39 protein-coding genes (2 of these 39 running past the window's edge) are annotated in these 57671 nt (G+C 41.6%); 5 read left to right on the top strand and 34 right to left on the bottom strand.

Translation table 11 applies throughout. From position 1 onward, the window contains the following. The 6 genes from G608_RS0100690 to G608_RS0100665 all read right to left on the bottom strand — a co-directional run. Nucleotides 1-1270 carry the 5' portion of a hemolysin family protein gene (locus tag G608_RS0100690; RefSeq protein WP_026494379.1) on the bottom strand. The gene continues 140 nt to the left of window position 1, outside the view, so only the first 1270 of its 1410 coding nucleotides appear in the window; the start codon lies at nt 1268-1270; its stop codon lies beyond the left edge, outside the window. Between the two features lie 311 nt (nt 1271-1581). After that, on the bottom strand, nt 1582-2637 hold the full coding sequence (locus G608_RS22055; RefSeq protein WP_051208656.1) for a J domain-containing protein: 1056 nt from the start codon (nt 2635-2637) through the stop codon (nt 1582-1584). Between the two features lie 21 nt (nt 2638-2658). Further along, nucleotides 2659-3864, bottom strand: coding sequence for an alanine racemase (alr, locus tag G608_RS0100680; protein ID WP_035794251.1), 1206 nt, complete (start codon nt 3862-3864; stop codon nt 2659-2661). A gap of 2 nt (nt 3865-3866) precedes the next feature. Beyond that, the gene (locus G608_RS0100675) at nt 3867-5474 is read right to left on the bottom strand and encodes a bifunctional ADP-dependent NAD(P)H-hydrate dehydratase/NAD(P)H-hydrate epimerase (RefSeq protein ID WP_051208654.1); all 1608 of its coding nucleotides are present in this window, start codon (nt 5472-5474) and stop codon (nt 3867-3869) included. Continuing rightward, nucleotides 5452-6144 (bottom strand): hypothetical protein, encoded by a 693-nt coding sequence (locus tag G608_RS19400; RefSeq protein ID WP_196810109.1) that lies wholly within the window; start codon nt 6142-6144, stop codon nt 5452-5454. The genes G608_RS0100675 and G608_RS19400 overlap by 23 nt, the downstream gene beginning before the upstream one ends. Nucleotides 6145-6172: 28 nt before the next feature. Then, nucleotides 6173-6826 carry a redox-sensing transcriptional repressor Rex gene (locus tag G608_RS0100665; protein ID WP_026494376.1) on the bottom strand — a complete coding sequence of 218 codons (654 nt, stop codon included), beginning with the start codon at nt 6824-6826 and terminating at the stop codon, nt 6173-6175. Between the two features lie 234 nt (nt 6827-7060). Between G608_RS0100665 and G608_RS0100660 the strand changes: the two genes are divergently transcribed. Continuing rightward, nucleotides 7061-7396 carry a hypothetical protein gene (locus G608_RS0100660; RefSeq protein WP_026494375.1) on the top strand — a complete coding sequence of 112 codons (336 nt, stop codon included), beginning with the start codon at nt 7061-7063 and terminating at the stop codon, nt 7394-7396. A gap of 123 nt (nt 7397-7519) precedes the next feature. Here the strand turns inward: G608_RS0100660 and G608_RS0100655 are convergent, their stop codons facing one another. The 9 genes from G608_RS0100655 to G608_RS22050 all read right to left on the bottom strand — a co-directional run bounded on the left by G608_RS0100655 (nt 7520) and on the right by G608_RS22050 (nt 22314). Continuing rightward, nucleotides 7520-9511 (bottom strand): ABC-F family ATP-binding cassette domain-containing protein, encoded by a 1992-nt coding sequence (locus tag G608_RS0100655; protein WP_026494374.1) that lies wholly within the window; start codon nt 9509-9511, stop codon nt 7520-7522. A gap of 36 nt (nt 9512-9547) precedes the next feature. Beyond that, nucleotides 9548-11743: a glycoside hydrolase family 3 protein gene (locus tag G608_RS0100650; RefSeq protein ID WP_026494373.1), complete on the bottom strand. Its 2196-nt coding sequence runs from the start codon at nt 11741-11743 to the stop codon at nt 9548-9550. 29 nt (nt 11744-11772) lie between these two features. Then, nucleotides 11773-14805: a toll/interleukin-1 receptor domain-containing protein gene (locus tag G608_RS19395; RefSeq protein ID WP_035794248.1), complete on the bottom strand. Its 3033-nt coding sequence runs from the start codon at nt 14803-14805 to the stop codon at nt 11773-11775. Between the two features lie 8 nt (nt 14806-14813). Further along, nucleotides 14814-16322 (bottom strand): DHH family phosphoesterase, encoded by a 1509-nt coding sequence (locus G608_RS19390; protein ID WP_035794392.1) that lies wholly within the window; start codon nt 16320-16322, stop codon nt 14814-14816. A gap of 133 nt (nt 16323-16455) precedes the next feature. Then, entirely contained in the window at nt 16456-17661 is a 1206-nt protein-coding gene (locus G608_RS0100640) for an NADP-dependent isocitrate dehydrogenase (protein ID WP_026494372.1), read from the bottom strand. Nucleotides 17662-17676: 15 nt separating this feature from the next. Then, nucleotides 17677-18360 carry a GntR family transcriptional regulator gene (locus G608_RS19385; protein WP_035794245.1) on the bottom strand — a complete coding sequence of 228 codons (684 nt, stop codon included), beginning with the start codon at nt 18358-18360 and terminating at the stop codon, nt 17677-17679. A 10-nt stretch (nt 18361-18370) separates the two neighbouring features. Beyond that, a complete protein-coding gene (locus G608_RS0100630) occupies nt 18371-19798 on the bottom strand; it encodes a hypothetical protein (protein WP_026494371.1) in 1428 nt (475 codons plus the stop codon). Nucleotides 19799-20282: 484 nt separating this feature from the next. Then, complete coding sequence (locus tag G608_RS0100625; RefSeq protein WP_026494370.1) at nt 20283-21131, bottom strand: pre-peptidase C-terminal domain-containing protein; 849 nt, start codon at nt 21129-21131, stop codon at nt 20283-20285. 91 nt (nt 21132-21222) lie between these two features. Further along, entirely contained in the window at nt 21223-22314 is a 1092-nt protein-coding gene (locus tag G608_RS22050) for a DUF4352 domain-containing protein (RefSeq protein WP_051208652.1), read from the bottom strand. Between the two features lie 160 nt (nt 22315-22474). On the opposite strand from G608_RS22050, the gene G608_RS0100615 reads away from it, so the two are divergent. Next, complete coding sequence (locus tag G608_RS0100615) at nt 22475-22900, top strand: helix-turn-helix domain-containing protein (RefSeq protein WP_026494369.1); 426 nt, start codon at nt 22475-22477, stop codon at nt 22898-22900. Nucleotides 22901-23496: 596 nt separating this feature from the next. Here the strand turns inward: G608_RS0100615 and G608_RS0100605 are convergent. The 4 genes from G608_RS0100605 to G608_RS0100590 form a co-directional block, all read right to left on the bottom strand. Beyond that, a complete protein-coding gene (locus tag G608_RS0100605) occupies nt 23497-25209 on the bottom strand; it encodes a methyl-accepting chemotaxis protein (RefSeq protein WP_026494367.1) in 1713 nt (570 codons plus the stop codon). Nucleotides 25210-25512: 303 nt separating this feature from the next. Further along, nucleotides 25513-27930: a leucine--tRNA ligase gene (leuS, locus tag G608_RS0100600; protein ID WP_026494366.1), complete on the bottom strand. Its 2418-nt coding sequence runs from the start codon at nt 27928-27930 to the stop codon at nt 25513-25515. 94 nt (nt 27931-28024) lie between these two features. Beyond that, complete coding sequence (locus tag G608_RS0100595) at nt 28025-29968, bottom strand: EAL domain-containing protein (RefSeq protein WP_026494365.1); 1944 nt, start codon at nt 29966-29968, stop codon at nt 28025-28027. Between the two features lie 143 nt (nt 29969-30111). After that, nucleotides 30112-32202, bottom strand: coding sequence for an elongation factor G (locus tag G608_RS0100590; protein WP_026494364.1), 2091 nt, complete (start codon nt 32200-32202; stop codon nt 30112-30114). Between the two features lie 217 nt (nt 32203-32419). Between G608_RS0100590 and G608_RS0100585 the strand changes: the two genes are divergently transcribed. Then, nucleotides 32420-33520 (top strand): prephenate dehydrogenase/arogenate dehydrogenase family protein, encoded by a 1101-nt coding sequence (locus G608_RS0100585; protein ID WP_026494363.1) that lies wholly within the window; start codon nt 32420-32422, stop codon nt 33518-33520. Between the two features lie 37 nt (nt 33521-33557). Beyond that, the gene (gene aroA, locus G608_RS0100580) at nt 33558-34889 is read left to right on the top strand and encodes a 3-phosphoshikimate 1-carboxyvinyltransferase (RefSeq protein WP_051208651.1); all 1332 of its coding nucleotides are present in this window, start codon (nt 33558-33560) and stop codon (nt 34887-34889) included. 127 nt (nt 34890-35016) lie between these two features. Here aroA and G608_RS0100575 read toward each other — a convergent pair whose 3' ends face one another. From G608_RS0100575 to G608_RS0100535, 9 genes are all read right to left on the bottom strand, one after another. Further along, entirely contained in the window at nt 35017-36267 is a 1251-nt protein-coding gene (locus tag G608_RS0100575; RefSeq protein ID WP_026494361.1) for a nucleotide sugar dehydrogenase, read from the bottom strand. Between the two features lie 29 nt (nt 36268-36296). Next, nucleotides 36297-36647, bottom strand: a complete 351-nt coding sequence (locus G608_RS0100570; protein WP_026494360.1) for a PilZ domain-containing protein — start codon at nt 36645-36647, stop codon at nt 36297-36299. 60 nt (nt 36648-36707) lie between these two features. Further along, the gene (gene queA / locus G608_RS0100565; RefSeq protein ID WP_255345308.1) at nt 36708-37787 is read right to left on the bottom strand and encodes a tRNA preQ1(34) S-adenosylmethionine ribosyltransferase-isomerase QueA; all 1080 of its coding nucleotides are present in this window, start codon (nt 37785-37787) and stop codon (nt 36708-36710) included. Nucleotides 37788-37969: 182 nt separating this feature from the next. Continuing rightward, nucleotides 37970-39466 carry an aminopeptidase gene (locus G608_RS0100560; protein ID WP_026494358.1) on the bottom strand — a complete coding sequence of 499 codons (1497 nt, stop codon included), beginning with the start codon at nt 39464-39466 and terminating at the stop codon, nt 37970-37972. 218 nt (nt 39467-39684) lie between these two features. Continuing rightward, entirely contained in the window at nt 39685-42105 is a 2421-nt protein-coding gene (gene pheT, locus G608_RS0100555) for a phenylalanine--tRNA ligase subunit beta (RefSeq protein WP_026494357.1), read from the bottom strand. A 15-nt stretch (nt 42106-42120) separates the two neighbouring features. Then, nucleotides 42121-43140 carry a phenylalanine--tRNA ligase subunit alpha gene (pheS, locus tag G608_RS0100550; RefSeq protein ID WP_026494356.1) on the bottom strand — a complete coding sequence of 340 codons (1020 nt, stop codon included), beginning with the start codon at nt 43138-43140 and terminating at the stop codon, nt 42121-42123. Between the two features lie 313 nt (nt 43141-43453). Further along, nucleotides 43454-45157, bottom strand: a complete 1704-nt coding sequence (locus G608_RS22045; protein ID WP_026494355.1) for a clostripain-related cysteine peptidase — start codon at nt 45155-45157, stop codon at nt 43454-43456. 460 nt (nt 45158-45617) lie between these two features. Beyond that, entirely contained in the window at nt 45618-47105 is a 1488-nt protein-coding gene (locus tag G608_RS22040) for a BspA family leucine-rich repeat surface protein (protein ID WP_051208649.1), read from the bottom strand. Between the two features lie 238 nt (nt 47106-47343). Continuing rightward, nucleotides 47344-49011, bottom strand: a complete 1668-nt coding sequence (locus G608_RS0100535) for a fibronectin type III domain-containing protein (RefSeq protein ID WP_026494354.1) — start codon at nt 49009-49011, stop codon at nt 47344-47346. A 153-nt stretch (nt 49012-49164) separates the two neighbouring features. On the opposite strand from G608_RS0100535, the gene G608_RS0100530 reads away from it, so the two are divergent. Then, nucleotides 49165-49737 (top strand): TetR/AcrR family transcriptional regulator, encoded by a 573-nt coding sequence (locus G608_RS0100530; protein ID WP_026494353.1) that lies wholly within the window; start codon nt 49165-49167, stop codon nt 49735-49737. A gap of 14 nt (nt 49738-49751) precedes the next feature. Here G608_RS0100530 and G608_RS0100525 read toward each other — a convergent pair whose 3' ends face one another. From G608_RS0100525 to G608_RS0100500, 6 genes are all read right to left on the bottom strand, one after another. After that, entirely contained in the window at nt 49752-51326 is a 1575-nt protein-coding gene (locus G608_RS0100525; protein WP_035794242.1) for an AMP-dependent synthetase/ligase, read from the bottom strand. A gap of 98 nt (nt 51327-51424) precedes the next feature. After that, nucleotides 51425-51664 carry an acyl carrier protein gene (locus G608_RS0100520; RefSeq protein ID WP_026494351.1) on the bottom strand — a complete coding sequence of 80 codons (240 nt, stop codon included), beginning with the start codon at nt 51662-51664 and terminating at the stop codon, nt 51425-51427. A 34-nt stretch (nt 51665-51698) separates the two neighbouring features. Next, complete coding sequence (locus tag G608_RS0100515; RefSeq protein WP_026494350.1) at nt 51699-53081, bottom strand: condensation domain-containing protein; 1383 nt, start codon at nt 53079-53081, stop codon at nt 51699-51701. Nucleotides 53082-53283: 202 nt separating this feature from the next. After that, the gene (locus G608_RS0100510) at nt 53284-56469 is read right to left on the bottom strand and encodes an AAA family ATPase (protein ID WP_026494349.1); all 3186 of its coding nucleotides are present in this window, start codon (nt 56467-56469) and stop codon (nt 53284-53286) included. Beyond that, entirely contained in the window at nt 56456-57610 is a 1155-nt protein-coding gene (locus tag G608_RS19365; protein WP_035794235.1) for an exonuclease SbcCD subunit D, read from the bottom strand. Before G608_RS19365 ends, G608_RS0100510 begins: the two co-directional genes overlap by 14 nt. A 5-nt stretch (nt 57611-57615) precedes the next feature. Further along, on the bottom strand, nt 57616-57671 hold the end of the coding sequence (locus tag G608_RS0100500) for a MarR family winged helix-turn-helix transcriptional regulator (protein WP_026494348.1). It continues 415 nt past the right edge of the window; the window shows 56 of its 471 coding nt (coding positions 416-471); its start codon lies beyond the right edge, outside the window — the gene reads right to left on this strand; the stop codon is at nt 57616-57618.

The following is a 57671-nucleotide window of genomic DNA, read 5'->3' as shown; positions in this document are numbered from 1 at the left end:
CTTCATTCTCCTCCGGAATTCTGTCGAGCCTTGATATCAAAAGTCCGTTGACTGTTTCAAATTCCTCATCGTCAAAGGTAAGTCCGAATTTTTCTTCAAGGTCTTCAAGCGGCGTTTTGCCCTCAATTATAAACTCATCCTCATTGGATGTAGCCTCGATATACTCCTCTTCCTCGTCATACTCATCCATGATGTTACCAACGATCTCCTCGATGATATCCTCCATGGACACAAGACCCGCAGTCTGTCCGTACTCGTCGATAACGATAACCATCTGGGTCTTGGACTTCTGCATTTCATGGAAAAGTGTATCTATATTTCTGGTCTCAGGTACGTTCTTGGGTGAACGAAGAAGACCTCTTGTCTTTCTAAGCGGAGTATCATCATCAATATGCTCAGAAAGTCTCTTCATTGCATCCCTGATATGAAGGATACCAATGATGTGATCAATATTATCAAGATAAACAGGGAATCGGCTGTTGTTCATATCAAGCATGAAGTTTACAGCCTCTTTTAATGTGGTATTACCGTCAATACAAACCATAGCCTTACGATTGGTCATGATATCTCTGGCCTGCTTATCAGAATATTCAAAAATATTACTGATCATATCGGCCTCTGAATCCTGCAAAACACCCTGCTCCTGACCCTCAGATACCATTGATTTGATTTCTTCCTCGGTGACATCATTCTCATCTGCTTCCCAGTGAAAACCAAACAGTCTGAGAATCGCCATAGCCGTAAATCTTACAATTCCTGTAAAGGGACTGAGAATCTTTATGATGGCACTTATAGCGCCAACGCACACAAGAGCCCATTTTTCGGGATATCTTGCACCGAGCTTCCTTGGTATCAGCACACCTATGGTAAGCACAACATACATAAGAACAAGTACTGCAACCACATAGGATATAAGCTGCGCAGCTACTGTATTCTGAATATAACCGCCTATGAGTCCAAATGTGAAACTGCTTAACTCTCTGACATACGTAAGTCCAAAAAACATATTAACGAGAAGTGTTACCAACTGGATTGTATTGATATAGCGTCCCGGATGTTCCAGGATTTCAAGGATTTTCTCAGCATTTTTACCATCCTTCCTAATCAAGGTGGCAGAACCGTTCTCATCCTTCTCTTTATCCAGTCTGTTGATGTCTTCAGGCTTTAGATTCTCAATAGAAGCACCAAATCCGTAAAATAGCACATCTATAAGGATCATCACTACAAAAATCAGTAGAAAAGCAGTGGCAGTAGGCCCATCGTCGTCCATTAAATCTAATCTCCTTTTTATTCATGATTGCAAAATGCGTCAAGTTAAAATATAGCATTTCAGCCCTTTACAGTCAAGAAATGGGCATGAAAAAGGCCCTCCATTGGGTGGGGGGGATCTCATACCAGGCCATTCCTTGTAAATATGTATAGTCCACTCTGCTGACGCTCTCGCTTTGTTAAAAACGTAGCGGTACTAAGGTGTCAAAGGACGCCACCTAAGTACCGACGTTTTTATAAACAGCTTCGTGGACTATACATATTTCCCTGAATGGCCTTGAATCAAACCTTCTCACCTATTGGAGGGCTTTTTCATGCCCTGAATTTCTTCTTTATTTGATCGTACTGTACGTTTATTTCCTGCAGCGCGGAAGTATCACCATCCATGTTATCGGGATGATAAAGCTTAACAAGCTGCTTATACTTACGGTCGGCGGATTCTTTAGTGGTACAGCCTGCAAAGAAATTGAAGGTACCGACAGGTTCGGATTTAGGTGTGGCTCTCCGGTTATGAGATTGTTTATGACTGTTGTATGATTTGTCTTCTACGCGGTCGTCGTAGTTGTCTTCGTAATCGTCATAGTCTTCATCATAATCGTCGTACTCAGCATCTTCATCATCTTCATAGTAATCTACGTCGTACTCATCATCGTAGTCTTCGTCATCTTCGTACTCATCATCGTAGTCTTCGTCATCTTCGTACTCTTCTTCGTACTCATCATCATAGAAATCTTCCGGTCTGCGTCTGCGATCTCTGCTATCGTCATACTGCCTCTGTCCGAAAGTGTCATCCTCAAATTCTCTGCTATGACGACGAAGCCAGCTGTTGTAGTTTTTCTGGTCTATCCTATGTCCGGCGCTTGGAAAGAGCAGCTTATATCTGCCGGTAGCCATACCCATTATGCCACGTCCTGTGATAACAGAGCCAAATAAATAGATTGCTACATCCGCAAAAAGCGCAAAAATAAGGAACCTTCCGCAGAATGAAAAGGCACTTGCCGCAATCAATATAAAACCTATAGGTATAATAAGAATAAGTGCCAAAAACAGCAGCACAAAATACATCATCGTTCCGCCGTACTTAGACATCAATCCCAGATAATCCGAAGCGACTTTTACCAAAGCCGTTCTGGCAACTCCGGAACTGATTTGTACAGGAAAAGATGCCCAAAAGGCATCTCCTGCAAACAATGACACTATTAACAAAATAAGGAAAGCTGAATAGACAAGCGCTGTAACAGGAAACGCCACAAAAAACATGCGCAGCAGACGGAATATCTGGCGCATAAAGAATGAGATCATCTCAAATATATTCTTAAAAATCCAAATAAGGATTCTTGTCACAAACTCAAAAAATACCGAAATCATGCTTACATTTTAGCGTAGTTCTCACAACTCCGCTATCCCCAAAATCTTTCCGCCTCTTTCATACAGTCTGGGAACTCTGTGATTAAGATCGCAGGTAAATTCGTAGTTGAATCTTCCGCTGATGTCACCGAGTTCTTCGATAGTTATCTTCTCTGACTCTGTTTCCCCAAATTCCTTCTCACTCTCACCGATAAGAATAACCTCATCTCCCTCTTTTGCGTTTGGAATATGGGATACGTCTACCATAAACTGATCCATGCAGACGCGGCCCAAAATTCTGGCCTTCTGACCATGGATAAGAACGTAACCCTTACCACCGGAAAGACTTCTCGGATAGCCATCGCCATATCCTACAGGAATCGTGGCAATTCGCATACGCTTATCAGAAACAAAGGTTCCGCCATAGCTTACAGGGGTACCCTCCGGAATATCCTTTATATATGAAATATGAGAATACAGTGACAAAGCAGATTTTATCTGAATCTTATTCCTGCTCACTTCATCAGATGGCCACATTCCGTACATAGTTACGCCGCAGCGCACCATATCCATGTGTGCTTCAGGCATTTCAATAATGCTTGCACTGTTCGAGCAGTGCTTTATCGGAATGTGATACTCTGTCTCCTTCTCCACCAGATTTATGAAATTCTGAAATCTTTTAAGACTTTCATGAGCATTTGTCAGGTCTGCCTCATCCGCTCTGGCAAAATGAGTGAAGATACCTTCGATCTCAATCCCCTCCGTTGCCAATGCAGACTTAAAAAAAGCAAGTCCCTGCGCATCAGGTCTTACGCCTATTCTGCTCATGCCGCAATCCACAGCCACATGAACATGGAAAACCTCGCTTCCGCCCTGGCCTCTGCGCTTCTTAACCCGCTCAGCAAGCTGCTTTAACATATCATATCTGAAAACAGCAGGTCTGATATTCTCCTTAAGCATTCTGTCATATGCATAAGGAAAGGTGTAGCCAAGCACAAGAATAGGCTTACTTACACCCGCTTCTCTTAGTTCAAAGGCTTCCTCTGCTGTAGCTGTAGCGAATCCCCAGACATAGGGCTCCTTCATGAGCATCCTGGAAATCGGTACTGCACCAAAGCCATACCCGTCAGTTTTAACAACCGCGAGGATATTTGTTCCCCGCGGCATTGCATTGTACATATTCTCAACATTTGAATGGATAGCATCCAGATTGATCTTAGCGTAAACTCTTGAATATTCTTCCAACATTGTTACTTCAAAACCTCTGTCTTATCAGCAAAAATATCCTGCAGTGCTTCTGAAATATCCCTTGCAGTCATGGCACATTTACCATGCCTTTCCGCTGCGATATCTCCTGCTCTGCCGTGAAGAAAGCACCCGATGACCGAAGCCTCAAATATATCTTCATAGTCCTGACAGCAAAGCGCACCTAAAAGTCCCGCAAGTACATCACCGCTGCCGGCAGTTGCCATTCCGTCATTTCCGCTGATATTTATATATTTTCTTTCTCCGTCAGTTATTACACTTCTGGCGTCCTTACATATGATACTCGCATCAAAATCTTTTGCAAGTGCAGAAGGTAACGTCAAAATATTCTCTCTGCATTTTTTCAGGCTCTCACCTGCAAGTCTGGAAAACTCAGCAAGATGAGGTGTAAGAACCTTATCCCCGTGATACAGCTTAAACTTATCGCGTATTTCCTTATCATTTGCCAGTATACTAATCGCATCAGCATCAAAAATCAGCTTTTTATCGGGGCATTTAAGCACTGTCCGAAGCAAAGCTTTTCCTATCTCACCGGTTCCGATTCCGGGGCCGCATACTACCGCATCCGCCCAATCTATGGCGCCTGACAGCATTTCCTGAATTTTAGATAAAATATCCTGATCGTCCTCATCATAAACATCTGACATAGCTTCAGGTATCAAAGTCTGCACAGCGCTGAGATTTGCTTTTTCAGTAAAAATACGAACCATTCCGGCTCCGCTTTTTAGCGCACTTTCGGCAGCCATAATGCAGGCTCCGCTTACGCGTCTGCTTCCGGCCACAATAAGCACCTTACCAAAGGTTCCTTTATTTCCTGAAGGTGACCTCTTAGGAATCAGTTCACTCACTGAGGCATTTCTGTCTATATATTTATATGCGGGAAAATCAGCCAAAAAGCCATCCTCAGTAATTCCAACTTCAAAAAGCCTTAGCTCGCCCACATATTCATTACCGGGGAAAAGAAGCTGTCCCAGCTTCACAAAGCCAAAGGTAACAGTCATATCGGCCTTTACGCAACAACCACATATCTGACCGTTATCAGAATTAATTCCCGTAGGAATGTCGGCAGCGATAACATAAGGTCTCTTTTCAGACTCTGCACATGCTTCATCTATCAGCATGACAGCCTTTTCAAATTCGCCGCCAAGAGTTCTGCTGCAGCCTGTTCCAAGCATGGCATCTATTATGACATCACACCTTTTTATGATCCATGCCGGATTATCCTCCTTATCAAAATAATAAGCAGGTACTCCGTATTTTTTTGCAATATTTATCTGTCTTTTTAAGGCATCGCTTTTTCTGCCCTTTTTGTGCCCTACGTAAAGAAGTGCCACATCAATCCCGGCCTGAAACAGAAGTCTTGCAGCAGCAACACCGTCGCCGCCATTATTTCCGGTACCTGCAAAAACAACTACGCTTCCGCCCTTTGGGCACTTCTCCTTTGCTGCCTCAAATAAAGAAAGAGCCGCACGTTCCATCAGGACATCCTGCAGAACGCCGAAATGCTCAATCGTTGTCTCATCACACCTTCGCATTTCCGCGGCATTTACAGCATATTTAGATTTCTTTTCAATTGTCTGTGTATTTTTCATCTTCTATGACTATTCCATTCTCAACTCTCATCCCCTCTTTAGGTATAACGGGATGACGTCTCTCGGGATCATATTTAAGATCAAAGAGGTCGATAACTTCCGGTCCGAAAATATCATGCATGTAGGAGTAAACATTGAAATTCTCAATCTCCCTTTCCTGCATGCGTACTATATTTTTCTTAAGCTGCACCCTGACCTTTGATACCCACTCATCTATGGCCTGAATCTCAGCCGTATTGGCATCCATTCTTCCATAAAAAACGTTCATGGTCTCAATCATCAGGTCCACATCTGTTCTGTAAATTTCTCTGGGAAGTCCCAGCATATCATCCTCACACTCTTCTATCTTCTCATTACTTTCCCTGATAAGTCTGGTGTGATCATCTATCTGAGCTTCTATTTTTTTCCTCTGCTTAGGATTCTTGTCAGCATCATCTCTTAACGTGACTATCTCGCTAAGAAGCCTCTTTTTAAGACGCTTAATATCCTTGATCTTTTCCCTGGTCTTCTCCTGCTTGTCCACAAGTTTATTAAGCTCAGCCTCAAGTTTTTTTATTTTATCAGTCTTGGGGCTCAGTATAAAAAGCTTTTGCCACCTCTCATCCTTGGACAATATTGGTATATCCTTGCCGATGAGGGCTTCAGAATAAATATTTGCATCTTTAGCCATAAGAATTCCCCCGTCATAAGGAAAACGGTTACTTTCTGGTCTTTACCTGACTCTTCTCATATCTGTCAATTCCATAGGAAAGCTTCATAAGCGAATCAGACAGATGAACATTCTCAACCTGTACATTCTCAGGAACATCAAGATCTACGTGCGCAAAATTCCAGATTGCTTTTATGCCGCAATTAACAAGCCGTTCTGCCATCTTAACGGCCTGGTCCTTTGGAATTGCCAGCACTGCAATCTCAATCTTATTATCTCTTACAAACTGCTCCATCTCTTCGATAGGACGTATTTCAATATTTCTTATTTTCTTTCCATATAGCTCGGGATTAAGGTCAAATGCTCCTTTGAAAATAAATCCTCTGTTGAAGAAATTATTGTAACCTGAAAGCGCCTGTCCTAAGTGGCCCGCGCCGATAATGATAAGAGTATGTTCTCTTCCGAGACCTAAGATCTTACCGATCTCATCATAAAGATATTCGACATTATACCCATATCCCTGTTGCCCAAAACCTCCGAAATTATTAAAGTCCTGCCTTATTTGTGAGGCTGTTACTTTCATCAGATCACTGAGATCCTGAGAGGAAATTCTCTCTATTCCCTGCTCTTTAAGTTCTCCCAAATATCTGAAGTAGCGCGGCAGTCTGCCGATAACTGCCTGCGAGATTTCTTTCTCCGCCATACTTCCTCCGTTGTCATTATAGGTATTTAGTTCTATATAGATTATACTATCTGTTAAAAATTAGTCAATCTGTAGCCTTCCCTTTCAAAAACTTTCAAAAATACTGAATTTTTCTTTCAAAAACAGGCATATTTCGGTTTTCTTTAAGAGCAAGTTTATAATATTTTAATGAATATATTTTATAATTCTAATGTCTGTAAATGGGTATTCTTGCAGATATTGAGGTAAAAAGATATGGGAATGTCAATTGGCGGAATAAGTGGATATAGTATGTATCAGACACAGCCACTGAATTATGCTCTTTCCAATCAGGCACCGGTCTCCGATGTTTATGATGAGCATAAGGCTGTAGGAAACATATCTACAGTTGCTCCTGTGGTTTATCCTAACGCACAGGAAGTAAAGGTTGGCGAGGTTGCCAGCACAGATGGTCAGGAAGCGACCCAGAGAGTCAGCCAGCAGTTCAACAACATTGCATCCAAATATAATGGTATGACAGTTGGCTATGGCAGAGATATGGGTGGTTATTCCTATAGCCAGGTCGGTAGTTCATTTGATGCATTTGCCTGAATTTCGTACATTATAAAGAAAAAAGGAGCATTCGTAAGACTTATCAAAGTCCTATGAATGCTCTTTTAGTTTTACTTAACTTATTACTGCGCCTGACTTCGAAGCAAAATTCTAATTTTTCCCTTACTCACTAAGCTCAGCCCATTCATCATAAAGTGTACCGAGTCTTTCTTCATTAGCAGTAAGCTCATCTGAGAGCTTTCTTACCTTTGTGAGATCCGTTGCAACTTCAGGATCTGAGAGTTCCTCATTAATCTTCTCATTTCTCTCCTCAAGCTTTGCGATCTCCTCCTCGCACTTCTTAAGGGCCGCTTCTATCTTGCGCTTTTTTGCCTGCTCTTCTTTTTGAGCCTTCCAGTCTGCCGCACCGGTGCTTTCCTTCTGCGCAGTCTGAGATGCTCCCGCAAGCTTACCAAAGGAGCTTCCTTTAGCAGCATCCTCCGAAGCCATCTCGATTCCTCTTCCAAAGGAGGAGGCACTTCCGCTTTCATTCAAGGTTCTTGCAGTCTGTTCCTCACAGTGCTCAAGATAGTAGTCATAGTTACCTATGTAATTTATCATCCTACCGTGAGTCAGATCCAGAATTCTGGTGGCTGTCTTATTGATAAAGTATCTGTCGTGGCTTACATATAAAACGGTACCTTCGTAGCCACTGATGGCATCCTCCAATATCTCCTTACTGGTGATATCAAGGTGGTTTGTAGGCTCATCGAGAATAAGGAAGTTGGCATCCGAAAGCATAAGCTTTGCAAGGGATACTCTGCCCTTTTCACCACCGGAAAGGTCACCGATTCGCTTAAATACATCATCTCCGGTGAACAAAAATGCAGCCAGTGTATTTCTGATCTCTGTGTTATTCATGGAAGGATAAGCATCTGAGAGTTCTTCAAAAAGAGTCTTCTCATTGTGAAGGACCTGATGCTCCTGATCATAGTAACCAACATGAACCTTAACTCCAAGAATAATCTCACCGGCATCAAGGGATTCCATGCCATTGATTATCTTAAGCATGGTTGTCTTTCCCGTTCCGTTATCTCCGATTATGGCAACCTTTTCACCGCGCTTTATGTCAAAGCTGATATTCTCAAAGAGCTTCTCACTGCCAAAGGATTTGGCAATTGAATCAACGTGCATAACATCATTGCCGCTGACACATGAGGGTGTAAGGGTGATTCGCATATCATCCCTGACCTCTGTGGGCTTTTCAAGACGCTCTATCTTATCAAGCATCTTTTCTCTGCTCTCTGCACGCTTTATGCTCTTTTCTCTGTTAAACTGCCTCAGCTTATCGATTACCTCTTCCTGATGCTTTATCTCTGCCTGCTGATTGAGGTAAGCCTTAAGCTTTGCTGCCCTGATTTTCTCACGCTTCTGCGCATAGGCCGTGTAATTGCCCTGATACACTTCTGCACTTGTCTGATCTATCTCAATAATCTTCTGAGCTATGCGGTCAAGGAAATATCTATCGTGAGAAACAATAAGTACAGCGCCTTTGTAATTCATCAGATAACCTTCAAGCCATTTGATTGAATTCATATCAAGGTGGTTTGTAGGCTCATCCAGGATTATGAGGTCAGGACTCTGAAGCAGGAGCTTACCGAGAGCGACTCTTGTCTTCTGTCCTCCTGAAAGAGTTGATATTCTCTTATCAAACTCCTCTTCCGAAAAGCCAAGACCCTTGGCAACTCCGATAACCTCACTCTCCCAGGCATAACCGTTCTTTAGCTGAAACTCATGGTTCATCTGTGCATATCGGTCCATCAGTTTATCCAGCTCTTCGCCGCGCAGGACATCCATCTGTGCCTCGGCACTGCGGATTTCCTTTTCAAGATTTATAACATCTCTTTTCATCTCGCGGAGCTCTTCGTAGATGTTGTGAGCGCTGTCTATGTTCTGGTTCTGTGCAAGATAACCTACTGTTACATCCTTTGAAAGAGTTACTGTACCGGTATCAGGAGTAAGCTCGCCTATCAACATACGAATAAGCGTCGTCTTACCTGCACCGTTAATTCCTACTATTGCTGCTTTTTCATTATCCTCAATATGAAAAGACACTCCTTTCAGAATGTCTTTTCCGTCAAACGACTTTGAGAGATCATGACAGTTTAATATCATGTGTAAATCCTCTATTTCAAAAACATTACAGATTTATCATCTGTTTGATACGTATTTTTCGTATCTATCATCCCTGATGACACCCTTAAAATCAAGTCCAAATCCAAAATCATATGTATTTCCTACAGAATCGGTATAAGGGTTGTAATCAAAGGGCTTGTCCTCACAGTGCTTCTCAACTGTCTCCATATCAGCGGGCAGCTGAACAGGAAGCATTGCTGAAGGCTCCGCACCTCCGCTTACGATGGTAAGAGTAGCCTTAGTCTCTACTCCAAAGTTCACAAGGATAGCATCTGCATACTTCTCGAATTCAGAAACCATGCAGGGATTATTCATTCTGATAGATACAATAACAGGCTTATCACCCATCTGCTCTCTTGCCTTTATTACAAGATCAAGATCACTTTCGTTGGCAGGTGTGTTGGATTTTCCCTTATAGGTTCTGTTATCGGACTCTTCACGGAAATCTCCGCCTGCAATGCTCACTTCTCTTGCTGCATCTGCTGTATAAGGTCTGTACTGAAGTGTTACAGGCCTGTAGCCGGTCTCCTCAGTATAACCGTCACTGATAGGGCTCTCGATAAAGCAAATAGCCATATCAGCTTCTGCAGGATCGTCAGTAACATCATAAAAAGGTGCCACGTCTGCAGGATTTGCTCCCGGGATATCCATTGCCGGCATCATATCTCTCATAAAGCCCTTATGAGCATCGATATGCCTTCCGGGAATGTAAACCTTCTTCCGTCCGCTTACGGGAAGAACACCGTTATTCTTCACCATTACGATACTCTTAAGCTGAGCTTCAAACCCTTCTTTTACAAACTCATCACAGCCAAGTATCTCTTTGCTTTCCTCAGGGTCAAGATAAGGATTCTCAAAAAGTCCGCATCTGAAGCTGTTAAGAAGAAGTCTTACTGCACTCTCCTCGAAGCGCTTTCTCATAGCATCCTCACCGTGACGCTCACAGCCTATCTTATAGGCTTCAAGAATAGGCTTGATATCATTATTTCCACCAAACTGATCAACACCGTTCTCAATGATACAAAGGTGTCTCTCAGCCTCTGTAAGGTCTTCAGTACCAAAGCATCTTGAACCGAAGGAATCAAGCTTCGGATTAGGATCCTGTGTGATACCCCAGTCAGTACATACGACGCCCTTATAGCCATATTTATCTCTTAAAAGGTCGCCGATAATGTATTTGCTGTAGCTGTTACCTACGTTTTTACCTGAAGGATCAACGCCGTAGCTGATTGTATAGTAAGGCATTACTGCAGAAGCCTGTCCTGTCTTATCAAGCTTAAATGCACCCTCAAGGAAGGGCTTTAAATGTTCCTGAAGATTATCTCCCGGATATACCGCAAACTTACCATAAGCATAGTGTGCGTCTCTTCCTGCTTCACAGGGACCACCGCCCGGCCAGTGCTTAACCATAGCTGCTACGCTGCTCTCACCCCAGCCATCTGCTTCAGGATCGTTCTGCAGACCTTCGCAGTAGTTCTTTGCATATTCAGTTACCAGCTTGCTGCTTGGACCATAGGTATCAGCTACTCTCATCCATCTGGGCTCTGTTCCAAGATCGATCTGCGGACCAAGCTCAGTTGTGATACCAAGCGCTCTGTATTCCTTTGCTGCAATACGTGCAAATTTCTTTACAGTTTCAGGTGAAAATGTAGCTGCAAGGCCAAGTCCAAGGGGCCACTTACTGGTATCCTTGGCTTCTGTCTTAAACTCTGCAGATGCACTTCCTGCACCATGTCTTGGATCCGTACTTGTGTTTACCGGAATTCCATGAGGCATCTCCTCGCAAAGTGCCTGCATTTCATTGTTCCATTTAGCTGCTATCTCGCCATTCTTAAGAACCATTGCAAGAACATATCTCACATGATCCTCAGTAAGGAATTTCTTCTGCTGATCAGTGAGCTCCCACTCATCAGCGCCACTTTCTGCAAGAGTTTTACCTCCGCGATAGGTTGCAGGGAACCAGCCGCCTCCGGCAGCGGGAACGATCTGGTGTGCACTGTACATCATAAGACCTGCTATCTCTTCAACGCTCATTCTTGATGCCAGATCCTTTGCTCTCTCCTCGGGAGTAAGTCTCCAGTCCTCGTAAGGAACCAACTCACCTGTGCGCTCAAGGTCCCTGAAAAATAACCCATCTTTTTCAATTACCGGCGCACTTGTAACACCAAGTGTTGGTCCCCCCTCGTTTTTAACAGTTTTAATATTTGCCATAACCCTAAATACCTCCTATATAAATTCCCTTAATTTATATTATACTTTACCTTCTTCTCTTCGCTAAGCTGTGCTCCGGGGAATTGTTTTTTTGCTTCCTCGATAAGCTGCTTATAGTCTTTATAGTATGTTCTGGACACTTCTGTCTGATCACTGCTTACAAGTATGGAATTATTACTCTTTAAATAAAACATACCTTCAGTAGCAGATCCAATACATCCATATCCGTTTGTCTCATAGAGCAGTGTACCGTAACCAACCGCCAGTGCCATGAGATTATCTTCTTCATCACAGATAATCTGTCTAACTGTTGCTGATGTATCGATGGATGAAGCCATGCACTTGTTTTCTATATCCCAGATACGTACCTTGTAATCATCTCCCTGCATTATCACATGTGTACAATCATCCGTAAATCCAACAAACGCACTAAGATATGTCTGCAGAGGTATCATTGCCTCTGTTTCGTATGATTCCGTATTTACCAGCCTTACATAGCCGTCTCTGCAGCAGATTGCTATTAGCTTATCGTCAGGACTAAGTGCTATGAACTCTTTACTATAGCTGTTAGCAACCGTGCTCAAGTTTTCACCCTTGAATTCCCTTGTAGCCTTGGCGTCAATATCTATTTCATAAAGAGTATCTTTGCCCTCGGATACATAGAGCTTATCAAGATCAGAGTTTATAAGGACCTTACCGATTGTCGACTCCGTTGAAGCCTGTACCAGTATTTCTCTTTTCTCAAGATCGATTGCCGCAATATTTCTTGAATCCCAGATAGCAGCCCCCTTGCCATCCTTTGAAAGAGACATGCTGTAGGTATACATATCAAGACCAAGATCCTCTAATGTTATCTCTTCCTCTTTACCTTCAAAAAGGTGGATTATCCATATACTGCGCTTATCCTGAAGAATTACCTTATCATTAAAAAGATGAATTTTATATATGAATTCACCCTTATCAAATGTATAGATTTTCTTACCGTCTTTATCGTAGAAATTCGCATTTGTATATTCACCGTAATCGGTAGTTGCAAAATACGATCCGTCGGGGGAAGTTATACTAGGTGTTTCTTTTCCCTCAAAGGTAACGAACTCTTCCAGATCCGGGGCATCATGCCATGAAAAAATATGCAATTCTTCAGCGGAATAAGAGCTGAGAATGATCTTATCATTAAAAAGTGCAGCATCCTTTACCGCAAAATTGGTTGTTATCTCGAATTCTGAATAAACACGCCCTGTGGAAAAATCTACAAAATCGATATTTCCCTGTCTGTATCCGACTCTTACATAGGGTGAGTCCACTATCATGGCAAGCATCGTAGCTTCTCCCGGAAGGTTAAATGACTTTACCATTTCTCCATTTTCCCCATTGAGAGTAAATGCGTCGGTACCTGAAGTAACTACAACTTCACTCTTTTTTTCACCCTTAACCGAATATGTGTGGGCTCTTATATTTGCATAGTAAGTAAGAAGGTTTTTACCAATTGTATCAAGATTCCTTGACCAGATTTTTTTATAATTCTCATCAAAAAAATCTACTGTGAGCTTGGTAACACCTTCTTGTATCATGTCCTTATTACCAACTAAGGTTGCGATTTGATTATCCTGTGTAACAGTAAAATCAAGGAAAACTCCATCTGTTACCTCTATGCTTTTATAAGAATTATCTTTAAGGTCAATAACCGAAATATAAGCACCCTCAGATTTATGATCGCCTCCGTATGTGTAGAATTTATTGTTATCTACAACATATCTGCCCTCTGATCTGAAGGATGCACCTGTATCATTATTAAAATAGGCTATCTCATTACCATTAGCTGTATCAAGAATACTTATGGACTCAGTACCAACAAGAATCATCTTGCCTTCTGATCCGCAGGCTTCGCACTGAACGATCATGTCTCCGGTAGTTAATTCATAGAGCTTATTTCCATCAAAATCATATTTAACGATATTATGTTCAGTTGTCACGTATAATCCCGTACTATCCGCATCCGCACTGGTTATTTCTTCATAATAATTTGAATCATCGATCACCGGTTGAATCTTAGTAATAAGAGACCAGTCCTTTGCATTCCACAAATAGACTCTGCCACCCTCATCTATTGTAACCAGCATTGAAGAATCATCACTTCTCTTCAAATAATCTACCGGAAGATCGTGCTGAAGGACTCTGTCTATTGTAAAATCGTTTGAATTGCTATAGGCATAAAGCACCTTTGAAAGGGCATACTCAGCGTCTGCAACATAAGGCCTGTCATTATCTTCTGACGGAAGTCCTTCTATTGCCACAAGAGCGGCATCCTCACGGGATCCCTGCTTGAACAGTGTAAGAGCCTCTTCTGCGTAGAATCTTGACTGATTTTCAAGCTTACCATCATATTGAATGGATATCTCTTCAGCGAGTCTGGACTTTTCATTCGCCAGCTGTTTCATCCTGGCAGCGACACTGGCATTATATATACCAAAAGCGGTTCCTGCCAGTGTTATAACTGATGCAGCAAGTGTAACGATACTTACCGCTCTCTTTATCCTGCGATCTCTGTCGCGCTGTCTAAGCTCATCATAAGTACAGCCAATTAGCGGCGCAGCCAAACGAAGCAGCTCCGTCTTGAACTTGGCATTAACCTCTTTTTTTGTGGCACCTCTCACATCGGCTGCAAGGGGCTCAACAGGATTTCCATTCTCATCTACAAGTAGCTGCGGAGGAAAGCTCTCTGCCGGCTCTCCCTCAATCAAAACAGCAAGTACATGATTTCTATCATGCATTTTGATGAATGATTCAATTTCCTTACAAACCCAGTATGATTCCGGTGTTCTTGGAGAACAGATTACTAAAAGATATCCTGATTCCTCCAGTGCCTTAGAAATATTGTCATCTAAATCACTTCCAATAGGTAACTCTTCCTGATCCCTGAATACACGTCCTATTTTCTTTCTGCCAATTTTATGTCTGACTGACTTTGGTATAACATAAGTTTCAAGCCCGGTATGGACTCTCTTTGCCATCTCCATATCACCGGGCGTGTGTCTGTAGCTGATAAATGCAGCGTATCTCATTTTGATTATTACTGCTCCTTGATATATGTTTTCTGAAATACATCATTCGCGATGACGTACATATCAGAGAGGTCATCCGTCCTTATTACAAGGTAATCCCCCTCTGTACCAAGATAGTATTTTTCCGGATCCCACTTAGTAAATACCTTTACTCTGTGGTCCAGCTTTTTGGCATAAATACCACATCCGCCCTTTGACAAACAGCTCTTTGCATAGGGCAGAATCTTGACTCTTTCACCGCTTACATGGTTTATGACTGAAGGAGCATACTCACCAGGATACTCATATTTCGCATCTGAGAGTCTGTAATTCTCTTCAAATTTCTCCTTCTTAATAGGATAAACTTCACCATCGATACCTATGACAATAAAAATGTCATCCTCAATAGTAGTATCGATATCCCCCTCAAATGTACGTATCATAATCTTTGTACCCGGCTCAGCCAGCTCGGTTGCCCGCAGGTATCCAAGTGACAGTTCTTTCTTTGTATAACGATTAAATGTCGAAATATCCTCATTATGATTATTTGCATATATGATCTCAGAATTTTCAAAATAATCCTGCAATCTGTCATCAAGAAAGCTTCGTATTGAGGCATTATCATAACTAATTCCGGCTTTTTCCAACAAATCCTTTTTCAAAAGTCCGCCTGCTTTTATAAGATGGCCACCGCCACCTCCAAATCCCGCAGCAAGAAAAGCTGCAAGCTCACTGGCCTTAATCTCTCTTACGCAGCTTCTTACGGAGATTTTAACGCCAAAGGGCATTACGCTGTAAACAAGACATGCATCTATGCTGTCAACCTCAAGAGTCATATCACTGATGATTCCAAGGATATTGGGATCACAGGGCTTAGACTCAACGATTGCATAGAGCAGCTTTTCATCGTAATATGCATGCTTAAGCGCATCTCCTGCTATTACAAGCTCAGCCTTGGATAAATTGGAATTCTTGAAAAGAACAATGTCCGTCATTCGCGGTTTGGCATAGTCTCTAAGGTCTCTGTCCGAAGGATGTGATATTTCCTCAAATCCTCCCGTATCTGTCATAAGACCGTAGTACAGTGCAGTGGCTATATCAACGTTGGAATTGATATCAATATCTTCCATTTGTAAGAGCTCATAAATAATCGTTGAGCAGGAACCATAATTGCTCCTAAGGGCAGACATTGCCGGCAATGTGGCAGATATCTGATGATGATCAATAGTAGCAATATTTTCCGCATCAAAATGCTTCACGTTACTTTCGCCATACTGGCAGTCAACAGTAACAAGAAGCTGCGGCGGTTTAAGCTCAGTTACATACTCTACGGGAATACCGAGATTATCTTTCATAAGAACAAGATTGCTCTTACTGATAGGTGCTCTTCCACCATAAATGAAACGAGATTTCTTATGATATTTATCCAGATACCACTTGAGGGCAAAGCCGCTGGCGAGGGCATCAGCGTCAGGATTATCGTGACACTGAATAACAATGTCATCGAACTCTAACAGATCTTTCAGACAAAAAGCCATTGTATTTCTCCACTATCTTTATTGCTGGCCGTCAGGCAAAAATAAACACGCACTTTGCCCCTCATCATATGCGTGTTTACTATTTAACCTTATTAAATTATTGCGGCATTGTCAAAGCTTTATTTGCTATTTTTTACATAGTTTCATAAGTATTTCTGATTGCTTTGATAAAGTTTTCGGAATTAAGTTTTTTAGCATTTGGATTTGAGGTTATGAGCACAAGATCTCCTGTCATCTGACCACCTTCAATTGTAGAAAGTGTGGCCTTTTCCATCTTATCAGCCCAGTCGATAAGTCCCTGAATACCGTCAAGCTCTCCTCTTTTTCTCATAGCTCCTGTCCATGCAAAGATAGTTGCTACAGGGTTTGTGGAGGTCTCCTCTCCCTTAAGATACTTATAGTAGTGTCTCTGAACCGTACCGTGTGCAGCCTCATACTCGTAGATTCCATCAGGAGAAACCAGCACTGAAGTCATCATTGCAAGACTTCCGCAGGCAGATGAAACCATATCACTCATAACATCGCCGTCGTAGTTCTTGCAGGCCCAGATAAAGCCACCCTTGGACTTCATAACGCGGGCTACGGCATCATCTATCAATGTATAGAAGTATTCGATTCCTGCTTCATCAAATCTGTTCTTGTAATCTTTAGCAAAGGTCTCATCAAAGATTTCCCTGAATCTTGCATCGTAGGTCTTACTGATGGTGTCCTTTGTTGCAAACCAAAGATCCTGCTTTGTTGAAAGAGCATACTCAAAACACGCCTTTGCAAAGCTCTTTATGGAAGCATCCTTATTGTGCATTCCCTGAATAATTCCGGGGCCGTCAAACTCCTGAATTGTCTGTCTGATCTCTGTTCCGTCAGCACCTGTGAAAACAAGCTCTGCCTTTCCTGCTCCCGGAACTGCGATCTCAACATTTTTATAAACATCACCGTAAGCATGACGGGCAAGAGTAATGGGCTTTTCCCAGGTCTTTACATTGGGCTCTATGCCTTTTACAAGAATGGGAGCACGGAAAACTGTTCCGTCAAGCATAGCACGGATTGTTCCGTTAGGGCTCTTCCACATCTTTTTAAGGTCATACTCCTCAACACGGGCAGCATTGGGGGTTATAGTTGCGCATTTAACAGCTACGCCATATTTTTTTGTGGCATTTGCACTGTCTATTGTAACCTGATCGTCAGTCTCGTCGCGGTATTTAAGACCGAGATCATAGTATTCGCTCTTAAGCTCAATAAAGGGTTCAATAAGATCTTCCTTGATCAGTTTCCAGAGAATTCTGGTCATCTCATCGCCGTCCATCTCTACGATGGGTGTTGTCATCTGTACTTTTGCCATTTCTAATCCTCCCGGTCAATTGTTTTTGTAGTTAAGTAAACCATTCTTTACCATATTATCATAAGCGCTTCTCATGTGCCTATTAGCAAATTCTTCGGCCTTATCCGGATTTTTATCCTTAATTGCCTCCATTATTGCTCTGTGTTCATCATTGCAATCCTTGCCTCGTTTTCCTGAAAGGGTCTTTTGTCTTATCCTCCAGACATACTGATGATAATCCTTCAAAAGATGTTCAAGCATCTTGGAATCACAGGACTCATAAAGGATCGTATGAAAACGATTATCCAGCTCAGCCAGCTGCTCAAGGTGTCCCTTGCTCTCATGAAAATCTGCAAGATAAACTATTTCCTCAAGTTCTTCCATCTGCTCATCCGTGATGTTGTCACAGGCCCATCGTGCGCAAAGTCCCTCAAGCTTGGATCTTATCATGTAAATATCATGGATATCCTCCACACTTATCCCGACTACATATGCGCCTTTATTGGGAATAATCTGCACAAGTCCTTCCAGCTCCAGCTGACGAAGAGCTTCTCTTACGGGAGTTCTGCTTACGCCAAGCTCCTTACCGATAGCAACTTCCTTAAGCTCCTCACCATCAGAATATTTCCCATTCAGAATATCATCTCGTATTCTGTTAAATACACGGCCCCTTAAAGAATATTTATCTGTGACTTCGTGCTTTAAATCCTTCTTCTCCATAAGCCCTCTCTTACAATGTCTTAACGGCTCCATCTGTTATTTCTATTCCGATAAGCTTTGAAACCTCATCGATCTTACTTGTAAGCTCCTCATCATACATAACAGTAACTCGGCCATTCTCATATTCACCGTCAACCCACTCCTTAAGAAGCTGTACGATCTGAGCATCTTTTCCAAGAGCCTGATCCCCCTTAAGATGATAATGAACATTGATCCAGTGAGCTATTCCGGCAAGACCTGATGTGTTTGAAACAGCACTTACAGGCGGTCTACCAAGGAACTTATCAGTATCAAAAATGTTATATATCTCCTCATTTTTAAGAAGTCCGTCAGCGTGAATTCCGGCTCTTGTCACATTGAAATTCTTTCCCACAAACGGTGTCTGTGGCGGAATATGGTATCCAAGCTCCTTCTCATAGTAGCGCGCAAGATCAGTAATAACCTGGGTATTCATTCCATTAAGTGTGCCCTTAAGCTGCGCATACTCAAATATCATTGCTTCTAGAGGCGTATTTCCTGTCCTCTCACCGATACCAAAAAGTGATGCATTTACGCCTGAACAGCCATAGAGCCATGCAGTTGTTGAGTTTGTAACTGCCTTATAAAAATCATTATGACCATGCCATTCAATAAGTTCACTGGGTACGCCGGCGTTGGTGTTTATAGCATAAATAATACCCTGTACACTTCTCGGAATAACGGCACCTGAGAAATTGACGCCATAACCCATGGTATCGCAGGCACGTACCTTTATTGGCAGGCCGTACTCCTCACGAAGCTTCATAAGCTCAACACAGAAAGGTACTACAAATCCGTATATATCTGCTCTCGTGATATCCTCTAAATGGCATCTGCAGGCGATTCCTTCTTCAAGGCAGTCTCTGATAACACTAAGATAATGCTCCAATGCCTGCTTTCTTGTCATCTTCAGCTTTAAGAAAATATGATAATCAGAACAGCTTACAAGGATACCGGTTTCCTTCATACCGATCTCTTTTACCAGCTTGAAGTCTTCCTTGCTGGCACGGATCCAGCTGGTAACCTCCGGGAATTCGTAGCCTCTCTCCATGCACTTATAAACAGCGTCCCTGTCCTTCTTGCTATAAAGGAAAAATTCACTGGCTCTTATCATTCCGTTAGGGCCGCCAAGCTCATGCATCATATCGTAGATTTTTACGATCTGCTCAGTTGAATAAGGAGCACGGGACTGCTGTCCGTCCCTAAAGGTTGTATCTGTAATCCAGATATCCTTAGGCATATTATGAGGAACGATTCTGTCGTTAAAAGGAATCTTCGGAACCTCATCATATGGGAACATATTCCTGAAAACGTTTGGTTTCTTCACATCATCAAGAATATACATATGCTCTTCAATCTGTAACAGATTGTTGTGCTCATTCATAGTTACTGGCCTGTTCTGGAATGTCTGATCCTGCATTTTTCCCTCCTGTAATTGCGTTAACTTCGCACCGTTTTGGCCTGCAAACATGTATATTCCACTCAGCTGACGCTCTCGCTCTGTAAAAAACGTAGCGGTACTAAGGCGTCATAAAACGCCGCCTAAGAACCGACGTTTTTTAAAGCAGCTTCGTGGAACATATATGTTTTCCGGCCCCACCGGCGCTAAATAAAATTCAATCTATTAGATTTTTTCTGTGATTGTAAGATTGGTTATACGACTTAATTTCAATCTTGCGTATCATTGTATACAATAATACCATGTATGTCAACGCTTTAAAACGTTAAAGTATCAAAATGTAATATCCGCCATTCACGAACATATATTTAAAAACTTTTAGCAATAACAACAAAATACCATAAGCACTTTCTTATTAAAAATATAAAAGTGCTTATGGCATATAAACTTAGATTATCCAATTTTTTATTAAGTGAACATTGCGTTTTTACAACTATGCCAAATTTTACTTTTGCTTGACCTTAATCGAGTATTTCACACCAGGATTACTATATCCAAAAGAATTATACAATCTAATATAATAGTAGCCATTTTTATTTGCCTTAATTGTCACTCGCCCTTTTTTCTCCAGCTCATAACCGGCACTACTATATTTGCTTCCATATTTCCTTGCATCCTTCTTTTTAGGATCATATATTTTAATTATTGTAGAAGTAGCTGAAAAATCGCTATAATTTCCTAAACTTATAACATATTTCTTACCCTTTTTTACCTTGAATCTAAAAAAATCCTGATCCATATCATTGTTTTCACCATATACGGCATTATACTTTTTCTTCAGCTTAAGAGTTGTTGCTTTTTCATAACTATCATTATTCTCAGCTTCCCAATAAGGATTTGCCACAGTGTTAATAGATATAGTACTGCTAATACCGCCTGAATATACTACAAAGGAGGGATCAAATCTCAGGATATAAATGCCGCTTTTTAAACCAACAGTATAATTATAACTACTTGTAGGTATATCTCTTTGGCCGGTAGTAAGACAATCCCAAACCGCATTTCCACTTGAATCGTACATATAGAGTTTATATGACGCAACCTCACCATAATCATCAAATGGTTTAGTAGCATTTATAGATACATAACCATTTTGTAGCATTGTAAATGATGCATAGAAATTCAAATCATCATTATATCTGGTCCATATTTTTGTATAAGATCTACCTGTTCCAAAATTCACCGGATTGTACATCGTTCCTTCAGGCGTAGCTGCTGAGACATCATTCCGTATACATAAAAGCATAGTCATAACAACGATAAAAACAATACTTCTCTTTATAATCTGATTCATATTTTCCTCCTAATATTTGATAAATCCTTATTACACTACTAATCATGATTCATAAGCACCGTCGCTAAGTAAGATTATCTTGTAACTAAACCTATTCCTCAACAGTGAACACTACTCTATTGGAGGTCCAGAAATTTGCTACATATTCAACTTCTACAGTTGTAGCATTATCAGGTACCATGTATGTCACTGTTCCCTTTGTTTTTCTTCCAGCAGACAAGGTTGCACTGATTCCATCATCACGCCAATAAGCCTGTTCACAATTTACTCCATCAGCATAACAATCAAAATCATAATATGTTACTCCCTGATCTGAATCACCTACATTTTCGAATTCAAAAGTACATGTAATATAGTGATATCCAGATTTAGGCTCTGAGAATTGACTATATGATGTATCTTTCTCACAGGAAATATATGTAACATTCATTTTTGATGACTCAACAATACTTCCTACACTATAAGCATCAGCAGACGCTGCCGTATTAGTCTTAGGTGTGTAGCCCGAGTCCTTTTCTCCATCATATATAAACTTGATCTTATCTGACGTGAACATATTAGTTGTATATTCAATTTCTATTTCTTTTGCATCAATTGGAACCTCAAATACAAGGATACCCGAAGTTGTTCTACCAGCTGACAAGGTAGCGGAAAGTGACTCATCATTTCCATAATGCATATCACAAGCATAACCATCTGCATAGCATTCAAAACTATAGAAAGAAACTGATGCATCTTTTGAATCTGAAATATTTTCGAACTCAAATTTTGCATAAATGTACTTCTTTCCATCTTGTGGTTGCATATACTCATTATCTTCATGGTAATCACCAGAAGATACATAAACTATACGCATATTCCCATCTTCAAGAATATCTCCTACATGATACTCAGTCTTTGCTTCTTTTGCTTCGGTTTCTTTAGCCTCAGTAGATGCTGTTTCAGTACCAGCAGACTTGGATTCTTCCTTTTTATCCGCAGTCTCTAATTCGCCAACCTTCTTCGTATCAGTATTTTTACTTCCGTTACTACCTGCACCAATTAAAAGAACTAATACTACAAGAACCCAAAACCACCATTTTTTATAGAATGGTTTTTTGTTCTTCCCCCCACAATGAGGACATACTTTTGCACTGGCAGCAATTTCCTGCCCACAATGTTTACAATTAATCATTTTAGCCATAAAAAACCGCTCCCTTCATATATGATTTTTGTCAGATGATTAGTTCTGACGTAAATGGATTTTTGAGAATTATTGCATTTGCCTATATCGATATATCGCATCTTAATCTACCTTTGCCTAATCTCGACTAAACTATTGTTAAACGGAGGCAAATCAACTAATGGATAATGATAACGAAAAAATCGCCAATAAACTAAGAGAGTTACGTTCTATTCATGGATATACGCAAAGTTATATTGCTGCCAATATTGATGTAAAACAACCAACCTATCAGCAGTATGAAGCTGGTAAACGTACCCCAAGCATTATTTCGTTATATAAACTTGCCAACTTCTATGGTCTTACAACTGATGAGCTATTAAAGCTCTGCGTTCCACTCGATAATGAGATATATTTTGATGCTCCTGACTATACATCTCGTACACTCGAAGAAGCCGAACTTTCTTCCTTCAAATCAGATAGTCGTCATTCTGGATTAAACAATCTGGAACTACAACTCCTCTACTACTTTTCTAAATTAGATAAAGAATCAAAAAATGAACTAATTGAGTTTGCACAATATAAGGTATCAAAATTAAAGCATTAGGTTTCTAGTGCTTTTTTATTTCTAAAGCTTTGGCAAATAAGTAGTAAATTTCCATTTTCTGTTATATATCTATAGGCGTTTGTTATATTTTGATTTTATCAATGCAAAATGAAACTATAGTTAACTCGCACCTAAAAAATCATTATTATTTTATAAACTATCTATAAATGTCATACAAACGGCACAATGCAGTTTATCTCAGTTTGAAGAGCTTTGCTCTATGAAATCGCCCATCGGTTCATTTTCGGGTATTTTAGGTGAGTGTCTGTTTTTCTTATGGAGAAAGACGCTTTCACTCATGCGGAGAAAACTGTTTGCAGCAGGCCGCTTCAAAGTGTAAATAATCATGGTCATAGAGCTTGCGTAGCAAGCGGCAAAACAAATAAAGCAGAAAATCCTGAGCTTGCTCAAAGGATTTTCTGCTTTTTGTTGTAGGCGCATTGCGCCGTTATGACCATGATATAAAATATACCCATATGCGGCCTGCAAGTTTTTTCGGAGCATGAAGCAGTGAAAGCGCCTCGACATTAGAAAAACAAGCGAGCCTAACCGACCTGGAAATGAGTCAATGGCCCAATTCAAAGGGCGCTGTCAGGTTACCGCAGTTTAAACTGATTGATCATTCTGGTCAGGTCTTCAGACTGCTCGGTAAGGGTCTGAGAAACGTTGCTGGATTCCTGGGCGGTCTCGGAGTTACTCTGGACTACTGAGGAAATCTGATCGATACCTTCGTTGATTTCTTCCATGCTGGTGGCCTGATTCTGTGCCATCTCTCCGGTTTCCATAATCATGCCGGTAATTTCTTCAACTGATTGCTGCATCTGCTGAAGAGCATCGGTGGTTTCTCCAACTACGTCATTACCGTTCCTGATTTCTTCCATTGTATCCTGAATAAGCTGATGTGTATTCTTTGCAGCCTCAGAACTCTGGCTGGCCAGCGTACTGATCTCTTCAGCAACAACTGCGAAGCCCTTTCCTGACTCTCCTGCTCTGGCAGCCTCAATGGATGCGTTAAGAGCAAGAAGCTGTGTCTGCTTGGCAATCGATTCAATTGAGTTGGTTACCTGCTCAATCTCATTAGATGCCTCTGTGATCCTTACCATAGCATCTGTAACAAGATGCATCTTGCGAGCGCTGGCATCAGCGTCCTCACGAACCTTATCGGCCATCTTTCTGGATTTCTCAGCTGTTTCTGCCATAAGCTTTGTCTGCTCAGTAACGGTATTAACAGATGCTGTAAGCTCTTCAACGGCTGCAGCCTGATCGGTAGCTCCTTCTGCCAGATCAGTTGCTCCCCTGCTCATTCCGCTTGCACCTTCTGATACGCTATGTGATGAATCTTTAACTCTGGAAAGAGTATCCGAAAGTGACTCTGTAATATTATCAAGAGCCTCTTTGATAGGAGCGAAATCTTCCTTATAAAGCTCCGGATGAAGCGTACCCTGAGTAAAATCGCCATCCGCAACCAGCTTTAAGGTTTCTCTGATATCCGCAACTATCTGTTCAGTGAAGGACGTAGACTCATTAAGGTCCTTTGCAAGCCTGCCGAGTTCATCTCCGGATGTATAATCAATGTTGATATTAAGATTACATCTGGACATATCGTCAGCGGCCTTGGAAATCTCTTCAACAGGCTCAAGAATTGACTTCGAAAGTTTTCTCTTAACATCAACGATATAAATCATAACCATGATTACGATGATTATTGAAAGCGTCGAAAGCACTATACCTATAATGAGAGCGTTCCGGTATGCTGCCGCTGCAGATTCCTTTGACCCTGAGGAAACACTCTTAAAATCCTGCACCGCAGCATCAATAGAAGGATATAGCGTATCATTGAAATAGTAGAATATTTCTTCCGAGCTTGATCCGTCGGTGAACATATTACCAAGCGTCTTACCATTCTGCTGTACTACCTTAAGATCATTTGACACCGCTGTTAATGCTGAGGTATCATCCAGTACTGTCGCCAAATTTTCAAGATTGGCATCAAACTCCGCAAACTTCTCCATGGCTTTTCCAAGCTGCTCTTGCCGAATTGAATCATCGGGAGATGAAAGTGCCCACAGAAAAGCTTTAGATAAAGCCTGTACATCTATTCTTATCTCAGCTTGATAGGTATTCATTGTGTAATACTTACGATAAATCGTTCTTATGGAAATAAGAGCTGCAATAATGGTTATTGCCAAAATTGCCGCAGTTGTGCAGAACATAATGATTATCTGTTTGAATGTCGAGTCGAATTTCTCTTTAACACTCAGGTCATGAATTTTCTTTTCATCAACACGTATAAGATTCAATACACTCATCGTCTTCCCTCCTCATCAAAAAGGATAAATTATCAAAATTTGGCATAAATGTATGCATTCATACATAATTTAATTCTACACAAATTAAATGAAATAAACATACACTTATATACGATTTTCCAAAAATTTAAGAATTGGTAAATACATATTTAAAACTAAAAAAAATCAAGATTATATTTTTATAACAGTGCTTCGAATAACATATTTTTATTTTTAATAAAACCGAAGTAATACCTTTTGATAATAAAAAGAACAGGCTGAAAAAACAGCCTGTTCCTATTGCTAATTCATTTTATTTTACTATTATTTCATAACGATATTTACAATCTTACCGGGAACATAAATCTCTTTGATGATATTTCCATCAAACTTACCTGAGATAGCTTCCCTTGCCTTTGCAAGTACATCATCCTTAGGATCATCCTTGCCAATTGAGATTGTAGCACGTACCTTACCGTTAACCTGTACTGCGATCTCTACTGTATTCTCAACAGTAAGTGCCTCGTCATATTCAGGCCATGTCTGCTGGTAAAGTCTTCCTTCACCGCCAATTCTCTGCCAGATTTCCTCAGTAATATGAGGCGCTACAGGATTGAGCATTGTGATAAGTGTCTTGTACTCTGCTTTAGTAACAGCATTCTTCTTATAGAAGTCATTTATAAGTGACATCATAGCTGCAATAGCTGTGTTGTACTTAAGGTTCTCAAAATCGCTTGATACCTTCTTGATGGTTCTGTGCATCTCGCCCTTAAGGTCGTCTGAATACTCATCTCCATCTACAAGAATATCCTGAAGCTTCCATACTCTCTCAAGGAATCTGCGGCAGCCCTTTACACCGTCCTCAGACCATGAAGCAGCAAGATCAAATGCACCGATGAACATCTCGTAGGTACGAAGTGTATCTGCACCGTAATCCTCTACGATATCGTCAGGATTAACAACGTTACCGCGGGACTTACTCATCTTCTCGCCGTTCTCACCAAGGATCATTCCATGGCTTGTTCTCTTCTGGTAAGGCTCCGGAGTTGTTACAACACCCTGATCATAAAGGAACTTGTGCCAGAATCTGGAATACAGAAGGTGAAGTGTTGTATGCTCCATTCCTCCGTTGTACCAGTCTACAGGCATCCAGTATTTAAGTGCTTCTTTACTTGCAAGTGCATTGTCATTGGTAGGATCTGTATATCTGAGGAAGTACCATGATGAACCTGCCCACTGAGGCATTGTATCTGTCTCTCTCTTAGCAGGGCCTCCACAGCAGGGACATGTTGTATTAACCCAGTCTGTCATAGCTGCGAGAGGTGACTCACCGTTATCTGTAGGCTCATAGCTCTCTACCTCAGGAAGAAGAAGCGGAAGCTCTGATTCATCAATTGCTACATATCCGCACTTAGGACAATCAACAATCGGAATAGGCTCTCCCCAATATCTCTGACGTGAGAATACCCAGTCACGAAGCTTGTAATTAACCTGTGCATGGCCGATCTTCTTCTCTTCAAGGAAGGAAATCATCTTTTCCTTAGCATCGCTTACTGAAAGGCCATTGATGAAATCTGAGTTGATAAGAACGCCTGTTGCAACATCTGTAAATGCTGCTGCGTTAACATCTACCTCTTCGCCATCCTTGGCAACAACCTGAATGATAGGAAGGTTAAATTTCTTTGCGAACTCCCAGTCTCTGTCATCATGAGCAGGAACCGCCATGATAGCACCTGTACCATAGCTCATAAGTACATAATCTGAAACCCAGATTGGAATTTCTTTGCCGTTTACAGGATTGATAGCCATAAGTCCGTCAATCTGGACACCGGTCTTATCCTTTGCAAGCTCTGATCTCTCGAAGTCAGACTTCTTAGCAGCTGCTTCTCTGTATGCAATGATATCATTCCAGTTAGAAATTCTGTCCTGATACTTATCAAGATAAGGATGCTCAGGAGAAACAACCATATATGTAGCACCAAAAAGTGTATCGCATCTTGTGGTATAAACTGTCAGATGATCCTCTGTATCCTTGATTGCAAAATCAACCTCAGCACCTGTACTGCGGCCGATCCAGTTTTTCTGGGATACCTTTACTCTCTCAATATAATCAACACCATCAAGTCCGTCGATGAGCTTATCCGCATATTCTGTGATCTTCAGCATCCACTCGCTCTTAACCTTACGAACTACCTCTGAACCACAGCGCTCACAAACACCATTAACAACCTCTTCGTTAGCAAGGCCGACCTTACAGGAAGTACACCAGTTGATAGGCATCTCCTTCTTATAAGCAAGACCTTCCTTGAAAAGCTTTAAAAAGATCCACTGTGTCCACTTATAATAATGGGGATCAGTTGTATTGATCTCTCTTTTCCAATCAAAAGAATATCCAAGGGAATGAAGCTGATCCTTGAACTTCTTAACATTGTTTGCTGTTACAATCTTGGGGTGAATGTGATTTTTGATGGCATAGTTCTCAGTGGGAAGACCAAAAGCGTCCCATCCCATAGGATAAAGAACATTGTAGCCCTGCATTCTGCGCTTACGTGCAACGATATCAAGCGCTGTATACGGACGAGGATGTCCTACATGAAGTCCCTGTCCTGAAGGATAGGGAAACTCAACTAAAGCATAGTATTTGGGCTTTGAATAATCATCTGTGGCTGCGAACGCATCCTCATCATCCCAAATCTTCTGCCATTTTTGCTCGACTTCTTTGTGATTGTATAACTCTGACATTTATAGCACCTCATTTTATATGGATTTTCGCGAAAATAAACTTTTCAAATTTTACCATATAAAGGTGCCTTATTCAAGGTTCTTACATTCCTGCCTACTTCTTTTTGAAATATTTTACCAGGTTTTCTATCGGCATGGGTTTTGCATAATGATATCCCTGAATATAGTCAAAACCACGGTTTATACTGTAATTTTTCTGCTTCTCATCTTCTACACCTTCAACCAGCGTAATGAAGCCATTTTTCTTAAAGGTATCGATCATATAGGAGATAATATCCTCAACCCGTGAATCCTCGATGGACTTATAGAGCAGGGATTTATCGAACTTAATTGTCTGAACAGGAACGTCAAGAACACGCTCAAGATTTGAGTAGCCGGTTCCAAAATCGTCCATGTAAAGCTGGATACCCTCCATGTTAAGCATATTCATATTGTACTTAACAGCATCATAGCTATCCGCCATCATAGACTCGGTAAGCTCAAGCCTTATCTTCTTCTGATCAACATTATAGGTATGGATAATATCCATAATTTCTTTATAGAATTCCTTATCCACAAAATCCGCAGTTGAACAGTTTATTGTCAGCGCATCAAAATCATATTCCAGGGAAAGGTCCTCTACAGCCTTACAAACCTTGTGCATCATAATAACAGTCAGAGAATGGATACATCCTGTGGTTTCTGCAATCTTAATGAATTCATCCGGAGGTATCATTCTGCCGTCGATGCAAAGACGCATAAGTGCCTCAGCCGATCTGAAGCTCTCCTTCCGGACGCTGTAAATAGGCTGTGCATAGCAAAGGATTCTATCATCATCCGGATCCATCTTTGCTCTGATATCTGCCAAAGTCTGTTCTATATTATAGATATCATCATAAGCGCGGAAGTCGCTACCGTTAGCAAAAATATACACATTTTGTCCATCTACCATATATTTTTGCTTGATATATTTCATGAAAAACTGAGTCCATTTATTTCCCTGTGCCACAAAACGTCTGCTATCACCGCCAACACCCAGAAAATAATGTATATGATCGATATCAGTCTTATAGAAATCCTCCAAAATATCACGCATCTGATCGGCATAATTCTCGGCATCAGAGCGCTCCTTAACTTCCATAATGGCAATGAAGGTTCCGTAATTAACCCTGTAAAGGTGGATTTTTCTTGAAATACGCTCGATTTTCCTGCAAACATCTGCAAGCTCCAGGGTCAGCGTCTCATAATTGGGATTTCTGGAATTTCCAAGAAGCTGCGGAAATTCGATATATGCCAGATAGAATACTCTTCCCATCTTGTTGTTTGTGATGAATCTGCTCTCCATTGCCCCAACATTCTGACAACCCGTATCCTCATCATATGGATTTGAATGGAAAAGCAGATAAATAGCAATGAATGGTAAAGTATAGGTAGCCGCACTGAAAATGGAATTTCTGTCCAATACCTGAGCAAAAAGTACAACAAATTCGAGCGGAATCACTATATAAATTCCCCTCATAACTATTCTTGATATGGTCGATCTTCTTTGAAAACACATAGCAAAGCATATAGTAGCGCAAACAATTCCGGCTATACAGTAATATCTGGTAAAATGCGTCAGATCTATGCCGTCAGTCCTTACATAATAGAAATTTTTCATGGCAACCTGATAGATCGCTCCTGAAAAATAAATCACTGCCACTAAGATATAGATCATCACAATGACAGAACGCCTTTGAATTCTTCGTTCACTCATCAGATTTATGTAATTGAAGGTATCAACCAGAATAAGAGCATATAGAACAAGAAATACTATCAGCAGTATTGTGAAAGAGCTCCTGCTGTAATACTCCGTATTACTTGCGATCTCCACTATAAAAATCATCAAAACAGTGGCAACGATCGAAGTGACATTGCCCCATAGAAGGAAGCTAAAAGCTTTTGATTGTCTTGGTTTTGTTAAAACCATAAAAACAAGGATGAGTAAAGAAAGAAAAAGACTTGCATACTCGCCTACTATCTCATATCTCAGAGCACTATGAATTCCAAACATTGGCATAATTCATTCCTCATAGATTATCACATTACAGTAATACTTCATTTTAAATATCGTAGCATAATAGTATCAACACACATTAAAGAAAGGCTAAAAAAAGTATAAAAAAAGAGGCATCGCAAAATAGCGATGCCCCGTAATTACCATTAATCCTCGATGCCGTTTTCCTTAACCTTCTCTGCTCTTGCAGTAACTTCCTTCTCCTGAATGTCTGAAGGTGCCTGCTCATAGCGTGCAAAGGTATATTCATAATCACCGGCGCCACCTGTCATTGAACGAAGTGTTGTGCAGTAGCCGTAAAGCTCCATCATAGGAATGTCTGCTTCAATAACCTGCTTGCCGTTACCTGTAGGATTCATTCCGAGAACGCGGCCTCTTCTCTTATTGAGATCACCCATAACGTCACCGGTATATGCATCCGGAACAGTAACCTTAAGGCTTGCGATAGGCTCAAGAAGAACAGGACCTGCTTCCATGAAGCCCTTCTTGAATGCATTACTTGCTGCAACCTTGAAGGCCATTTCAGAGGAATCAACCGGATGGTAGGATCCGTCATAAAGAACAGCCTTAACGCCAACAACAGGATATGCTGCAAGAGGTCCTCTCTGAGAAGCCTCATTTATACCCTTTTCAACAGCCGGGAAGTAGTTCTTCGGAACTGCTCCACCTACAACCTCCTGCTCGAAGGTGTAAGCCTGTGTATCATCACCTGAAGGTGAGAAACGCATCTTAACATGTCCATACTGACCATGTCCGCCGGTCTGCTTCTTATACTTGTACTCAACATCTGAGTTCTTGCGGATAGTCTCTCTGAAAGCTACCTTGGGCTTATCAAGCTCTACTTCAACCTTGTACTCGTTAAGGAGCTTACTAACTGCAATATCCAGATGCATGTCACCCATACCATAGATAAGTGACTGACGGTTCTCAGCATCATTAACAACCTTAAGAGTTGCATCCTCAGCTGAAAGCTTTGCAAGAGACTGAGCAATCTTATCGATATCAGCCTTATTCTTTGCCTTATATCTCATGTAGGTGTAAGGCTCAGAGATGTCCATCTTAGCGTACTGAACAGGATTAGCCTTGGTTGAAAGGGTATCACCTGTACTGATATCAAGCTTCTGAAGGGCACCGAAGTCACCGGCGTGAAGCTCAGGTACTTCTATAGTCTTATTACCCTGCATTACATATATCTTACCAATCTTAACTTCTGTATCCTTGTTGGAATCGTACATAACATCATCAGTCTTGATAACGCCTGAACGAACCTTGATCATGGAATACTTTCCAATGAAAGGATCCATCATGGTCTTGAATACGAAAGCTGTCTTAGGCTTTGAGAAATCGAAGTTTGCTTCGAAAATCTCATTGGTCTTCATGTTGATGCCGGCCATCTTGCGGTTCTCGGGAGCGGGCATATACTTGATGATATCATCAAGAAGTGTATAAACACCCTGAGCAAGAATGCTTGAACCCATCTCGATGGGAACGATAGAACCGTCACAAACATTGTTGCGAAGTGCGGAACGGATCTCCTGCTCTGAGAAGGTCTCACCGCTGAAATATCTGTCCATGAACTCTTCACTGGTCTCAGCAACTGCTTCCATGAGAGTGTCACGATACTGACTAAGATATTCTTTATTATATTCAGGGATCTCGCACTCAACTGCGTCCTTGCCTTCCCAACGGAAGCCCTTCTCCTGAATAACATTTACATAACCTACAAACTTCTCATTCTCACGAATAGGAAGGTTGAATGGTGCAATCTTTTTACCATATTTATCTGTAAGATCCTGAACTACCTGTCTGTATGAAGCATCATCAATATCCATATCGGATACAAAGAACATACGCGGTATTCCGTACTTCTCACAAAGATCCCATGCTCTCTCAGTTCCAACCTCGACGCCGGCCTTACCTGAAACTACGATAATTGCTGCATCAGCAACACTCATTGCTTCCTGAACCTCACCAACAAAATCGAAAAATCCCGGTGCATCAAGAAGGTTGATCTTGTGATCATCCCACTCAAGCGCAATATTTGTTGTGCTGATTGAGAATTGACGCTTCTGCTCTTCTTTGTCGAAATCACTAACGGTATTTCCATCAGCTACCTTACCCATGCGGGAAGTGATACCTGCAAGATATGCCATTGCCTCAGCTAGAGAAGTTTTTCCTGCTCCCCCGTGACCTAAGAGTACGACATTACGAATTTTGTCACTAGTGTAAACTTTCATCTCTGTTCCTCCAGTAATTTATTTCTTTGGGTAAAATGCTTGAGAATATTCAGATTTCCCCCAACCCTATAGAGATATTTTACTAAAATTGTGCATACAATACAAGTAATTCAAAACAATTTGCACAATTATTGCTTTTCACACTTTAACGTGTTATAGTGATATAGATTTCGTCACACGTTTGGCGGGGTCAAAGAGAAAACTCGAGGTAAATTCAATGAATGCAAATGATATAACCTGTGGATTTATCGGTCTGGGACTGATCGGTGGCTCCATGGCAAGAGCTCTTAAGGAGAAGGCTCCCGGCATGCGTATTATTTCCTACACGCCCCACCGTGAAACCTCTGAAAGAGCTAAGGCTGACGGTATCGTAGACGTTATCGCGCCGGCTATAGATGAACATTTTACAGAATGTGACTACATTTTTTTATGCGCTCCTATTGAACGTAACAATGATAATCTTTCAATATTAAAACCATTCCTTGACAAAAAAACTACCTTATCTGATATCGGTTCGGTAAAAACCAGTATTCACGAACATGTTAAGGAGCTTGGTCTCGAGGATCAGTTCATAGGCGGACATCCGATGGCAGGTACAGAGCGTATCGGTTACATCAATTCAAAGGCTTCCATACTTGAAAACGCCTACTACATCCTTACTAAAACAGAAAAAACTTCAGATGAACGTCTTGAGAATTACAGACAGCTTGTAGAACTGATGGGTGCTACTCCTCTCATCATTCCTTACGAGCAGCATGATTTTGCTACTGCGGCTATAAGCCATGTCCCCCACGTAATAAGCGGCTGTCTTGTTAATCTGGTAGAACGAAGCGACTATTCTGATGGGCTTATGAAGACAATTGCTGCAGGCGGCTTCAAGGATATCACGCGAATCTCCTCCTCTTCGCCTGTTATGCTTCAGCAGATTTGTCTTACCAATCGCAAAAACATCGTGACTCTGCTGGATAAGTATATCGATTATATTAAGGAAATGAAGGATGTCATAGATGACGCCGACGGCGACAGTCTTATGGATTTCTTTTCGTCGGCAAGAGAATACAGGGATTCCTTCAACGATCTCAACAGAGGTCCTATCAGGAAAACATATATCACAAGAGTCGACATCGCCGATGAGCCCGGAAACATTGCTTCCGTTGCAACACTTCTTTCTGTTAACGGCATTAACATCAAGAATATCGGAATCGTACATAACAGAGAGGATGAACACGGAACACTCAGCATAGAGTTTCACGATGGAAAAGCTATGGAAAAAGCTGTACAATTATTAGACAATCACGGATATCCGTCCGCCAAGTAACTGCGTTATTTTCTTAGACATAAATGAGGTGCAATCCATGATAAGTATTGAAAAAAGTTCTAAACCGTTAAAAGGACATGTCTATGTCCCGGGGGATAAGTCCATTTCACACAGAAGCGTCATGTTTGGCGCCCTTGCAGATGGTACAACCGAGATTACTGGTTTTCTTGAGGGTGCAGACTGCCTCTCTACTATCGATTGCTTCAGAAAACTCGGTATCCAGATCGAACATACTCAGCGTCCCGTTCACGGAGTTCCCACAATAACAGTTCACGGCAGAGGTCTTCATGGGCTCTCAGCACCGGACACAGGACTTTTTACCGGCAATAGCGGCACTACCACGAGACTTCTTGCAGGTATTCTTGCCGCACAGCCCTTTGATACTGTGCTCACAGGTGATAATTCCATCGAGCAGCGTCCCATGAACCGCATCATTAAGCCACTTACTCAGATGGGAGCAGACATATCTTCTCTTAAGGGAAATGACTGCGCTCCTCTTATTATTAAGGGAGGCAAAAGACTTCGTGGTATCACTTATCACAGTCCTGTTGCTTCTGCCCAGGTAAAATCCTGCATACTTCTTGCCGGTCTTTACTCAGACAGTGACACAGTAGTCTATGAACCTGCACTCAGCAGAAATCATACGGAAATAATGCTAAGAGCCTACGGTGCTGACATCCATAATGAAGTGGATGTTAAGGGAAGTGCCGCAGCAATTCTTCATCCCGGTTCACCTCTAAGGGGTATAAAGGTCAATGTCCCGGGTGACATTTCATCAGCCGCTTATTTCATTGCTGCTGCTCTGCTTGTTCCCGGATCAGATATTGTCATTCATAATGTCGGAATAAATAAGACGCGCTCCGGAATACTATGCGTTCTCAAACAGATGGGCGCTGATATTGAGCTTGAAAACGTTGATGAATCAATTGAGCCAAGAGCTGACCTTCATGTTCGCTATTCACAGCTTCACGGAGGTGTTAACGGCAGATTTGAGCTTTCAGGTAAGCTTATTCCTACCATGATAGATGAGCTTCCAATCTTCGCTGTTGTTGCTGCTTCCGCAAACTGCACCACCATCATTAAGGATGCCGCAGAGCTTAAGGTAAAGGAATCAAACAGAATTGATGCCATCTGCAATAATCTAAAGCTTATGGGTGTCGACATCGAGCCCACAGATGATGGAATGATCATAAACGGCGGACGTCCTTTTGTTGCTGCCGATATAGAAACAGAGGGTGACCACAGAATAGCAATGAGCTTCGCAATAGCTGCCCTTGCCGCAAACGGTCAGACAAGGATTATCGATGACAAGTGCGTAGGCATCTCCTATCCCGCTTTCTTCAATGATCTTAAGAGGCTATTACAATAATGAAAAATCTAAACTGCAGTATAAACGATGTTTTTCTGCAGAGAATAATATCATAAAGACAAAAAAGGAATGTTGTTTTGAGAATTATCTCTTAACAACATTCCTTTTATTTTTACCTGAATAACTATCAGTCTCTCTTAAAGATATCTCTTGTGTATACCTTATCACTAACATCATCAAGGCTGCTGTCATAGCGGTTAGCAATAATTGCCTGACTCTGTTTCTTGAACTCCTCAAGATTGTTTACAACCTTGCTTCCAAAGAAGGTTGTTCCATCCTCAAGAGTCGGCTCATAAATAATAACAGTGGCACCCTTAGCCTTTATACGCTTCATAACGCCCTGAATACTGCTCTGACGGAAGTTATCTGAATTACTCTTCATAGTAAGTCTGTAGACTCCCACAATAACCTCATGCTCAAAGTTCTTATCATAGTTTGCACTGTTACCGTAAGCGCCTGCAATATCAAGAACTCTGTCTGCTATGAAATCCTTTCTGGTTCTGTTGGAATCAACAATAGCCTCGATCAGGTTCTCCGGGACATCCGAGTAATTTGCCAGAAGCTGCTTGGTATCCTTAGGCAGGCAATATCCGCCATAACCAAAGGAAGGGTTATTATAAAAATCACCAATTCTGGGATCAAGGCAGACACCACGAATAATGCTGGTGGTATCAAGTTCTTTCATCTCTGCATAAGTATCAAGCTCATTAAAATATGATACTCTGAGTGCAAGATATGTATTAGCAAAAAGCTTAACAGCTTCAGCTTCGGTAGTTCCCATGAAAAGGACTTCAACATCCTCTTTTAATGCTGCCTCCTTAAGAAGGGCTGCAAATTTGTGAGCTGCCTCAACAAGCTTTTCATCACTTTCATCCACGCCAACGATAATTCTGCTGGGATAGAGATTGTCATAAAGTGCCTTTGACTCTCTAAGGAACTCAGGGCTGAACAGTATCTTATCAGATCCCATCTTCTCTCTGACTTTCTCAGTATAGCCAACAGGAATCGTACTCTTTATTATCATGAAGGCATTTGGATTAACCTTCTTAACAAGCTCAATTACTGCTTCAACGGCACTTGTATCGAAATAATTCTTCTTACTGTCATAATTGGTAGGAGCTGCGATTACAACAAAATCAGCATCCTTATATGCTGCTTCTCCATCCAATGTAGCTGTGAGCTTAAGCTCTTTTTCCGCAAAAAACTTTTCAATATACTCATCCTGAATGGGTGATATTCTCTTATTGAGCATATCCACCTTTTCGGGTATTACATCAACAACTGTTACCTGATGTCTCTGTGAAAGAAGTGTTGCGATTGAAAGTCCGACATAGCCCGCTCCCGCAACAGCAATCTTCACCTCACAATTATTATTCATATTCTCTCCTATTTAATACCGGCCCTAAATTATTCTCCGGCAAGCGTCTCCTGTACAGTCTCATAGACTGAGATACGCTGTCTGTCATATTCCGGCATACCAATAAAGATTGCACCATATTCATATCCGTTTTCAAGCATGGTGCCTCTTACAATCTTGATAAATACATGTAAAACTTCTTTCGTCCAAATGGTTATATTAGCTTCATAGTTATCACCCATAACCAGCTGAACGTCAGACATAAAGCCCATTCCTGCTCTTGAGCAGTTCATGATGGAAATTGCAACAGTCTCAGCTTCCTCATTACTACTGCCATGCATAGGCTTCATGATAAGCTCGCCTGTAAGATCAAGTCTCTTGTACTTTCTTCTCTCGTCCATAATATCCCCCACATAAATATTGTTCTGAACCTAGCAATACCAATATAAATATATCTTAGCTTAAATTTCGTCGTCCGTAAAGAAACAAGCATCGCCAAAAGAGAAAAATCTATACTTTTTATCGACAGCTTCCTTATAGGCGTCAAGCACGTGATCTCTGCCTGCAAGAGCCGATACCAGCATAACCAGAGTAGACTCCGGCAGATGAAAATTTGTAATAAGGCAGTCTGTTACCTTGAACTTGTATCCGGGATAAATGAATATGGATGTATTATCCGCACACTGTTCAATATGACCGTTTTCATCTGCAGCACTCTCTATTGTTCTGCAGCTTGTGGTGCCTACACAGATTACTCTGTGACCGTTTTCTTTAGCTCTATTTATCTTCTCGGCTGCTTCCTGTGTAACCTGATACCACTCTGTATGCATGTGGTGATCAAGTACATTTGTAACCTTAACAGGTCTGAAGGTACCAAGGCCTACATGAAGCGTTACATAAGCAAGATCAATTCCCTTATCCTGAATTTTCTGAAGAAGCTCTTTGGTAAAATGAAGTCCTGCAGTAGGTGCAGCAGCTGAGCCCTCATATCTTGCATAAACCGTCTGATACATGTTTTTATCCTGAAGCTTATGGGTGATATATGGCGGCAGTGGCATTTCACCAAGTCTGTCCAGTACTTCCTCGAAGATTCCTTCGTAGTAGAACTGAACAAGTCTGTTTCCTTCCTCCACAATATCAAGGATCTTTGCTGTGAGGCTTCCATCACCAAATGTGACCTCTGCGCCGGGGCGAAGCTTTTTACCGGGCTTAACAAGAGTCTCCCAAATATCGTTCTCTCTTCTTTTCAAAAGAAGAATCTCGACTGCCGCTCCTGTGTCCTTCTTCGTTCCCAGAAGTCTTGCAGGAATAACCTTGGTATCATTAAGAACAAGGCAGTCACCGGGCTTAAGATAATCTATGATGTCATGGAAAATCTTATGTGCTGTCTTACCAGACTCCTTATTCATCACAAGAAGCTTACAGTCATCACGGGCCATAAGCGGATCCTGTGCAATCAGCTCCTGTGGAAGATCAAAATAATAATCACTTGTGCGAAGACCCAGATTAGGGTCCTGCGCATTATTTTCTGTAGTACTCAATATTTTCTCCTAATATCCCTCATCCGCCCTTCGGGCACCTTCTCCCCAAGGGAGAAGGCTCTTTTCCTGCCTTCCCCCTTTAGGGAAAAGGCTCTTTTCTTGCCCTACCCCTGGGGAAAAGGCTCTTTTCCTGCCTTCCCCCTAAAGGGGGAAGGTGGCACGAAGTGCCGGATGAGGGTGCTTTACATATTAGTCATTCCGGCCTTATTTAAGAATGTCTTATACAAGCGGAGCGCCTCATAGATATCAGCCTTTGATGTAGCCTCGTAAGGAGCATGCATATTAAGAACTGCTACACCTGCATCAATTACATTCATTCCGTAAAGTGCAAGAATATATGCGATGGTTCCGCCACCACCTACATCTACCTTACCAAGCTCAGCCATCTGGAAGTCTACACCGTCCTCTTCAAAGATGCTTCTAAGATGAGCGATATACTCAGCATTAGCATCGTTAGAGCCTGACTTTCCGCGGCTTCCTGTGAACTTACTGAATACAGGGCCATAACCAAGAAGTGATGCGTTCTTCTTTTCGAACTGACCTGCATACATGGGATCGAATGCAGCGTTTACATCAGATGAAAGCATGCATGAATTTGCAAGGCATCTTCTGAGCTTAAGCTCTGAATAATCACCGCAGAGGTTCATAAGCTCTGCAACGGCGTTCTCAAAGAATTTACTCTCCATACCGGTTGCGCCAACGCTTCCGATTTCTTCCTTATCAACAAGGATGCAGCAGCCTGTTCTCTTAAGATTCTTAACACCGAGAAGTGCTTCCATTGAAGGATAAGCACATACTCTGTCATCCTGACCGTAAGCAAGGATCATTGAGCGGTCAAAACCGGCATCTCTTGCCTTACCTGCAGGAACGATCTCAAGCTCTGCAGAGAGGAAATCGTCCTCCTCGATTCCGTAAAGATCATAAAGAATTCCAAGGATTCCGCGCTTAACTGCACCTGAAACCTTGCCGCTTTCTTCCTTCTCTTCCTTCTCATAAGCAACAGCATACTGCTGACCATCTGTTAGCTTTGTGTTCTTCTTTTCAGCCTTTTTCTTTTCATCGCTCTCAATTACAAAAGGTCTGTTTCCAACTACAAGATCAAGAGCCTCACCCTCAACAACTGTAGCAGCCTTCTTGCTCATAAGATCGCCTGAAAGGTGGATGAGAAGATCGCTGATGAAGAATACCGGATCATCCTCGTCCTCACCTACATTAAGCTGTACTGTTGTACCATCCTTTTTAACTACAACACCGTGGATTGAAAGCGGAATGGTAACATAGAGATACTTCTTGATACCACCGTAGTAATGAGTATCAAGATAAGCAATATTTGTATCTTCGTAAAGAGGGTTCTGCTTAACATCCATTCTGGGAGAATCGATATGAGCACCTAAGATATTCATACCTGTCTCAAGGGGATCAGAACCGATCTGGAACATAGCGATAGACTTATTCATCCATACGCTGTAAACCTTATCGCCCTTCTTAAGCTTTGTGTTCTTTCCAATAAGTGTGTTGAGCTCACGATATCCTGCCTGCTCAATCTCATTTACAATGCTGTCGATGGCTTCGCGCTCTGTCTTGGCATTATCAAGGAAAGTCTTATAGTTATCAGCAAAGGCTTCAAGCTCTTTAAGCTGCTTTGCATTGTATTTTGTCCACATATTTGTTCTTTTCATTGCGTACTCCTTTTCCCTCATCCGCCCTTCGGGCACCTTCCCCCAAAGGGGGAAGGCTTTTTAGCCTTCCATCTGCCCTTCAGGCACCTTCCACCCAAGGGGGAAGACTTTTTAGCCTTCCATCTGCCCTTCGAGCACCTTCCACCCAAGGGGAAAGACTTTTTAGCCTTCTCCCTTGGGAGAAGGTGTCAGCGAAGCTGACGGATGAGGCTATATAATTAACTTCTAAGTGTAATATTAAGGCTCTCAAGGCCGTTGAGAATCTTCTTCATAGCTGCATTTACTTCATCATCAGCAAGAGTCTTCTCTTTATCTCTGAAGGCCAGTGAGTATGCCATTGACTTATAGCCCTTCTCAATCTGTGAGCCCTCATAGATATCGAACAGTTCGAGCTTCTCAAGCTTCTTACCGCCGCGCTGCTTGATCATCTTCTCAATCTCTCCTGCAGTAACAGCTGTAGGAACAACCATTGAAATATCACGGGTAACAGCAGGGAACTTAGCAATACCTGTGTATACACGGTTGTAGTTTGCATGAGGTACGATAGCAGGAAGGTCAAGAACTGCGATATATGTTCTTGCTCCGATTCCGTAGTTATCAAGAACCTCAGGATGAACCTCACCGAGATATCCGATGCACTCACCCTTGAAGGAAACTAAAGCCTGACGTCCGGGATGAAGGAAAGGCTTACCTGCCTTAGCGTCATACTCAAGCTCATCAGCCATGCCAATCTGTCCAAGGAACTCCTCAACAGCGCCCTTCATTGTGAAGAAATCGCCCTCTCCGTAGAAACCAAGTACAAACTGTGCTCTCTCATCAGGAAGCTCCTTAAGAGGAAGCTCCTTTGCAACATAGATATTTGCTATCTCATAGAGCTTAACATCCTTGTTTCTGCGCTTGTAGTTAGTTGCAAGGCTTGTAAGGATTACGTTAAGCGGAATTGTTCTCATAATTGAGAAGTCCTCACCAAGAGGATTTGAAATTGTAATCGCATTTCTTTCAGGTGCATCCTGGGCTAAAAGAAGCTTATCAAATACCTTGGGACTCTCGAAGGAATATCCGTATGCCTGTGAGAAGCCGCAGAACTGTGCAACCTCTCTTGCTGTCTTCTCAACTGTCATCTTGAAGGTAAGCTTACCTGTTGTAGGTGCATTCTTGGGAAGAGTTGAAGGAATCTTGTCATATCCCCAGAATCTTGCAACCTCTTCTGCAATGTCGCACATACCGATAAGATCCTGCCTGAAGCTGGGAACGATGATCTCGTTTGTAGTTTCATCATAGGAAAGCTCTTCTCTTGCGAAAATATCAAGCATTGTCTGTCTGTCAATATCTGTACCGAGAAGCTTATTGATCTTCTCAGGATCAAACTTAATTCTGTTAAGAGGTTTGATGGGAGACTTAACCTCAACGATACCCTGTGTAACCTTACCGCAGCCAAGCTCGTTTACAAGCTGACATGCGCGGTTGATGGCATCCTCCGCATTGTTGGGATCAAGACCCTTTTCAAAGAAGCCTGATGCGTCTGTACGAAGTCCGATTCTCTTGGAGCTCTTACGGATGTTAGGTCCGTTGAAGGTAGCTGCCTCAAACAGAACTGTTGTAGCATCCTCAGTGATCATAGAATTCTCACCGCCCATGATACCGCCGACAGCAACTTCCTTCTCGCCGTCACAGATCATGATTACTTCGCTGTCAAGATTTCTCTCCTGGCCATCAAGTGTTACGAACTTCTCACCATCCTTAGCGCGCTGTACGACAATCTTATTTCCTGCAATAGTGGAAAGATCAAAAGCGTGCATGGGCTGACCATACTCAAGCATTACATAGTTAGTGATATCAACGATGTTGTTAATAGGTCTTACACCGTTAGAAGCAAGTCTTCTCTGCATCCACTCAGGTGAAGGTCCGATCTTAACATCTGTTACGACTCTTGCGCAATAACGTGAGCAAAGGTCTGCATCCTTAATTTCTACTGAAATGTAATCAGAAGCCTTCTCCTCTGTCTCCTCAACCTTTACCTCGGGAGCCTTGAAGGGAAGCTTAAATGTAGCTGCTGCTTCTCTTGCAATACCAAGAATACTGTAGCAGTCTACTCGGTTACTGGTTACTTCGAACTCGAATACAGTGTCATGAAGTCCAAGGACCTCTACTGCATCTGCTCCAACCTCTGTGTCCTCAGGAAGAATGTAAAGTCCATCCTCAGGAGCATCGGGATAGAAATCCTTGGTTGAACCAAGCTCCTCGATTGAGCACATCATACCGTAGCTCTCGATACCACGAAGCTTACCGGCTTTAATCTTGATGCCGTCTTCAGGATTCGGGCTTCCGTCATGACCACCTGCAACTCTGCCGCCGTCAAGAACAACGGGAACCTTATCTCCTTCCTTCATATTCTTAGCGCCGGTAACAATCTGAATTTTCTCAGATCCGATATTAACCTGGCAGATAACAAGCTTATCAGCATCGGGATGCTGCTCAATTTTTTCAATCTGTCCTACTACGATTTTCTCTAAATTCTTATCAAGGCGATGAAAACCTTCGCCCTTTGTTCCGGAAAGAGTAAGTGCATCAAGGATCTCCTGATCACTTGCATTTAAATCCGGTACGTATGCTTTTATCCATGATAATGATGCGTCCATTCTTAACCTCCCAAATTAGAACTGCTCAAGAAAACGAATGTCGTTCTCGTAAAGTAATCTCATATCGTCTATTTCATATTTAAGTACTGCGATTCGCTCGAGACCGAGACCGAATGCGAAGCCTGTATACTCTTCGGGATCGATACCACTCATCTCAAGAACGTGAGGGTGTACCATTCCGCAGCCAAGGATTTCAATCCATCCCTCGCCCTTACAGAAACGGCAGCCCTTACCGCCACACTTGAAGCAGCTTACATCCATCTCAGCAGAAGGCTCTGTGAAGGGGAAGTGATGAGGACGGAATTTAACCTTAACATCCTCACCGAAGATCTCCTTTGCAAACTCAGCAAGAGTTCCCTTAAGATCAGCAAAGGTAATATCCTTATCAATTACAAGTCCCTCAATCTGGTGGAAGCTGGGGCTGTGTGTTGCATCAACCTCATCTGCTCTGAATACACGTCCGGGAGCTATCATCTTAATCGGAAGCTTACCCTTTTCCATCTCATGAACCTGAGTGGATGATGTCTGTGTACGAAGAAGAAGGTCTCCTGTTATATAGAATGTATCCTGTTCATCCTTTGCAGGGTGATCAGCGGGAATATTAAGTGCCTCGAAGTTGTAATAATCCTTCTCGACCTCGGGACCTTCAGCTACTTCGTAGCCCATTCCGATAAATACATTCTCAACATCCTCAAGTGTAATAGTATTGGGATGACGATGTCCTACATTATTCTTCTTAGCAGGAAGCGTAACATCTATAGTCTCGCTGGCAAGCTTTGCCTCACGAACAGCCGCCTCCATTTTCTTTTTGGTATGCTCGAGACTCTTCTCGATTTCTTCTCTGACTTCGTTTACCATCTGGCCGACCTTAGGTCTGTCCTCAGGTGCTACGTCCTTCATACTCTTAAGTATGCTTGTAAGCTCACCCTTTTTTCCAAGGACATTAACGCGAATGTCGTTAAGCATATCAAGACCTTCGGTGGCTTCGATCTGCTTAAGTGCGCTCTCCCTGATTTTGTCTAATTGCTCTTTAATCATGTTTACCTCCTGAAAAATAAAGATAAAAAAGTCCCTCACATCTTTTAGATGTAAGGGACGAATATAATCCGCGGTACCACCCTGATTCCTGCCACAAAAAACATGGCAGACACTTAATTTCATTAAATTGTAGCTCCGATGCGAAATTTCCGAACTGCCTTTACCTGATGAGCTCTCAGCCAGTGACTCATCTCTCTGTATGGAAAACAGAACATCCCGGGGATATTCCCCACATCCTCAACGCTCTTCACAATAGTTTAACGATGGGATAGTGAAAAGTCAAGACACCTTAGCTTCAAATCTCAAAGCATCATTCTACAAGGAACCAATCATCCGCACTCTCATCATAGTAGAATACCTCATCTGTATCCTCATCATAGTAGTAGGTTGTATCCGTCTTGTCGTCATAGAGATAAAGGGTTCCGTTTTCATAGAGATACCAGATTTCCTCTTCATAGTCGTAAATCCAGTTATCTTCCTCCCATTCATCCTGATAGCCGTAATAATCACCTGAATCATAGTCATAGCCATACTCACAGGAGCCGCCGCCACTTATATTACAACCGTACTCATCCTCATAGGCGCCCCAGCCATCCCAGCTGTCTTCAAAGCTGTCATAATTGTAGTAATCCTCGTAGCTGTCTGTGGATACAAATCTTGAGAGCCAATCTATGTATTCTTCATCAAAATCTATATCTTTATAGACGCTTTTCAGCTGCTCATAAAAATATGAATCGCCATAGGGAAGAGATACCGATAATCCTGTCAGCTCGTTTTTATCTGAGGTATGACCATAGTAGGCAACAGCTGCCTTCAGAGCAGACATAAGTGCTTTTGCCTCATCACTGCTATTGTCAATTCCCTCCACAAGCGCAAGAATGTCACTTATGTAGTAGTCAGACAGGGTTACATCACTTTCATCAAATCCCCACATGTCCCAAAAGCCTTTGCTTGAACGGCCCTTTGCCATGTGAATTTTACTGTAGTTCTTATTAAGTAGAGCATCTTCATTTTTGTAAGCATAGGCCTTCCATGCTGTAAAAAGATTTCTTGCCGTGGACTCGTTAAAAAGTCCAAGGCAGGCTGAATCGCCGCCAAAGCTGTCCTCGTTATCGCTTATGATGTCATCTATTATGTTTTTTCCAAGAAGCGGTGCAGAAATTCCGGGATTCTCTTCAAATTTCTTCATCCAGCCCGTATAGCTCCAGCCAAGTCCGGACTCAAAATCCTCTGATAAAACAGTGTATCTGCAAAAGGGAGACAGCGCATAACAGGTCTCAAGATTAGCCATAATGCAGCAGTCCATGCCTATAACATCAAAATATATATCGCTGTGTTCTGAAAAAGCAGCCGCCATCTCAGCAATAGTAAGGCTCGAATCCTGAGACTGCCACTCATCATATCCAAATCCGTAAACCGGACCGCCGCCATGATCCCAGAAAATAAAGATGTAGCGCTCAGCAGCGTAATTATCTTTACAAAAGCCGATAAATTCTGACAGAGTATCCTTTGAGGTGCAGTCAAGCTGTCCCAGCTTATCTCTCACAAGCTTAAGATCTCCGTTCTCAATCTTATAGGTCTGGGCTGTCTTTGATGAAATGCCGTAATTCTGCCATTCCTTAGTTCCCATGGTCTGGATTATTACATTGACATTATCTCCGATTCCGGACGAGATCATCTCCGCAATATCATCCGTGGCTTCTCCTGCATTGGTCTCAAGATCAGAGCCGTTCATGTATATCATAACGGTAGCTGATTTTGCCTCGGTTCCAACAGAAATACTCTCTACATTCGCAGAGGATGCCTCAGCAGCCCCCTTCTCCTTAGACGGACCTTCCTTTTCTTTTGACACACTTTCGGTTGAAGCACTCTCCTCCACGGCAGCAATAACATCCGCCTCTTCTCTCGGACGATCCTCCGACTCCTCATCATCAGGCATAAGCATAATGATTATGAAAAGTACACCAAGTACCGCCAGTATTGTAACAGTGATCTTTTTTAATTTACGCCACATAATCCCCTCATTATTTGAATTTAGCCTTCTTTGATGCGCCGGCCTTTTTCAGCATACTCTTATAGGAAGGTCTCTATGTCATATTGTCCCCTCAACCGTTTTATTATACTTTAATTAAATTGATAAAAAAATAACTTTTTGGATTTTTGATAGTCAGAGCTTTATCTGTAAGAATATTAAATGCGAGGAATCCACAGTTTAAGCGGATTCCTCGCATTTGTATCCATGATAAAGCATCATATGTTTCGGTAACATAGCGGCTCTATCAGACGTAAAACATCAAAACATATTCGAAGCAAAATGCAAATGGAATTATTTAACGATGATTTTCACAGTCTGTGTAGTCTTTTTAAACTTTCCTTTAGATCTTGCAATTTTAATGGTTACCTTCTGGGCTTTTTTCTTAAGCTTGTCATAGCTAATTTCATTCTTATTTTGTGTAATCTTAGCCTTTGTAGGATCATCGAACAGTTATGTTTTTGGTTTTACTCCACTTAGAATATACCCTGTTAGAATTAGATATCTTATATGTTCTGACTCTTACATAGTACTTCTTTCCTGACTTAAGTCCTTTAATTTTCTTTGAAGTAGTCTTATTCTTGCCAATTGATACAATCTCGACGTCCTTCTTGAACTTCTTATTTGTACTGTACTGAATCTCGTACCCCTTTATTCCATTTGAAGTCTGTTTTTTCCATGTAACAATAAATGATTTTTTTCCTGCTTTTACCTTTGAAACAGAAGTCTTAACCTGCTTTTTATCTATTATTTCCTTCTTTTCTTCGTTCGTAGGACTTACAGGATTTTGAGTCTGATCATCAGTTGTGGTTTGATTTTTATCCTGCTGGCCACCATTAGTGTTATTCTTGTCTCCGCCCTGGTTGCCGTTTTGGTCACCATTTTCATCATCATTTTGCTGCGTGGTATCAGCGCCAAATACTATTGTTGCTGTAGCTTTGGTTGTGTTATTTAGAGCAGCCCACTGCTGTGCATTACCTGCATAATAAATATAATCACAGCTGCTTAAATCAGTGTCTCCAAGACCTACTACCGGTAAATACAACTCCTTTCCGGTAAAACCACTAAATATACAAGGTTCAGAAATACCTGTGAATCCTGTCAGATCATATACATAAGCCTCTGAATGATTTCCCAAAGATAAGTTTACTAACGGACATCTAAAAAAAATATCATCTATATCCTCAACTTTTGATACATCCAGTCCGGACATATTAAGTGTCGCTAAAGATGAACAATCAGAAAACATATTATACATACTTCTTACTTTTGCTGTATTAAAGCCGTGAATATCCAGTGAAGTAAGCGACGAACATCCTTCGAACATACTGCTCATATATAATGCATTTCCAGTGTTAAATGTTCCAAAGGTTATTGTTGTGAGTGATGAACATCCCCTAAACATATCGCTAAAATATATAACATTTTGTGTATCCAACCCGCTAAGATCAAGTGTTGTAAGTTTGGAACAACCGCTAAACAATCCTGTCATCCTTTTAATAGCCGTTGTATCAACATTACCAATTATTAGCGTTTCAAGATTATTCAGGTCTTTGAAATAATCAAAGCACTGTAAATAACCGTCCGATATTAATGGGTTTTCGTTAGGATAGCTATAACCATGTATAGTAACGCCATCCTTGATGGTTATTTTCTTTAGGTTATATCCGGAATTAGATCCATAAAACTTAAAGTGATTATATTCATTCTGATTTTCATCGCCGAGTATGGTTGCATATTGTACTCCACTAATTGTGGCTGTAGCTTCTATTGTCAATTCTGAAGCTTTCTTCCCCTTATCTGAAAGTGCTGTAATAACCAGTTTATGATTCTGAGAATCCAAAGTATAAACAAAATCCTCATACCAGTTTCCACTTGCCTTGGCACTAGTACTGAATGCTATCAGGAAAAGTGCCATTACTATACTCATACACATTACCCTTCTTATCAAATTTGTTAACCATAATGCTCTGCTGTTTCCTCTAGATATAAAATCCTCCTTAAACGCATCACTAAAAGTTTAATCAACTTTTCATTTCTATAATTTTACGCCCCATATCTTAATTGCATATTAATTATCGCCAAAAAAATAATTAAACGAATTAAAAGCCATCGAAAAGTATCATTTCATACTCTTCAATGGCTTTATTTATGCATCTCCCATGATATTATTTTGTTTTCAGCTTTTTGATATTACTCCATATTGAATATATCTTATCAGAACCAGCTTTCTTGTAGGTGCGGATTCTGAAATAATACTTCCTTCCGGATTTCAGACGCTTTATTGTTTTTGATGTCGTTTTTGCATTACTTACAGTTACGGTTTTTATATTTTTTGAGAAACCTTTATCTGTACTATACTGAATCTCATAGCCCTTGATTCCGCCCTTAGTCTGCTTCTTCCATTTAAGAGTAATGCTATTCTTTTGGGCTGTGAGCTTTGAGAACTTCGTGGTCTTTTGTTTTGAATCGATATCCTCGGAAGCTGCCGATTCAGCTTCATGGGAAGTGGGTGTTTCCTTTACTTTAGGAGCCCCCTCGGTCTGAGTTGATGTTTCGGGCTTTTCTGTTGTTTTGGAATTATCTAATGGCCCAGAATTTTCTGATGGCTCGGGATCTTTTGCCGGTTCCGGCTCTTCTACCGTTCTATCTTTCCACAAAGCCTGTAGTACTGTCAATCCGGTAATCCTGATTTTTGAACCCGGTTCACCCATGTCCCACCTATCAAATTCTTTGCCTTTAGGAGCTATAAATGTGCATGACGGCAATGTGTAATATGATCCCTGCTCAACAGATATTCTTTTCATGGTTCCGCTTCCGCCATTTGGATCGAAGCCTACTGTGCACATGGGTTTTTCAGGCTCTGAAGGGGCATAATCAGGATCTCTTTCAAAAACTGCTTGAATTTCAACATCTGAATCTGTAAGAACAAGAGTATCATTGGTTATTGTCGCTTTACCTGATATAATCTTCCATTCTTTGAACTTGGATCCTTTACATGTTGTCTTATAAAGATTAAACTTTGCCCCTTTGATACCCCAGTCTGTTTTGCTGATTTCCCTGGGATCCAGGCTGGCAAAACCTCCCCCACCGGTATAAGACAGGGTAACATTGTACCTACCTGGTATATCCTTTAACTTTATCTTCACAGAATCAGAGTTTGCGCAGCTGTTCAGATCACTTGACATGGTTCTGATAACAAATTCGTTGTTTGTCAAAAAAAACTTTACAGTACAACCTGCTTCAATTCTTGAAGGAGAGCTGTAATACTCAGCAATCAAATCCGATGACACAGCCTTGAAAGATACGTACGTGTTTTTAACACCAACTTCTTTTCCTACAATATAATCCTTTGCCATAGGTGTTTTCTTGCTGATAGTCGTTGAATACTCAGAAATTCTTAATTTGGAATTCTTTTTATAATCACTTATGTATGCCTTATTTGAAGAAAGTGTAATGGGTTCGGATGAATATAAAACATACAAAGTCATCTTCCCCAGCTGGTTATACTTCCAGCTTCCTTTGTAATCAATAGTTTCATTTGCCTTAAGCGAAACATTCTGAAAGGTTCCAAGGCGCGGGTTGTCTAAGTTAGAGCCGGAAATATACCCGTAAAAAAAGATTTTATCTTTGCTTCCATTTTGGCTGTTTGCTATCATGCAGGCATAATAACCTTCTGATATTGTTTTGAAGTGAACATGATCTCCTTCGAATCGAACCTCAGTCGCTGCTTCATTTGACGCCGCTTTGGATACAATGGATGAACACACAAACACAGAAAAAATACACATCATGGATGTGATGAAAAGTAAGAAAGTTTCTTTGATTGTCTTCATAAGTTTTTCCCCTAAAACTTTTTTTCTTCCCCTCAAATAACGATTATACTACACAGAAAGCCGTTATGGTAAAAGGAAAAATATCCCGTACTGACATAACATTGTGATATAATCTCAATAACTTTTAACACGTACCATAAACAGAGGCTAAACATGAATGAACTTGATGAACGTTACAGCACCGCTGAGGATGCCATAATAGATGCATTTTTCCTGCTCATTAAGGAAAAGGATTTTGATAAGATCACAGTTTCTGATGTGATAAAAAGGGCCGGCATTGTCCGCAGCACCTTCTATAACCACTACGAGAACATTCCCGCACTGGTAACTGCAGCTGAGGATAAGACCATAGATGACATTTTTCACATGATGGAAAGCTTCCACCCTGAAAATAACAAGGATATCTGCCGCTCCTATTTTCTGGCGATCTGCAATTACACCAAAAAGAATCCCTTTCTTGCAGGACTTCTAGAGAGCGCAAGAGGTGACGGGTTCTTTGAAAAGGCCATGCTTATGTTCCATAAATATGTAACGGGCAGGTCAGATGAATACCACTTTCAAAACGTTTCCAAAGAACAGTACACATACATGATTGCCGGCACAATAGGTGCCACCATCGGCGTCCTTCACAAATGGACAGCCGAGGACTTCGCATCCCCGGCTGAAAATATTGCTGATATTCTTACTACTATCTTTTTGAACGGTATTTTCCCGTTTATGTATTGATTTTAATATGGCTGCTATGCGGCAGGATTCTCTTTAAGAGCATCCTGCCTTTTTATTTTGCCTGTGGTATTTCTGATAAAGGGCGTCTTGCGGATAACCAGTGCTGTGATGTGTCTGTAGGTGGGCTGTGATTTGTTGAACTCATCGATGAAGCTCTGTATTTCTTCTCTGATATCCTCCTCTGAGAGTTTTCTTTTATCCACCTGCTCAGGTTCAGGGAAAATCCTTGCCGTAAGTCCGTTGTTTTCACCGGTTATTACAACCTCTGCTATAAGCGGATGCAGAGCCAGTTTGTTCTCTATCTCTTCAGGTGATACGTTCTCGCCATTGGACATTATAATCAGATTCTTTACTCTTCCATTTATGAAAAGATAACCATCCTCATCAATATATCCCTTATCCCCTGTGTGAAGCCATCCGTCTGTGATGGTCTCCGCTGTTTCATCAGGCATCTTGTAATAACCCTTCATAACGCTGCTGCCCCGGACAAGAATCTCTCCATTCTCAAACGCAATCTCAACATTCTTAAGGGGCTTTCCTATGGATCCCGGCTTATGATTATCCGGCGTGTTACTTGTAATTACAGGTGAGCACTCACTCATACCATAGCCCTCAAGTACATCGATTCCGTATTCTGCAAACTTCTCAATATAGAAGGAATCAAGGTGAGCTCCGCCCGTGAAGATTATGCGAAGCTTACCGCCAAAGACCTTTTCATAAATACCCCTTCTTATAGCGTACAGTACATTATTGGGGATTGCCGATTCAGGGACACCTGTTGCCTCCATGGCTCTTGCAATAGCATCCTGCTCCGCCGATGCCACCTTCTTATAAATCGTCTCTATCATAAGAGGCACCATCAGCATTACTTCAGGCTTAAAAACAGACATATTCCTCACCATATGCATAAAGGAATCATTGATACATACAACCGAGCCAAGAGAAAGAGTCTTAAGGTAGTCCATCACAAGACAATATGCATGATGAATCGGCAGAACGCTAAGCACCACACATCCCGGATTTGCATCATATACAACGTTATTCACGTTTTCAGCAAGGTTCTCCTGACTAAGCATTACTCCCTTGCTTTTTCCGGTTGTTCCCGAGGTATAGATAATCGTTGCAATTTCATAATCTCCGGCTCCTGACACCTCTATATCGTGCTTCGGGAAAGCTTCGAACTCTTCCTTTGTCAGCATCCAAATATCTCTTATCTTAGGACAACTTTCTAATGCCTTTTCCTTTAATGAAGCTCTTGCCTCCGATAAGAAAAGTGCCTCGCAGTCAGCCCTTTGCAAAAGCTCTATAAGCTCATCATCAGGAAGATTAGCATCAAGAGGTACTGCGATATTTACTCCTGTGACTATTCCAAGATATCCTTCAAGCCACTGTTCGGAGCTGGTACCGATAAGTGCGATATGTGAGCCTCTGTATCCACCTTTTTCCAGCATAGCTCTGACATCCTTAACCTTCTCATCTATTTCCCCATAGCTCTTTTCACATATATTCTTTTTCGAAAGCCACCTAAGAGCCGGAAGCTTTGCGTATTTCTTTACAGTGTCATCCCAGATAGATCTTATATTTTTCATGGTCTCCTCCTTAATACCTAAATGCAGTTTTGCCTGACCTTATGTGCTTTATCTCACATTCTGCTAAATACCATCAGGACTCACTATGCATCATGCCGTCAGCTTGCCATATCCAGCTCATTCAAAAGCTCCAGTGCTTCACCGACGGTTGAAATAGAAGTAGCCTGCTCCGGCTCTAATTCAACATCAAATTCATCCTCCAGCTCTCCAAGAAATGACATAAAATCCAATGAACTGAATCCCAGATCCTCTCTGAACCTTAAGTCCCCCTTCATCTTCTCCGGCAAAACCTCACAATACTGCGCAATAATAGTTTTGAACTTCATCTCTTTACTCATAATGTCTCCTCCTTAAACCTCACTAAGTGATTACTTAAACCGCTTCCATCAATTCACCAACCGTCATATCCGGCTGCTCGATTCCTCTGAACAGTATTCTCATCAGGTAGTAATTCATCAGTTCCACATCCTTTTCCGATAGCTGCACTGTCTGGTAGTGATATGAAAAGTTCATTCCGCCATCCTCCGTGTGTGAAACCGTAAGATACATCTTCTTTGTTGCCGCTCCGTTTGCAAACCACTTGGCATGCATCGGTATATCCTTAAGAAATGGGTTCGACATCTTCACCGGCATTGGCTGATAGGTGAGATAACAGCTCTCATAAGTAGTATCCTCGGGCGTACCGTAACGCTTTTTTATCTCATCATAGATAAGCGCCGGATCATAATTACTGTGCATGTATATCCTGTTCTGTGTATTCTGGACTTCATATGCAGCATCGATAAATTCCGTATCTGCGGCAATTACTGTTCTGCAAGGGAACATGATGGTCCTGCTGCCGCCTGATGTCCACTCATCCCTTGTGGCTCTTCTTGATATGAAGTTCTGTATTGAAATGTCCTCCTGTCCACCGTTTTGCTTTGACAGATATGTTCTGATTCCAAGAAGCAAAAGATTTGTCATTGAGATATTGTGATTCTGGCAAAAATCAAACAATCTCTTGGAAGGCTCAGGATCAAGCTTATAATCCTTTACTGTCACAAACAGTTCCTTGCGCTCTATATCAGCACTCCTTAGTTTTTTATTCTTATGTCTTTTCCTTGACTCCTCCAGAACCGAAGGGCCCTGTATATCCGAATACAAAGGCTCTCCCAGCTTATCGAGCTGTTCATCCCAGAACCGTTTATCCCTGTTAAAACGCTTCTCATTTCCTGCCTTTTGCAGATCCGCTTCTAAGACACTTTCAAAATCCGCAAGGTCTTCCGGGTAATCAGAGCCAAATCTGTAATGGGTATAAAGAGCCATGATATCATTGGTCATAACCATTACCCCGCAGGAATCAATAAGTCTGTGATCCATGTGTATGAAAAATCCGCGATACTCCTCAGGGAGCTTAACCATAAAAACCTCACACATGGGTATGTCGTCACCATCAAAGGTTTTATAGGCCCAGCTTTGCATAAGGTCATCTGCTTCCTTCAGACTCATTCCCGTAAGATCCTTTAATGGAATATCTCTTGAATCCTTTTTAAGATACTGTCTGACATTCCCCTCTTCATCGGCCTTTGTGAACCTAAGCCTCATGCATCCGTATCTTTCCATCTCAAGCTGAATACATTTTTTGAGAAGTCCAAAATCAATTTCAGCCTTCAGGGAAGCTACAACGCTAAGTCCTGAAACCTGCTGTGTTCCATATTCCTTAATCCATTTGTAGTGCATGTTCTGCGCCGGAGTAAGTGGATATGTCTTTTTCATAACTCTCTCCTCGTTTCCATAAACTCTTTTGTTTTCTAATAACAATATGGACGGTATCACAAATGTTTTCCCTGTACTACCCCTCTTGGAGCTTAATGAACACATGCAATAAAAATGACCGGAACATATCGAACACTTCTATTTCAAATGTTCGATATCTCCGGTCACTGACCTTTTTCGTTATATGTATTTAAGCTTTAGATTACATTCCTGTCTCTATCTCGATTGTACTGCCATTCTTTCCCTTTTTAACCTTTATCTGCTGCGGGATATTCTCTACCAGCTCCTCTCTGTGGCTTATGACACCTACAAGCTTATTGGCATTTGAAAGCCCAAGAAGAATATCCATGGCATTATCGATAGACTTCCTATCCAGTGTTCCAAAGCCCTCATCTATGAAAAGAGCATCCATCTGAATTCCGCCCATACTTGAAGATACAGTATCGGAAAGGCCAAGAGCAAGGCTAAGGGATGCCTTGAAGCTCTCACCACCGGAGAGATTACCTACAGGTCTTCTCTTACCTGTGAAGTTATCCAGAACCTCAAGATCAAGGAAGGTATTACTCTGTCTGCCAAGTAAGTCTCTCTGTCTGAAAAGCTCAAACTGGTTATCGCTCATTGGATAAAGTCTTCTGTTGGCTGCTCTTATTATTCCGTCGAAGCCTGCTGCCTGGATATACTGCTCGAGGGTTATCTTACCGTTTCCGGTGGTACCCTTTACAAGACTGTACAGACGCTTACAGGTATCATGCTCCTTTACAGCTTTCGAAAAAGCTTCGTCCTGGGCCTTAATCTTATCCCTGCGCTCTTTATTAGTCTCTATTCGAAGTCCTATCTTTCCGGCATCGCTCCTAATGGCATTTACCCTTGCGTTTAGCTCATCTACATTCTCCTGAAGGGCTTCAATATCCACATAGCTTCGTCCCTCAGCGTCCTTTTTGGCCTTCTCAAGATTTGATGCGCAGAGCTTAACCTCGGTTTTATAGTCTGAAAGAGTCTTCTCTCCTTCTTCTATCTCTTTTTCAGGGACTATATACGCCTTAAGATCATCTACCGATTCAAAGGACATCTGACTTATTAAAAGCTCAAACTCCTTTTCCTTCCGGGCATACTCATCACTGTCCTTAGTCAGCGCTTCATTAAGGGTCTTTATGGTCGCATCCAGTTCCGTTACCCTTTTATCAAGGTTCTGCTTTGCTGTTCTTGCTTCTTCAATCTCATGGGTTATGTCTTTATACTCTTTTCCTGCCTCCTCCATGGCAGTTGTTGCTGCTGCAAGATCAGGATAGCTTAACTGCTCAAGTTCCCCAAGAGCGCCTATGCAGGCAGAATACTCCTTAGAATTTTCGCTTTGCTCCTTTAGAAGATTATCCTTTTCCTCTAAAAGCTTATCTCTCTCTTCACCCTGTGCTTTTTTAAGCTCCGCATCAGCTTCACTAAGCGCCAGAGTATCTGTCTTTACCTTTGCTATCTCAGTTTCCTTTTCACTTATAACGGTTTTAAGCTCATCCCTTGCAGGTGCGATTTTCCCGGCTATTTCGTCAAAGGCTGCGCCTTCCAAGCTCCGATCTCCAAAAACATCCTTCTCGAGAATATCCATGGCATTGACTCTAAGCTGGTTTTCAATCTCCGTAACAGAAGCCTTATCCTTTTCTGCCTCAGTAAGAGCTTTATTCTTAGCACTCAATGCCTTATCGCAAAGCTCTGATAGCTTCTTAAACTCTTCCTCTGTTATGGATTCCTTTGAAAGAATCGCAGGCTCAGGATGGTGGACAGATCCGCATACAGGGCACTTTTCTCCATCCTTTAAGGTAGCTGCCAGAATTCCCGCTCTGCTGTTTTCAAGGATCTTTTCAGCATCATTTTTAGATTCAAAGGCCTTATCATAGGCTTCTCTTGCTGACTCGAATTTACTCTGCTTTTCCAAAAGTAAAGCTTTCTTCCCGTTAAGAGATGGAATTCTCTCATCGGCAATGTCATTAAGGTCTGACAGAATCTCTGACAATTCCTTATAGGAAGCATCTAAAGAAGCAAGCCTTTGCGGTGCATCAGACAGCTCTGAAACAGTCTTTACCAGTCTCTCTGTTTTCTCCTTAAGCTCTGTTTCTTTTTTAGTAATATCCTCAAGCCTGCCTGTTATGTCTTCACTCTTTTTCTTTAAAGCCTTTGCCCTTGTATTTAAATTATCTCTGTTTATATACTTCTCTTTTTCCGATTCAATCTTATTTACAAGATTATTCAGTTCAAGAGCCCTGTCGTTTTTACTCTCTGCATTTTCTAATCTCTCGACTGCAGCTTCCATGTGACTCTTGTTTTCTTCTAAATCTTTCTCAGCCTTCTCAATGGATGCCTTCGTGGTCTCAATATTCGCGCTGAGCTTCTCAATCTGATCAAGCTGTGGCTTACACTTATAGACGGCATTTTTCTGCTTTTCGGTAATATCCTTAAGCTTATCCATCCGGGGCCTTTTCTCATCCAGCTCATTTTTCTTTTTAAGTGTAGCCTCCAGAGTCTCTATAAACATGTTATTGTCTGTGGCTGTGGCCAGCTCCTTGTTTGCACCAGAAAGCTCCTCCTCAAGCTTACCGAGACCGTCCTTTATTTCCTCATTCTTTTTTTCATCTATCTCCACTATCCTGTCTATGGAGGAAACCAGCTCTTCCGTATTCCATACACTCTTTGCGGCCTTCACCCGCTCCCTTAGCTCGATAATATCCTCAGGCAGGGCCTCCGGGTCAGCAACAACCACATCATTAAAATACTGCAGGATACTCTCCTGAGTTCTGATCTTTACGCCAAATGCCGCATCCATTTTTGCCTTAAGCTTAAACTCAATATCCTTGTAGCTGTTTGTCATGAAAATTGTTCTGAGGATATCCGTTCTCTGATCAGTATTTGCATTTAAAAGAGACCAGAATTCTCCCTGGGCTATCATGGCTATCTGTTTAAACTGCTTGTAGTCTATTCCCAAAAGATCCTTGACCGCATTATTTACAGGCGTTAATCCCTCTACCTGCACCTTGTCATCCTCATAGAGAATCGCCTTTTCTTTTACGGAAACCATACCTGTTCCGCGCTGCTTTGGTCTCTCGTAGGCTGGCTGTCTGTATACATGGTACTCATGTCCCTGATGAGAAAAATAAAAATCCACATAGCTCTCTGTACCGTCGGCAGCATACTCGCTTCTTAGGTTCTTGGTATCACGGTAGTTTCCGCTGGTCTGGCCGTATAGAGCAAAGCATATAGCATCAAAAATAGTGGTTTTTCCCGCTCCGGTATCACCGCAGATAAGGAAAAGTCCTTTTTCTTCAAATTTCGTAAAATCTATCTCTTTGGCCTTTCCGGCATAAGGTCCAATGGCACTTATTTCAAGTTTAATCGGCTTCATCCACTACACCTGCCTCTCTGCCAACCTCCTTCATTATAAGGAGCTCGTCTTCTGTAATCTCACATCCATATACCTGCCTGTAGAAATCAGAAATAAGATCCGTGAATGATCTTTTCTCTGTAAAATCGGTCGGATCTACATGCTCTATGCTTCTTGTGTGCTCGTTGTCATACTCGATCTTAACAGTATTGGGGTAATACTGCTGAAAAATGCTCATGGCATCATTTACGATGTTTTCATCCGTAAGAACAGCATAGATAAAATCCTCTGTATCTGTCACGTTCTCACTGCTAAGGAGCTGCTTAAGCTCACCTTTTATACGTCTAAGATCTCGCTTTGGCTTAAGCGGTATAAGCTCAATATCCAGTTCGCCCTTTTCACCTACAGTAACAAAAGGAACTGATTTATCATTACTTACTTCGCTAAGAGAATACTTTATAGGAGAGCCTGAATATCTTATATGTTCATGCCCCACCTTCTGCGGAGAATGAATGTGCCCAAGGGCCACGTAATCAAAGTTCTCCATGGTGCTGTAGGATATTCTCTCAACCGTTCCCACACTAAGTGCCTGAATATGTTCAGATCCCGCCAATACAGGGTCTGCTCCTCCCGCAACAAACTGATGAGCTACAAGTACGTTCCTCTCATCCTTATTAAAATCAGAATGCTCAAGGACGCATTTTACCGCATCATCATAGGTCTCTATCTTTTCATCCGGGAAAAAGTGACGAACCTGAGATGCTTTAATAAAAGGCAAAAGATAAATATTCACATCGCCAACAGAATCTGTGAACACATGGCGGTAAAGATGTCCGTCAAATTTAGAACAAATATATATTCCGCTCTCTTCAAAAAGAGCGCTTCCAAATCCCAGTCTCTCATCAGAGTCGTGATTACCGCTGATCACAAAAACCTTGATATTATTTTCAGATAAGCTGCAGAAAAAAGAATCAAGAAGGCCAACCGCTGCTTCCGATGGAATTGCACGGTCATACACATCCCCTGCTATGAGGATGGCATCAGCCTTCTTTTCTTTAGCAATATCAATAATTCTGTCAAGGATATATCTCTGATCCTCAATGAGATCAAATTCACCAAGGCTCTTTCCAAGGTGAAGATCACCCAAATGTAAGAATTTCATGTTTCCTACTCACCTACCTTATCGAAGAATGTATAGTCCTTTATATCAAGCTCAGGCATAA

This window comes from Butyrivibrio sp. WCD3002 (assembly GCF_000424265.1).
GTDB lineage: Bacteria > Bacillota > Clostridia > Lachnospirales > Lachnospiraceae > Butyrivibrio.
This window is presented reverse-complemented; position numbering and strand designations above follow the sequence as displayed.

Excerpts from the sequence above, each read along its gene's own strand:
- G608_RS22055 (WP_051208656.1), bottom strand. The coding sequence starts at position 2,637 with ATGATTTCGGTATTTTTTGAGTTTGTGACAAGAATCCTTATTTGGATT.
- alr (WP_035794251.1), bottom strand. The coding sequence starts at position 3,864 with ATGTTGGAAGAATATTCAAGAGTTTACGCTAAGATCAATCTGGATGCT.
- G608_RS0100675 (WP_051208654.1), bottom strand. The coding sequence starts at position 5,474 with ATGAAAAATACACAGACAATTGAAAAGAAATCTAAATATGCTGTAAAT.
- G608_RS19400 (WP_196810109.1), bottom strand. The coding sequence starts at position 6,144 with ATGGCTAAAGATGCAAATATTTATTCTGAAGCCCTCATCGGCAAGGAT.
- G608_RS0100665 (WP_026494376.1), bottom strand. The coding sequence starts at position 6,826 with ATGGCGGAGAAAGAAATCTCGCAGGCAGTTATCGGCAGACTGCCGCGC.
- G608_RS0100660 (WP_026494375.1), top strand. The coding sequence starts at position 7,061 with ATGGGAATGTCAATTGGCGGAATAAGTGGATATAGTATGTATCAGACA.
- G608_RS0100655 (WP_026494374.1), bottom strand. The coding sequence starts at position 9,511 with ATGATATTAAACTGTCATGATCTCTCAAAGTCGTTTGACGGAAAAGAC.
- G608_RS0100650 (WP_026494373.1), bottom strand. The coding sequence starts at position 11,743 with ATGGCAAATATTAAAACTGTTAAAAACGAGGGGGGACCAACACTTGGT.
- G608_RS19395 (WP_035794248.1), bottom strand. The coding sequence starts at position 14,805 with ATGAGATACGCTGCATTTATCAGCTACAGACACACGCCCGGTGATATG.
- G608_RS19390 (WP_035794392.1), bottom strand. The coding sequence starts at position 16,322 with ATGGCTTTTTGTCTGAAAGATCTGTTAGAGTTCGATGACATTGTTATT.
- G608_RS0100640 (WP_026494372.1), bottom strand. The coding sequence starts at position 17,661 with ATGGCAAAAGTACAGATGACAACACCCATCGTAGAGATGGACGGCGAT.
- G608_RS19385 (WP_035794245.1), bottom strand. The coding sequence starts at position 18,360 with ATGGAGAAGAAGGATTTAAAGCACGAAGTCACAGATAAATATTCTTTA.
- G608_RS0100630 (WP_026494371.1), bottom strand. The coding sequence starts at position 19,798 with ATGCAGGATCAGACATTCCAGAACAGGCCAGTAACTATGAATGAGCAC.
- G608_RS0100625 (WP_026494370.1), bottom strand. The coding sequence starts at position 21,131 with ATGAATCAGATTATAAAGAGAAGTATTGTTTTTATCGTTGTTATGACT.
- G608_RS22050 (WP_051208652.1), bottom strand. The coding sequence starts at position 22,314 with ATGGCTAAAATGATTAATTGTAAACATTGTGGGCAGGAAATTGCTGCC.
- G608_RS0100615 (WP_026494369.1), top strand. The coding sequence starts at position 22,475 with ATGGATAATGATAACGAAAAAATCGCCAATAAACTAAGAGAGTTACGT.
- G608_RS0100605 (WP_026494367.1), bottom strand. The coding sequence starts at position 25,209 with ATGAGTGTATTGAATCTTATACGTGTTGATGAAAAGAAAATTCATGAC.
- leuS (WP_026494366.1), bottom strand. The coding sequence starts at position 27,930 with ATGTCAGAGTTATACAATCACAAAGAAGTCGAGCAAAAATGGCAGAAG.
- G608_RS0100595 (WP_026494365.1), bottom strand. The coding sequence starts at position 29,968 with ATGCCAATGTTTGGAATTCATAGTGCTCTGAGATATGAGATAGTAGGC.
- G608_RS0100590 (WP_026494364.1), bottom strand. The coding sequence starts at position 32,202 with ATGAAAGTTTACACTAGTGACAAAATTCGTAATGTCGTACTCTTAGGT.
- G608_RS0100585 (WP_026494363.1), top strand. The coding sequence starts at position 32,420 with ATGAATGCAAATGATATAACCTGTGGATTTATCGGTCTGGGACTGATC.
- aroA (WP_051208651.1), top strand. The coding sequence starts at position 33,558 with ATGATAAGTATTGAAAAAAGTTCTAAACCGTTAAAAGGACATGTCTAT.
- G608_RS0100575 (WP_026494361.1), bottom strand. The coding sequence starts at position 36,267 with ATGAATAATAATTGTGAGGTGAAGATTGCTGTTGCGGGAGCGGGCTAT.
- G608_RS0100570 (WP_026494360.1), bottom strand. The coding sequence starts at position 36,647 with ATGGACGAGAGAAGAAAGTACAAGAGACTTGATCTTACAGGCGAGCTT.
- G608_RS0100560 (WP_026494358.1), bottom strand. The coding sequence starts at position 39,466 with ATGAAAAGAACAAATATGTGGACAAAATACAATGCAAAGCAGCTTAAA.
- pheT (WP_026494357.1), bottom strand. The coding sequence starts at position 42,105 with ATGGACGCATCATTATCATGGATAAAAGCATACGTACCGGATTTAAAT.
- G608_RS22045 (WP_026494355.1), bottom strand. The coding sequence starts at position 45,157 with ATGTGGCGTAAATTAAAAAAGATCACTGTTACAATACTGGCGGTACTT.
- G608_RS22040 (WP_051208649.1), bottom strand. The coding sequence starts at position 47,105 with ATGAGTATAGTAATGGCACTTTTCCTGATAGCATTCAGTACTAGTGCC.
- G608_RS0100535 (WP_026494354.1), bottom strand. The coding sequence starts at position 49,011 with ATGAAGACAATCAAAGAAACTTTCTTACTTTTCATCACATCCATGATG.
- G608_RS0100530 (WP_026494353.1), top strand. The coding sequence starts at position 49,165 with ATGAATGAACTTGATGAACGTTACAGCACCGCTGAGGATGCCATAATA.
- G608_RS0100525 (WP_035794242.1), bottom strand. The coding sequence starts at position 51,326 with ATGAAAAATATAAGATCTATCTGGGATGACACTGTAAAGAAATACGCA.
- G608_RS0100520 (WP_026494351.1), bottom strand. The coding sequence starts at position 51,664 with ATGAGTAAAGAGATGAAGTTCAAAACTATTATTGCGCAGTATTGTGAG.
- G608_RS0100515 (WP_026494350.1), bottom strand. The coding sequence starts at position 53,081 with ATGAAAAAGACATATCCACTTACTCCGGCGCAGAACATGCACTACAAA.
- G608_RS0100510 (WP_026494349.1), bottom strand. The coding sequence starts at position 56,469 with ATGAAGCCGATTAAACTTGAAATAAGTGCCATTGGACCTTATGCCGGA.
- G608_RS19365 (WP_035794235.1), bottom strand. The coding sequence starts at position 57,610 with ATGAAATTCTTACATTTGGGTGATCTTCACCTTGGAAAGAGCCTTGGT.